The organism is Micromonospora sp. MH99 (assembly GCF_021442385.1).
Classification (GTDB): Bacteria; Actinomycetota; Actinomycetes; order Mycobacteriales; family Micromonosporaceae; genus Micromonospora.
In genome coordinates this window covers 1-56342 of sequence record NZ_MUZA01000018.1, presented here as the reverse complement: position 1 = coordinate 56342, position 56342 = coordinate 1, and the positions used below count along the sequence as shown (strand labels likewise).

The window sequence follows — 56342 nt, the reverse complement described above, 5'->3', positions numbered from 1 at the left end:
ATACGGGCAAGCGGTGGATCAACCTCGAAGAGGACTCAATGACCACTGAGTTCGAGGTGGAGACTAACGGCAAATGGACGCTGACGGTGGGCAGCGTTGACCAGATCGCGTCAAAGGCCGCCAGCGGAAAGGCGTCAGGGCGCGGCGACGACGTGATCGTACTGGGCGGTAACGCCGACACGGCAAAGGTCACCCATTCGAAGGGAGATGGTAATTTCATCGTTGAGGCCTACAACCTGGAATCCGGAGAGGGCGGCCTCCTCATTAACGAGATCGGCGGTTATTCGGGTAGGCGGCCGCTGGAAGCGCCGGCGTTAGTTCAGGTGACTGCCGACGGAAATTGGACGATAACCCCGGCGTGAAACCGCCTCGGTCGTACCCATGCCGTCGTGGTTGTTTTTACGTGGGCGGTGGCTCGGCGAGCGCGCCGTCGCAGCGGCGTCGTGATACCGCTGTGACGGTACGCTCGCTGCCTTTCTTGGGTCCGAGATCTCTCAGGCCGCCGATCGCCGATTGGCCGTGCCTATGCCAGGTGGTCCGGTACTAACGTCGCCGGCATGGAGATCGCGCAGGCACAGCAGTTGTGGAAGCCGGAGCCCGGCTGGTTGAACACGGCCTCCTACGGGCTGCCGCCCGAGCCGGCCTGGACGGCGTTGCAGGACGCCCTGGCCGCCTGGCGGGTGGGCAGCACGTCGTGGGAGGGCTGGGGCGAGTCGGTGCAGCGCTCCCGTAGCGCGTTCGCCGGCCTGATCGGCGTGCCGGCCACCGACGTGGCGGTCGGCGCGACAGTCTCCCAGATGCTCGCGCCGGTGGCGGCGTCCCTGCCGGCCGGCGCGACAGTTGTCGTTCCGGAGGTCGAGTTCACCTCGAACCTGTTCCCCTGGCTGGTGCAGGAGGAGCGCGGTGTCACGGTCCGCACGGTGCCGGCGGACCGGCTGGTCGACGCGATCGACGCCGACACCTACCTCGTCGCGTTCAGCCTGGTGCAGTCGGCCGACGGCTCCGTCGCCGCGTACGACGAGATCGTGGCCGCTGCCCGCGCGCACGACGCGCTGGTGGTGGTGGACGCGACCCAGGCGTGCGGATGGCTGCCGTTCGACGGCAGCCGGGCCGACGTGGTGTCGGTCGGCGGCTACAAGTGGCTGATGAACCCGCGCGGCACCGCGTACACCTATCTCGCCCCCGCGCTCCGCGAGCGGCTGCGCCCGGACGCGGCCGGTTGGTACGCGGGCCGCGACCCGTACGCCTCCTACTACGGCCCGCCGCTGCGGCTGGCCGATGACGCCCGCCGGTTCGACATCTCGCCGGCCTGGTTCAGCTGGGTCGGCGCCGCGCCGGCGATGGAGCTGATCGCCGAGATCGGCGTGCCGGCGATCCAGGAGCACGACGTGGCGCTGGCCAACCGGTTCCTGACCGGCCTGGGCCGGCCACCGGGGGACAGCGCCATCGTCGCCGTCGACGTGCCCGGCGCGGAGCAGCGTCTCGCGGCGGCCGGCATCCGGGCGGCGGTGCGCGCCGGGCGGGTCCGCGCCTCGTTCCACCTCTACTCCACCGAGGCCGATGTGGACGCCGCCCTGGAGGCGCTGGCGGGGTGACGCGGCTCAGGCCAGGTGGCCGCCGATCTTCGTGTACCCGCGCAGCAGGTCACGGGAGATGATCAGCCGCTGCATCTCGTCGGTGCCCTCGAAGATGCGGTAGAGCCGGACCTGCCGGTACCAGCGTTCGATGGGCAGCTCCCGGGTGTAGCCCATGCCGCCGTGGATCTGCAGCACCCGGTCGACGACCCGGTTGACCATCCCGGCGCCGTAGAGCTTGCCCATCGACGAGGCGTGCCGGGGGTCCAGGCCCTGATCGACGGTCCACGCCGAGCGCAGCACCAGCCAGCGGGCCGCCTCCAGCTCGGTCTCCGAGTCGGCGATCATCCACTGGATGGCCTGGTTGGTGCCGATCTTCGCGCCGAACGTCTCGCGGGTGTTGGCGTGGTCGATCGCCATCTGCAGCACCCGCTCGGCGATGCCGATGGCGTGCGACGGGATGGTGTAGCGGCCCTTGCCGATCCACTCCATGCCGAGCGTGAAGCCCTGCCCGATCTCGCCGAGGATGTTGCGGTGCGGCACGCGTACGCCGTCGAAGATCAGCGACGCGGGCCCGCCCTCGCCCATGGTCTGGATGAACTCCGAGCGCCAGCCCATCGACCGGTCCACCAGGAACGCTGTCGCGCCGCCGTTGCGGGCGCCCTTCTCCCGGTCGGTCACCGCGACGACGATGGCGAAGTCGGCGTCGTGGCCGCCGGTGATGAAGGTCTTCTCGCCGTCGAGGATCCAGTCGTCGCCGTCGCGGCGCGCGGAGAGCCGGATGTTGGCGGCGTCCGAGCCGGCGCCCGGTTCGGTGATCGCGAAGCAGGACCGCCGCTCACCCTCGATCGTCGGGATGAGGAACTCCTGCTTCTGCTCCTCGGTGGCGTGGAACAGGATGTTGTCGGCCTCGCCGCCGAAGCGGAACGGCACGAACGTGTGGCCCAGCTCCGTCCAGATCAACGACTGGAGGACGGCCGGCAGGTTCATCCCGCCGTACGCCTCGGGGGTCGCCAGGCCCCAGAAGCCGAACTTGCGCGCCTTGAGTTGCAGCTCGCGCACCTCGGAGTGGTCCAGGCCCGGCTGGTGCGCCCGCTCGCGGCGCAGCACCTCCGCCTCCAGGGGCATCACCTCGCGGCGGATGAACGACCGGACGGTGTCCCGCACCGCCCGCTCCTCGTCGGTGAGCGAAAAGTCCACGGTGGTCCTCCTGGCGTCGGCGCGGCCGGTCACCCCTAAACTAGCGGTGTAAGTTTTGATGCGTCCAGACCCCTGTGCCGCCGACTCGCGAGGAGCGCAGTGCCCCGACCCCGCCAGCCCCGGCTCACCCGGCAGCTGATCGTCGACACCGCCACGGCGCTCATCGACGCCGAGGGTCTGCCCGCGCTCTCCACCCGTCGACTCGCCGCCGCGCTGGGCGTGCAGGGCCCGTCGCTCTACAACCACTTCGCCACCAAGGACGAGATCCTCGACGCGGTCGCCGACGCGGTCACCGGCACCGTCGACACCAGCGGCTTCGCCGGCCGGGACTGGGCCGGCGCGCTGCGCGACTGGGCCTGGTCGTACCGGCGGGCGCTCACCGCGCACCCGAACATCGTGCCGTACCTCGCGCAGGGTCCGGGCCGTCGGCCGGCCGCCCTCGCCATGGCCGACGCGGTCTACGGCGGCCTCGTCCGCGCCGGGTGGCCACCGGCCCGCGCCACCCACATCGGCGCGGCGCTGCGCTACTTCGTGGCCGGCTCGGCGCTCGGCTCGTTCGCCCGCGGCTTCGTCGAGGACCCCGAGCTGTACGCCGCGCACTACCCGCACCTGCGTCAGGCGCACCGGCTCGCCGAGCACCAGCAGAGCGTGGACGAGGGCGCCTTCGCCCTCGGCCTGGACGCGCTGCTGCACGGGCTGGCCGCCGAGTACGCCCGCACCGTCGGGGCGGTGGAGTCCGGGCGGCCCAGCGGGTAGCGTCCAAACTCCCAGCGCTAGTTTCACCGCCCGCCGCGACCCCTGTCGCCTCCGCCCGTCGCCCACCCCGGAAGGGACGCCATGGACCTCGCCGCCCCGCCGTCGCTGCTGCCCGACGCCCTGCGCCTCCGGCGCCACCTGCACATCGGCGGCGAGTGGACGTCTCCCGCCGGCACCGACGTGATCGACGTGGAGAACCCGAGCACCGGCGAGCTGATCGGTCAGGTGCCCGCCGGCACCGCGGCCGATGTGGACGCCGCCGTCGCCGCCGCCCGCGCCGCCTTCCCCGGTTGGGCGGCCACCGCGCCCGCCGAACGCTCCGCGTACCTCGACCGGCTGCACGCCGCGCTCGCGACGCGCGCCGACGACCTCGCCCGCACCATCGCCGTCGAGCTGGGGGCCCCGCTCAAGCTCGCCACCCGCGTGCAGGTCGCGCTGCCGCTGATCGTGCTGCGCGACCACGTGGCGCTCGCCGCCCGCCCGCCGGTTGAGGAGACCATCGGCAACTCCCTGGTCGTACGCGAGCCGATCGGCGTGGTCGGCGCGATCACCCCGTGGAACTACCCCCTGCACCAGGTGATGGCGAAGGTCGCGCCCGCGCTCGCCGCCGGCTGCACTGTCGTGCTCAAGCCCAGCGAGCTGACCCCGCTGACCGCGTACCTGCTCTTCGACGCGGTCACCGAGGCCGGTCTGCCGCCGGGGGTGCTCAACCTGGTCCCCGGCACCGGCGCGACGGTCGGCGAGGCGCTCGCCGGGCACCCCGACGTCGACCTGGTCTCGTTCACCGGCTCCACCGCCACCGGCACCCGGATCATGCGACTCGCCGCCGACCGCATCGCCCGGGTCGCGCTGGAGCTGGGCGGCAAGTCCGCGAACGTGATCCTCGACGACGCCGACCTGGCCACCGCGGTCAAGGTCGGCGTCGGCAACGCCCTGATGAACTCCGGCCAGACCTGCACGGCGTGGACCCGGATGCTGGTGCACCGCGACCGGTACGCCGAGGCGCTCGACCTGGTCGCGACGACGGTGGCCGGCTACCGCGTCGGCGACCCGTTCGACCCGGCCACCCGCCTCGGCCCCCTGGTCTCCGCCGCCCAGGCGACGCGGGTGCGCGGCCACGTCGAGCGGGCCCTCACCGACGGCGCCCGCCTGGTCGCCGGTGGCCCGGACGCCCCGGTGCCGGCGCGGGGGCACTTCGTCGCCCCGACCGTCTTCGCCGACGTGCACCCGGACAGCGCGCTCGCCCAGGAGGAGGTCTTCGGCCCGGTGCTCGCCGTTCTCCCGTTCGACGACACCGACGAGGCCGTCGCCATCGCCAACAACTCGCGCTACGGGCTGGCCGGCGCGGTGTGGTCCGCCGACCCGGAGGCGGCGCTCGCGGTGGCGCGGCGGCTGCGCACCGGGGCGGTCGACATCAACGGCGCGGCGTTCAACCCACTCGCGCCCTTCGGCGGCTACAAGCAGTCCGGCCTGGGCCGGGAGCTGGGCGTGCACGGGCTCGCCGAGTTCTGCGAGCTGAAGGCGATCCAGCGATGAGCGCCACCGAGCCGGCGGGCGAGCCGGGAGTGGTCGCCGAGCCGGCGAGCGGGTCGGCGGTGGTCGCCGAGCAGGCCGGCGGGTCGGTCACCGTCCGCGCGCTTGTCGCGCGCGGGCGCGGGGCCGAACTGCGGGTCGAGCGGGTACGCCTGCCCGCGCCCGGCCCCGGCGAGGTGCGGGTGACGATCCGCGCGGCCGGCGTCTGCCACTCCGATCTGTCCATGGTCAACGGCACCCTGGCCGCGACGTTCCCGCTGGTGCTCGGGCACGAGGCGACCGGCGTGGTGGCCGAGGCAGGGCCGGGCACCCGGCTGCCGGTCGGCACGCCTGTGGTGCTCAACTGGGCGCCCGCCTGCCGGGCCTGCTGGTGGTGCCGGCACGACGAACCCTGGCTCTGCGCCGCCAACACCGCCCCGACCGTGGCGCGCGGCGAGACCGAGGACGGTGTCCCGCTGCACCTCACGCTGGGTCTCGGCGCGCTTGCCGAGGCGGTGGTGGTGCCGGAGAGCGCCGTCGTGCCGATCCCGGCCGGGCTGCCCGCCGAGCAGGCAGCGCTGCTCGGCTGCGCGGTGCTCACGGGCGTCGGCGCGGTCGGCAACACCGCCCGGGTCGCGCCCGGCGAGTCGGTCGCCGTCATCGGGCTCGGTGGGGTCGGGCTCGCCGTTCTCGCCGCCGCCCGCAGGGCCGGCGCGACGACGATCCTCGCCGTCGACGTGGCCGAGGCGAAGCGGGACCTGGCCCTCGCCGCCGGAGCCACCGACTTCCTGCTCTCCGACGACCGGCTCTCCAAGGAGGTGCGGGCGCGCACCGAGGGCCGCGGCGTCGACCACGCCTTCGAGTGCGTCGGGCGGGCCGCCACGATCCGGGCGGCGTGGCGTCTCACCCGGCGCGGGGGAGCGGTCACCGTCGTCGGCATGGGCGCCAAGGACGACATGGTCAGCCTCGGCGCGCTCGACATCTTCCACTCCGCCCGGACGCTGCGCTCCTCGGTGTACGGCTCGTCCGACCCGGACCGTGAGGTGCCGGTGCTGGCCACCGAGCTGGCCGAGGGCACACTGGATCTGCGCGTGCTGGTCAGTGGCACGGTCGGGCTGGACGAGGCGCCCGCCGCGTTCGACCGGTTGGCGCGGGGCGAGGGCGCCCGCTGGGTGGTAACACTCGACTGAGCCGAGCACGCTCACCCGGCGGCGATCTCCGACCGGCGGCGCCGGCCGGAGATCAGTTTCGCTCAGAAGGGTGGTGTGTCCTCGCCCATCAGCGCCAGTACGACGCCACCCCTTCCGCTCTTGAGGCTCTGGACCACGACCTTGCCGGTGCTGCCGTCGGGCAGCTCCAACGTGAAGGTCTTGCCGACCGCGTTCTTGGGGCCATTGCCGGCGCTGTTGGCGGGCCGGAAGTCGCCTGCCCACGGCCGGGTCCCACCTTTGCGGGCGGGCTCGGCGAAGAGGGCGGCGGTGCCAGGGGTCCTGGTGCCGTCCGAGGAGAGAAGCACTGAGGCGCTGCGATAGGTAGCCATATGCGCCAAGGCTATCCCGGAGTGCCGTTCGCGGCAGATGACGGCGCGTGCCCATGTCGATCGCCACCGGCCCGGACGCCTTTGTCGCTGGCCTGCGCGACAGGGGTCACGCGGCGGCGCCGAGCACCCACTGTCTGGTCTCGGCGATGAAGTCGGCCGGGAAGCCGAGACTGAACCCGGTCGCCGTCTCCAGCCGCAGGACCAGTTCCGGTGGCAGCGTGACCGCGGTGCAGCCCAGGTTGTCCCGGAGTTGTTCCACGGTCCGCGCACCGATGATCGGCAGCACGCCGCTGCGTTGGCGGGTCCAGGCGAGGGCCACCTGCGCCGGGGTGACGCCCAGCTCGCCGGCGACCTCCTGCACGACCCGTGCCACAGTGAGGTCGCGGTCGCCGATCGTGTCCCGGCTCAGCCGCGTCCTCTCCTGCGGTGCGCCGGCGTTGTACTTGCCAGAGAGCACGCCGCCGCCGAGCGGGCTCCAGGCCGTCACTGTCATGCCGTACGCCTCGGCCATCGGCAACAGTTCCCGCTCGGCGTCGCGGTTGATGAGGCTGTACGGCACCTGTAGGCCGGCGAACGGGGTCCAGCCGCGCCACTCGGCCAACATGTTCGCGCGGGAGACCACCCAGGCAGGGGTGTCCGACACCCCGACATGAAGAACCTTGCCGGCGGTGACCGCGTCGTCGAGCGCCCGGACGGTCTCGTCGATGGGTGTGCGCTGGTCCCAGATGTGCACCCAGTAGACGTCGATGTGGTCGGTGCGCAGCCGGCGCAGGCTGGTCTCCAGTGACAGCCTGAGGTTCTTGCGGTGGCTGCCGCCGCCGTTGGGGTCGGCCGGATCACGGGTCACCGTGTACTTCGTGGCCACGACGAACCTGTCGCGTCGCCCGGCGAGCAGCTCGCCCAGCATCTCCTCGCTGGCGCCACCGCGGTAGTTGATGGCGGTGTCCACGATGTTGCCGCCGGCCTCGGCGTAGATGTCGAGGATGCGTCGGCACTCCTCGATCGGCGCACCGACGCCACCCTGTTCACCGAACGTCATCGCGCCGAGCACCAACTCGGACACTCGCAGCCCGGTCCGCCCGAACGTCGTGTACTTCACGCGAGCACCTCCGGCGGCTGCCCGGCCAGCTCGTCGCCGGTGACGTCGTGCAGGTGTCGGTGGGGTGCCCAGCGGTGCCCGGGCGGGTCAAGGAACTGCGCGGTGCGGTCCGCAACCTCGGTCATCGCCCGACCATACGCCGTGTCTGGTCAGCGTGTCCAGACGTCCCACACGGTACGCTGCGACACGTGATGGCCCGACGTGACGAACCTCAGCAGAGCCGCGCCGAGCTGCGGGAACGTGTCTTGACCGCCCTTCGCGAACTGCTCCGCGAGCGCACCTTCGACACGCTGAGCGTGGCCGACATCATCACTGCCGCAGGCGTCTCGCGGGCCAGCTTCTACTTCTACTTCGCCGGCAAGCAGGCGGTGCTGGCCGAGCTCGTACGTCGGGCGGTCGGCGCCGGCCACGAGGCCGCCCAACCGTGGGTGCAGGCGGCGGCCGACCCGCGCGAGACGCTGCGAGCGGGTATCGACGCCGGTGCCGAACTCTGGCTCGCCAATGCCGCCGTGCTGCGCGCGATCGTGGAGACCTGGGCGTCCGACCCGCAGCTGCGCGAGCTGTGGCTGGCCCAGATGGAGACGTTCACCGACGCCACGATCACGCGGATCGAGGCCGATCGGCGGGCAAACCCCGCTGTCGCGGCCCGGCTCGACGGTGTCGACGTGCAGGCGCTCGCCGCATCGCTGACCTGGACCGGCGAGCGGCTCTACTACCTGGCCGCGTGCGGGGTGCCGCCGTTCGACGACCGGGCGGTGCTGGTCGACACGCTCACCCACCTGTGGGTGTCGGCGCTGTACGACTGACGCGTACCGACGACCGGGAACCCCTCTCGTGCATCTGCCGGTCGCGTGGTTTGATCACGACGTCGATGCGGAAGGGGCACGATGGGGCGCAGCGCGATCATCTTCCACGGGACCGGCGGCAACCCGGACGTGGTCTGGTACCGCTGGTTGGCGCAGCGGCTGGAGGCTCGCGGCTACTCGGTCGAGATCCCGCACCTTCCGGGCATCAACGTCGAGCCGATCGCGACGTTCCTGCCGACGGTGCTCGACGGGCACCGCTTCGACGAGGACACCGTCCTGGTGGGCCACTCCGGCGGCGCGGCCCTGCTGCTGGCGCTCCTGGAGCAAGTCGAGGTGACCGTCGCCCAGGCGATCCTGGTCGCCGGCTACTGCACCCGGCCCAACACCAGCGAGGAACCGGTGCTCCAGGAGAGCTACGACTGGGCCGCGATCCGGTCGCACGTGCGGGACATCTCCTTCATCAACTCCCGCGAGGATCCGTACGGCTGCGACGACCGCCAGGGACGCGCCATGTTCGAACGGCTCGGCGGCACCCAGATCGTGCGCGACGACGGGCACTTCGGGGACTACAACCAGCCGTACGAGCGGTTCGAGCTGCTGGACCGACTCATCCCCTGACGCTCGTCACATCCGCGCCCGCAGCATGTCGACCTCGCAGCCGGGCGCCGACGGGTCGAAGCCGTGCTCGGCCAGCCAGCGGATCACCACCAGGCTGCGCCACGACCACCACGCCCGGACCACGTCGAGGTCGACGTCGGTGCCGTAGCCGGCCACGACGTCGACCAGGTGCTCCTCGTGGCCGAGAGTCAACGTGGCGAGGTCGAACAGGGCGTCGCCCCGGCCCGCCTCGGACCAGTCGAGCACGCCGGTGACCTCGTCACCGTCGACGAACACGTGGGCGACCTGCAGGTCGCCGTGCGTGAACACGGGTGTCCACTGCCGCAGCGCCGCCTCGGCAACGTGGCGGTTGCGGGTGACCAGGTCGGCGGGGAGAACCCCGTTCGTCACGAGCCACCCGCACTCGTCGTCGAGTTGCGTGGCCACCTCGTCAAGGCTCCGACCGGGCCAGGGCGGCAGCGGCGCGTCGTGCAGTGTCCGTACGGCGGCGCCCGCCGCGGCCCACGCCGTCGACGGCGCGGTCGACGGCTCGCCGAGGCGGCCGAGCGCCCTGCCGCGCAGCGCGGCGAGCGCGAGCACGGGCGGGTTGTGCCACAGGACCTCCGGGGTCGGCACGGGCGCCATCGCCATCGCCGCGACCTCGACGTCCGCGTGATCCGGATCGGTGTCGATCTTGAGGAAGACGTCGCCGACGCGCACGGTCGCCCGCTCCTGGTGGGCGACGACGACCTCGATCTCCTGCACGCCGGCAATTGTCGCGGGTTCGACCACCGACGCCCCAGCGGTTTTCCGCCTGGCCCGGCGGGGCCGTGGAGTCGTTGCGTTCGCGAAATACCCAGCAGTACTATGCATCGTACTTCTAGGGTTGGGTGGGAGGTCTCGTGAAGGTCGCTAAGGATCTGGTGGCCGCTTCGGCGACACCGATGGTGCTCGGCATCCTGGCCGAGGGGGAGAGCTACGGCTACGCCATCCTCCGGCGGATCAACGAGCTGTCCGGCGGTGAGCTGGACTGGACCGAGGGGCTGTTGTACCCGCTGCTGCACCGGCTCGAGCGTCTGGCCTATGTGGAGGCGAGCTGGCAGTCGGTCGCCGGTGAGCGCAAACGTAAGTACTACCGGATCACCGACCGGGGCCTGGCCGAGCTGGCCGAGCAGCGCCGACAGTGGGACACCGTCGTGGGCGCGCTCAAGGAGATCTGGCACGACCGTACGCCGCTGACCGTGCGTCCGCTGGAGGGCCTGGCATGACGGCGCACGACGAGCCCGAGGAGCTGGAAGCGCAGTTCGCGCAGTGGCGTCGCTACGTGCTCCGGCGTCGGGAGCTGCAGTCGGTGGACGCCGACGAGTTGGAAGACCACCTCCGTGGCTCGGTCGACGAACTCGTCGCGGCGGGTCTGAGCCCGGACGAGGCGTTCCTGGTCGCGGTCAAGCGCATGGGCAGTCTCGACGAGCTGTCCCGCGAGTTCGCCCGCGAGCATTCGGAACGGCTCTGGAAGCAGCTCGTGCTGACCGGCGACTCCGGTGCTCCGGCCGCCGGGGCGCGTTCCCGGCGGGACCTGTGGGTGATGCTCGGCGCGGCGGCCGGCGCGGTGGCGTCGGTCAAGGTGCCGGCGCTGTTCGGGCTGACCTTCGACGATGACGGCTCGTTCTACACGCGCAACTTCACCCTGTTCGTGCTGCCCTGGCTGGCGGCGTTCCTCGCCTGGCGCCGCAGAGCCCGGCCGGCGGTGATCGTGGCGCTGGTGGCGCTGTTCGTGCTCGGCGCGGTGGCCGCCAACGTCTACCCGCTGGCGGGCGACTCGCAGTCCTTTGTCGTCACCAGCGTCCACCTGCCGATCGCGCTGTGGCTCGTGGTCGGTCTTGCCTACGTCGCCGACGACTGGCGCTCATCGCGTCGACGGATGGACTTCATCCGCTTCACCGGCGAGTGGTTCATCTACTTCGTGCTGATGGCCCTCGGCGGCGGCGTGCTCGCCGCGTTCCTGTTCAACACCTTCGCGGCCATCGGGATCGTCCCGGAGGCTTTCGTCTCGCAGTGGCTCCTGCCCTGCGGCGCCGCGGCCGCGGTCGTGGTGGCCGGGTGGCTCGTCGAGGCCAAGCAGAGCGTCGTCGAGAACATCGCGCCGGTCCTCACGCGACTGTTCACCCCGCTCTTCACCGCCGCCCTGCTCGCCTTCCTCGTCGCCGTCGTCTGGACCAGCCACGGCATCGACGTCGAGCGCGAGGCGCTGATCCTGTTCGACCTCCTGCTCGTCGTGGTGCTGGGGCTGCTGCTCTACTCGCTCTCGGCCCGCGATCCGCTGGCCCCGCCCGGCGCGTTCGACAAGCTCCAGCTCGCGCTCGTGGTCAGCGCGCTCGCCATCGACGTGCTGGTGCTGGTGGAGATCACCGGGCGCATCACCGACAACTACGGCGGCACCCCCAACCGGGCGGCGGCTCTCGGCGAGAACGTGATCCTGCTGGTCAACCTCGCCTGGTCGGCGTGGCTCCTGCTGAGCTTCCTCCGTCGGCGTACGCCCTTCGCTGCCCTGGAGCGGTGGCAGACCGGCTACCTGCCGGTGTACGCCGCGTGGGCCTGGATCGTGGTCCTCGTCTTCCCGCCGCTGTTCAGCTACGCCTAGGGAATTCATCCGGCGTCGATGAGGGACCAGTCTTGAGGAAATACGGCGTGCAGCAGGTCGGTGATGCTGGCCGGTGGGAAGTCCGGCCAGGAGCGCTGCGGGTCGTGCCGTCGGTTGAGACGTCGATCAAGGAAACGCTGCGTACGGACGAGTCCCTCGGTCGCCTCAGTGACGCTGAGCGCGCCGTCCTGCACGGCCATGGCGTACTCGTCGAGATCCAGGACCCGGTAGGGGTGGTCGCCAGGTCCGACGATCACGTCGATCCACAGGTCGTCGACAGTGACCACGTTCTCATGATCGATGACTCGGACCAGGTCGCAGTACCACCAGCCCTGCTGCTCGGGTGGGAACAGAACCGGCTGATTGATCTGGAACCCATCATCGAGCAGGACGAAGCTGCGCTGCTCGTACGGTCGATTGTCGAGGTGAAATCCCCAGTCGTAGACGATGGCGTCGCCAAGACGCAGCCCCGCCGCGCGCAGCTTTCCGTCGCGCACCACGGTCACCGGCGTCGCTGCACGCTCGGAAGCATCAGTCACACGCAGCAGCTTCGCTGGTCGACGACCCGACGCTCAACCGTTTTCGGGACCGACCGGCCCTGATCGCTGCGCCGGGCGATGTACGGCTCGTCCGACCCGGACGGGAAGGGTCTCCATCAACCACGTGGTTGACAGGGTGACACACAGATGCTGGACTATCAACCAACCGCTTGGTTGGGGGATGGTGGAGGATGACCGAACAGCTCGATCGCCGGCAGGCGCTCATTCACGCGGCCTTCTCGGCGATCGCCGAGGAGGGCTTCGAGGGGTTCCGGTTGCGGCCGATCGCCGCCGCGGCCGGCATCGACCACTCCACCCTGCACCACTACTTCCGGACCAAGGCCGACCTGATCGCCGCAGTGCTCGAGCACGTGACCAGCCAATTCGAGGCGACGATGCACAACGACCTGGAACCCGCAGCCCGCTTACGGCAACACCTCAGCGAGATCGCCACCGCTGTCGCGCAACGGCCCGAGTTGTTCATCGTGCTGGACGAGCTCGATCTTCGGGCTCGACGTGACGAGTCCACCGGGGCCGACATCGAACGCGACGAACAGGGTTGGCGGGACGCGCTCGCGGCGATCTTCACCGAGGGCGTCGCGCGACACGTCTGGTCGGTGAACCTCGACGTCGCCGCCAGCGTCGAGCTGGTGATCGCCACCGTCAAAGGCATTCGTCTGCGGCCCGACAAGGCCGAGTCGGTAGTCAACCAACTCTGCGACCTCTTCGCACCAGAGAGCCGCACCCATGACTGACGTGCTGATCGTCGGCGGAGGCATCGGCGGCCTCGCTCTCGCCCAGGGTCTGCGTAGACACGGCATCACCGTCGCCGTGTACGAGCGGGACCGACGCCGCGACGACCGGGTGGACCGCTACCGGCTCGCGATCAACCCGGCGGGCAGCCGGTCGCTGCGTGCCTGCCTGCCCGACCCGCACTGGCAGGCGTTCACCGACACCGCGGGCCGGCCCGGCGGCGGTTTCGGCTTCCTGGGCACGGACCTGCGCACGCTGGTGCTCGTGGAGGACTCGGTCATGTATCCCGACGATCCCGACCCCGCCGAACGGGCCTATCCGGTCGACCGTTCCACGCTGCGTGGGGTTCTCCTCGACGGACTCGACGACGTCGTCCACTACGACAAGGCATTCGAGCGCTACGACCTCGCCGCTGACGGTCGCCCCACCGCGCGCTTCGCCGACGGGACGGCCGCCACCTGCGACGTCCTGGTCGGCGCCGACGGGATCAACTCCCGGGTGCGGGCGCAGTACCTGCCGACCGCCACTGCGCGAGACGCCGGCGCGGTCGGCGTCGGGCTCAAGCTGCCGCTGAACGACGACACCCGGGCCTGGTTGCCCGCCCGGCTGGCCGAGGGCATGAACCTCATCGTGACCGGTGCGCCGTACTTCTTGTTCACGTCGGTGTTCGAACGCCAAAAGCCGGTGGGGGACGACTACCTGCTGTGCGCGTTCGTCGCCCGCAACGACCTGTTCCCGTCGCGTCCGGAGCGCCTCGACGGCCCCCAGTTGAAGGCGTACGTCGCTGGGCTCATCACCCACTGGCATCCGGCGCTCCGCCACCTGATCGACAGGTGCCCACCGGGCGATGTGAGCGCGTTCCCCTTCCAGGCGTCCGACCGTCCGGCGCCCTGGGCGCCCTCGCGGGTCACCGTGCTCGGCGACGCCGTGCACGGGATGCCGCCGGCCGGCGGAAACGGCGCCAACACCGCGCTGCGCGACGCCGCCCTGCTCACCCGCCAGTTGTCGCTGGCCGACGGCGGCCACCTGCCGCTGCTGGACGCGATCGGCGGATACGAGGCCGAGATGCGCGAGTACGGATTCCACAGCGTCGACCTGGCCATGAGGACCCTGCGCCAGGGCATGATGAGCAACCCGGTCACCGTGGGTCTGACCCGTGGCTGGTTCAGCCTCTGCGGCGTCGCGTCACCGCTGCGCCGGATGACGTTCGGCGCGAGCTGGGCCACGATCAGCGCTCCCCGCCAGTGGGAGCGCGCCGGCGCCAGCCGGCTGGGCTGACCCGCTCGACCGGCCCAGGGCGAGGGCGGCCGTCCGACGGTCACCCCGCACCGGCGATCCTGTCGGTGCGGGTCGGCAGGATGGCGTCATGGGTTCACGTCTGGGCACTGTCGTCGTCACGGGTGCCGCCGGTCGCATTGGTTCGGCGGTCTGCCGTCACCTGCGCGACGAGGTGCGCCGCCTCGTCCTGGTCGATCGGGTGCCCACGCAGCCGCAGTCCTCGACAGACCTGACGATCCAACTGGATCTGGCGGACGCCGAGGCCGTGACCGCCGCGCTCGAGGGCGCGGACGCGGTGGTGCACCTGGCCGGGCTGCCGGACGAGGCGCCCCTGGCCGACCTGCTGGAGAGCAACGTGCTGGGCACGTACCACGTGTTGGAGGCGGCCCGTCGGCAGCGGGTCGGGCGGGTCGTCCTCGCCAGCAGCAACCGTGTCACCGGCTTCTACCCGGTCGGCCAGGTGGTCGGGCCGGACGAGCCGGTCCGGCCGGACGGTTTCTACGGGGTGAGCAAGGTCGCCGTCGAAGCGCTCGGTCGCCTGTACGCCGACAAGTTCGGCCTGTCGGTGGTGTGCCTGCGCATCGGCAGTTGGGAGGACGAGCCGGACCAGGTCCGCTACCTGGCGACCTGGTTGAGCCCGCGCGACGGCATCGGTTTCGTTCGCGCGGCTCTGACCGCCCCCGACGTGCACTTCGCGACCGCCTACGCCGTGTCCGCCAACACCCGGGCGTTCTGGGACACCACGGCCGGGGCGCAACTCGGCTATCTGCCGGTGGACGACGCGGAGGTTTTCGCCGACGGGGTGCCCGGTTCGCGCGACCCGGTCGACCCCGCCGCCCGGCAGGGCGGCGCCTTCACCGACGCCGCGTACTCGCTGCGGCACGTCCGGGCGGACGAGCCGTCCTGGTGAGCCGAGCATCCACCAGCGTGCCGCCGGCCCACCCGCCACGGGTGGGCCGGCTTCTTCTCACTTGCCGGTGACGATGCCCGGGTTGATGCACAGGCCCGGGTTGGCGCCGTTCTTCTCGGCGATCTCCAGGCAGCGGGTGACCTTGTCGACCTTCGCGTTGGTCTCGGTGATCTGCTTGGAGATCTCGGCGTTCTTGCGGTCCTGCTCCAGGTTGCGGGTCTGGGCGAGCTTGTCCTGGAACGCCTTGATGTTGCCCTCGGTCTTGTCGTCGTGGTTCACCCGGGTGATGGTCACCGAGAGGATGTCCACGTCGCTGGCGAGGCGGGTGTCCGCGCTGGTCTTGATGTTCGCCGCGAACGGCTTCAGGTCGACGTTGAGGTCACCGGTCCGCGCGTCGATCTTCTCCAGCGGGTTGTACGCGGCGAAGGCGTCGTTGACCGCGCTGTCGAGCTGCACACCCACCCGCTGGCCCCGGAAGCTGTCGAAGTCTCCCTTGTAGTCCATGAACTGCTTCGGCGCGTTCTCCGGCCTGACCTGCCACTCGATGAGCACCTCGACGCAGGCGTCGGCGAGCGTGCCGGTGCGGACGCGCACGCAGTTGTTGCCGCCGATGTGGTCGTACTTCTGCCGGCCGGCGTCCCACTCGCCGACCTTCTGCCAGGGGGCGACCCACTTCAGGCCGGAGCCGGTCACCTTGCCGGTGGGCTTGCCGAAGCTGGTGACGATGCCGACCGAGCGGATGGGCACCGAGTGGGCGCTGGAGGTGACACCGACCAGCAGGGTGAGGGCGAGAAAGACGAGCGTCGCGAGGGCGGCCATCCGCTTCAGGGGCCGCGCGGGGGCGACGAGTGCCAGGACGGCGCTGACCGCCAGGGCGACGGCGAAGACGATCGCCATGGTGAAGCCGACGGGCATGGGGTGGGGACCTTCCGCTGGGCTGTGTGGATCATCAACCTAGGAGGTTGGGTCAAGTCGGCCGGACAGGGGAGTGGGGTTCGCGTACGTCCCCTGCTCGCCGAATGTGGAGTCCATCGACATGGTTCGACTCGCGGGGCCAGCCGTAGGTTTCCTCCACGCGACGGCCCTGTGACCACGGTCACCGAATCGACCGTCGCCGCGACCGTGCGGAGGATGAGGCGATGGCCGGGCAAGCGCTCCTGTCGGCCCGCGGGCTGACCCGGGACTTCCGGGGCTTCCGGGCGGTCGACGAGGTCGACCTGGACGTCGCCCCGGAGAGCGTGCACGCGCTCGTCGGCCCCAACGGCGCCGGCAAGACCACTCTGTTCAACCTGCTCACCGGGTTCCTCACGCCCAGCGGCGGGCGGATCGAGTTGGCTGGGCGGGACATCACGGGGCTGCCGCCGGAGCGGGTCGCCCGGCTCGGCATGGCCCGTTCGTTCCAGATCACCAGCCTCTTTCCGCAGCTGTCCGCCCGCGAGCACGTCGCGCTGGCGTTGCAGTCCTCCAGCGGGCTGGGTTGGCGGTTCTGGCGTTCGGCGAAGCTGCTGGACCGCTACACCGAACGGGCCGACGAGCTGCTGGCCGAGGTGAGGTTGGCCGAGCTGGCGCAGGCGCCGTCGGCGGCGCTGGCGTACGGCCGCAAGCGGGCCCTGGAGCTGGCCATCGCTCTCGCGCTGGACCCGAAGGTGCTGCTGCTCGACGAGCCGACCGCGGGGATGGGCCTGGAGGACGTCGACCGTACCGTCGAGCTGATCAGCCGGATCCGCGCGGGCCGGACCGTGGTGCTGGTCGAGCACAACATGAGCGTGGTCGGCCGGCTCGCCGACACCGTCACCGTCCTACAGGCCGGCACGGTCCTCGTCGAGGGCCCGTACGAGCAGGTCCGCGCCGACGAGCGCGTGATCACCGCCTATCTGGGAGCCGCCGATGCTGCGCATTGACAACCTCTCCGCGTTCTACGGCGAGGCGCGGGTGCTGCGGGAGGTCGGCCTGGAGGTCGCCGCCGGCGAGGTGGTCACCCTGGTGGGCCGCAACGGCGCCGGCAAGTCCACCCTGCTGCGCTGTGTGATGGGGCTGCACGCCGGCCAGCGCGGCACGGTGGAGCTGGACGGGCGGGACATCACCAGGCTGCCCGCGCACCGGCGGGCCCGCCTCGGGCTGGGCTGGGTGCCCGACGACCGGGGCAGCTACGCCACCCTGACCGTCACCGAGAACCTCACCCTGCCCCCGACCGTCGGCCCCGACCCGTGGCCGCTGGAACGGGTGTACGAGGCGTTCCCCGCCCTGTACACCCGGCGCGACTCGGCGGCCACCATGCTCTCCGGCGGCGAGCAGCAGATGCTCGCGCTGGCCCGGGTGCTGCGCATGGGCGCCCGGCTGCTGCTCTGCGACGAGCCCACCGAGGGGTTGTCACCGCTGCTGGTGCGGCAGGTCGGCGACCTGCTGCGCGAGGCCAAGCGGCACGGGGTGACCGTGCTGCTTGTCGAGCAGAACCTGCACTTCGCCACCGGCGTCGCCGACCGGCACTACCTGCTGGCCGAGGGACGTGTCGCCGAGGCGATGGACAACTCCGAGGTGCGCTCGCGCGAACGCGAGCTGCTCGCGTACCTCGGGATCTGATTCTTTCCAACGACGAGCCGCGCGACGGTGCGCGGCATGGATGGAGTGGGCATGCGCAGGACGGTGGGTGTGGCCGCGGCGTCGGCCGCGGTGCTGCTGGTCGCCGGTTGCGGCGGCGGTGGACCCCAGGCGGGCGGCGAGGAGAAGCTGACCGGCGACAAGATCGTGCTGGGCGTGCTCAACGACCAGTCCGGGGCGTACTCGGAGTTGTCCGGCAAGAACTCGGTGACGGCTGTGGAGATGGCCATCGCCGACTTCACCGCGAAGTATGGCGACAAGGCGGTGACCAGGAACATCACCGTGGAGACCGCCGACCACCAGAACAAGCCGGACGTGGCCAACTCCAAGGCCCAGGAGATGTACGACCGCAAGGGCGTCGACCTCATCCTGGACGTGCCCACCTCGTCGGCCGCGCTGAAGGTCGCCGACGTGGCGAAGGAGAAGAAGAAGCTCTACTTCAACATCGGCGCGGCGACGACCGACCTGACCGGTAAGAGCTGCAACAAATACACGTTCCACTACGCCTACGACACGTACATGCTGGCCAACGGCACCGGGAAGACCACCACCGAGCAGATCGGCAAGAACTGGTACATCCTCTACCCGAACTACGCGTTCGGGCAGGACATGGAGAAGAGCTTCTCCACCGCCATCACGGCGGCCGGCGGGACTGTCGTCGGGAAGGACGGGGCGCCGTTCCCGAACACCAGCGGTGACTTCTCCACTTTCCTGCTCAAGGCGCCGACGCTGAACCCGAAGCCGGACGTGCTCGGCACCATGCAGGCCGGCGCGGAGCTGGTCAACGTGGTGAAGCAGTACAACGAGTTCAAGCTGCGCGACAAGGGCGTCGGCCTCGCGGTGGGGCTGATGTTCCTCACCGACATCCACTCGCTCACCCCGGCCGCGCTGGCCGGCACCACGTACACCGACGCCTGGTACTGGAACTTCGACGCGAAGAACCGGGAGTTCGCCGACCGGTTCCAGCGAAAGGCCGGCACGCGGCCCACCTTCGCGCACGCCGCCAACTACTCGGCGGCGTTGCAGTACCTGGAGGCGGTGCAGGCCGCCGGCACCGACGACGCGGACGCCGTGGTCAAGGGGCTGGAGGGTAAGACCATCGAGGACGTCTTCCTGCGCAACGGCAAGATCCGCGCCGAGGACCACCGGGTGGTGCACGACGCGTACCTGGCCCAGGTCAAGCCGCAGGCCGAGGTCACCGAGCCGTGGGACTACGTCAAGGTGCTCAAGACGATCCCCGCCGCGGAGGCGTTCCGCGCGCCCTCGGCGGACTGCAAGCTGTGAGCGGCTGGCTGTGAGCGGCTTCGCGCAGAACACGTTCAACGGGCTGGTGAGCGGGGCGTTCTACGCCCTGCTCGCCCTCGGGCTCGCCGTCATCTTCGGCATGCTGCGGGTGGTCAACTTCGCGCACGGCGCTTTCTACATGCTCGGCGCGTTCGGCGCGTACGTGCTGCTCACCGAGGTGGGAGTGCCGTTCTGGGCGGCCCTGGTGATCATGCCGGTGGGGCTGGGTCTGCTCGGCATGGCGTTGGAGCGCGCCGTTATCCACCGGCTGACGAAGCTCGACCCGCTCTACAACTTCCTGCTCACCTTCGGCCTGACGCTGATCCTGCAGGACCTGGTGAAGTTGCGCTACGGCGTGCAGTCCAGCCCGTACGAGACCCCGTCGCTGTTGAGCGGGTCGGTCAACTTCGGGCTCTTCGACTTCCCGACCTACCGGGTGTTCATCCTCGGCTTCGCGGTGCTGCTCTGCGTCGCGGTGTGGTGGGTGCTCACCCGCACCCGGATCGGGATGGTGGTCCGGGCGTCCACCGAGCGGCCCGACCTGACCCGCGCCTTCGGCATCGACGTCGGGCGGTGGGTGACACCGGTCTTCGGCTTCGGGATCGGGCTGGCCAGTCTCGCCGGCGTGCTGGCCGCTCCGATGCGCGCGGTCAACCCGCTGATGGGGGCCGACCTGATCATCGTGGTGTTCGCGGTGGTCGTGATCGGCGGGCTGGGCTCGATCTTCGGTTCGGTCGCCGCCGGCTTCGGTATCGGCCTCGTGCAGGCGTGGGGTGAGGCGTACCTGTCCGCCTTCCCGATCGTCTCGCAGACCATCGTCTTCGTCGTGATGGCCGGCGTGTTGCTCTGGCGCCCGGCCGGCCTGTTCGGTCGTGAGGAGGCTCCCGCATGACCAGCACCGTGGACACTGCCGCCGACGCGTCCCGCTCGACGCCGCCGTCCGGGTTGATCGCCGTGGCCCGGGCTCCCGGCTGGGTGCGGTACGCGCTGCTCGCCGTCGGACTGGCCGTCGCGGCGTGGCTGCCCAACGGCCTCTACCCCGCGGTCGCGGTGGACATCCTCTGCTGGGCGCTGTTCGCCGTCGCGGTGGACCTGCTGCTGGGCTTCACCGGGCTGATGTCCTTCGGGCACGCCGCGTTCTGGGGCACCTCGGCGTACGTCACGGGGTTGGTGGCCATCCACGCCGGCCTGCCGTTCCCCCTCGCCGTGCTGGCCGGTGCGCTCGCCGCGGCCCTGCTGGCCGTGCCGATCGGCTACCTGGCGGTCAAGCGCACCGGCATCTACTTCGCGATGGTGACCTTGGCCTTCGCGCAGATGGTCTACTACGTGGCCAACGAGTGGCGCTCGGTGACCCAGGGGGAGAACGGCCTGCAGGGCGTGCCCCGTTCGTTCTTCGGCCTGGACCTGACCGACGACTACTACTTCTACTACGCGATCCTGCCGATCGTGCTGCTCGGCCTGGCCGCCGCCTGGCGGATCGTGCACTCGCCGTTCGGCCGGGTGCTCGTCGGCATCCGGGACAACCCGGCCCGCGCCCGTGCGCTGGGCTACCCCGTGCACCGCTACAAGCTCACCGCGTTCGTGCTCTCCGGGTTCATCGCCGGGCTGGGCGGCGGGCTGTTCGCGGTCGGCCACCGGTTCGTCTCGCTGGACGTGCTGCACTGGACCACCTCCGGCAAGGCGGTCATCGTGGTGGTGCTCGGCGGGATCGGCACGCTCTGGGGCGGGGTGCTCGGCGCCGGCATTGTGGTCCGGCTGGAGGACTGGTTGTCGTTCTCCGGGTTCGAGGCGATCGGCCTGGTGACCGGCGGGATCTTCGTCCTTGTCGTGGTGCTGTTCCGGCGCGGCATCTGGGGGACCGTGGCCGACCTGGCCCGGCGCCTGGCCGTCACCCGCCGCGGATAGCTCTGGCGTGCGTCGGTGGCCTGGGCGACGAGCCCGGGTCGCCGGCTCGGCCTCTTCGCCGCCAGGCCGGTCACGCGCTCCTGCCAGGGAGTTTGCAGCCCTCTCGGCCAGCGGTGCAACCGATCGTAACTTTTTGGACACGGTGGTCGTCGAAGGCGCGAGGGGTCGTTACCCACGGGGGCGGCAACCCGACTACCATCCAGCCCACTATGACCATAGAGCGCATCCGTCGGCTCGCCACCGACGTACCGGCCGATCACGTCGCGCCCCCGCGGACCCCCCTGCCGAACTGGCTCCTCTTCCCGGGCCTGGCCCTGCTGGCCGTCTCGCTCGCGGCGTACGGCGCTTTCGTGCGCGACCGCCCGTTCCGGGGGACGGACTTCAACATGTACCTCGGGGCCGCCCACGCGTTCCTCGATGGGCAGCCCGTCTACCAGCTCGGGTACACCACGCTCGCCCTTCCGTACACCTATCCGCCGATCACCCTGCCGTTCCTGACGCCGCTGACGCTGCTCGATCCGCGGACCGCGCTCACCGTCATGAACATCGTGGGTATCGCAGCGATCTTCCTCGCCCTGTGGTTCACCACCACGATGCTCGGCTACGAGGGCACCCGGGGCCGGCTCGGTCTCGTCGCCGCCGTCGGCGCGGTGCTGCTCTGGACCGAGCCGCTGCAGCGCAACCTCGACCTCGGCCAGATCAACATCTTCGTGCTGCTGCTGGTCGTGGCGGACCTCGCCCTGCCCGGCCGGAGCCGGTTCAAGGGCGTCGGCATCGGCGTCGCAACCGCGACCAAGCTGCTGCCCGGACTCTTCGTGGTCTACCTGCTGCTCACCCGGCGAATCCGGGCCGCCATCGTCGCGACCGGCACCTTCGCCGGGCTCACGCTGCTGGGCGCGATCATCCAGCCGGGCGGCTCGTACGACTACTGGCTGACCGGGCGGGCGTTCGACTCGCACCGAGTGCTGATGTCCTCCGGCCCGCGGTACGGCGGCAACCAGTCCCTGCAGGGGTTCACCGCCCGACTGCTCGAAACCGACCAGCAGAACACCATCTGGTGGATGCTCTCCGTCGCGGTCGTGCTGGTCGGTGGCCTCGCCCTTGCCACCGCGCTTGCGCGGCACGGCGAGGAAGCGATGGCCATGGTCGTCGTCGGCTTCACCATGCTGCTCATCTCGCCCATCAGCTGGTCGCACTACTGGCTCTGGATCGGCCCGATGGCGGTGGTGTTGATCGACGTAGCGCGTCGCTCACACGGCGCGGCACGTCTGGTCGCCGGCATCGTCGCGATAGCCGCGATCGCGCCGTTTCTCATGTGGCCGGGCCCCTATTACGGCGGACTCTCCCCGCGCGGCCTGATCTGGCAGGCTAACCGGTTTGACGGGCTGGCCCAGCGGTTCGCGGTTGATCCCTACGTGTCGACGACGCTGGTGCTCTTCACGCTCGCCGCGTTCTGGCTGTACTGGCGGTCGCGTGCGGAACGGACGGTCCTGCCGCCCGTCGGCACCGCAAACCCATGATCAATTCCCTACGGCGACAGCGGCACGGAACCGCCGCGAACACCAGGAGACGTCGATGACGCAGGCGATGGACGAGCACGCGGTCGCAGCGCAGACCACCGAGCCGATGCGGGCTGGCCAACGAGCGGACCTGCCCCAGCAGGCCGGCGTGGTGGCGCCGGCCGTCGAGCGGGCGGCGGGCGGGCGGCGGCCGCGCCTGCTGGTCCTCGACGGACTGCGCCTCGGCGCTGCGCTCATGGTCGTCGCGTACCACCTCATCGGAGACAAGGTCGGTGCGTGGCAGCCCTCCGCCGCGTCCCACTTCGGGCTGCTGCACTCCGTCTCCAAGTACGGCTTCCTCGGCGTGCAGCTCTTCTTCATCATCAGCGGCTTCGTCATCTGCATGAGCGCCTGGGGACGCTCCGTCGGTGACTTCTTCGTCTCCCGCGTCGTCCGGCTCTACCCCGCTTACTGGTTCGCTGTCCTGGTGGCCGCCGCCGTGCTCGTGGCCGTGCCGAGGGGTGTCGACCTCAAGCTCCGCGACGTGGTGGGCAACCTGACGATGATGCAGGAGTTCCTCGGCATCCGGCACCTCGACCTGTCGTACTGGACGCTCACCGTCGAGATGATCTTCTACCTCCTTTTCGCCATCCTCGTGGCGCGCGGCCTGACCTACCGCGGTGTGGTCGCCTTCTGCGCCATCTGGACCGTCGCCTCGCTGGTCGTGCCCAAGTTCGGCAGCGCGTGGTTCAGCGCCGTCGTGGCGGCTGGCTACTCCAGCTACTTCATCGCGGGCATCGCCCTCTACCTCATCTACCGGTTCGGCCCGAACCTGCTGCTGTGGTCGATCGTCGGCCTCTCCTTGCTGATCGCGCTGACCCGGCTGCCCAGCCTGGCCCAGGCCCGCGACGTCGCCTTCGCGCCGACGGCCGTCATCGTGACAGCCTTCGTCGTGGTGATGGCAGCGGTCGCTCTCAACTTCTTCTCCTGGGTGAAATGGGGCTGGGTCGCGACGGCCGGTGCCATGACCTACCCGCTGTACCTCATTCACCAGACGGTCGGGCTCGCCGTCATCGACCGGCTCCAGGACCACCTGTCGCCGTGGTTGCTGATCACCACGCTGATCGCCGCTCTGCTGATCGCCGCCTGGCTGATCCACCGGTTCATCGAACGGCCCGCCGCTCGCTGGATGAAGCGGCAGCTCAACGACTCGATGCGCCAATTGCGGACCACTCGCTGACATCGGGGCCCACGCGCTGACTGTGCCGGCGGCGCTGAAGGACGCACGAACGCTCGGCCGGCGCCTCGATGGGGGCGCCGGCCGGCGTCGTCGGTGGGCTGCGGGTGCGTCACGCAGTTGCCGGCAAATCCCGCGACGGCGCATCCACCGTGCGTCGTTTCAACGAACCCCCGGGTAGAGAACGCCTACCCGGGGGTACGTCTGGTGCTGACCCATCCGATTCCGGCCGACGCCGTGCAGACCGCGCACAAGGGTGTCTTCTTGGCGGCCGAGGACCTGGACGGTAACCGTGTCGCCACGTTGACGCTGGAGTTGGCCGACGAGTGGGGCGTGCCGGCGCTGTGGGAGCAGGTGTGCCGGCCGCTGCTGGCGAGGCTCTCGGGGCGTACTGCCGCCGAGATCGCCGTCGAGCATGCCCTCTCCGAGGGCGTCCGGGTGGGGCTGGACGTGCACCGGCGCGAGCCGGGCCGCTCACTGCCCGCCGGCGGTGTGCTGCTGGCCGGCGCCGAGCAGGAGGCGCACAGCCTCGGCCTGCACGCGCTCGCCGCCGCCCTGCGGGAACAGGGGCGCGGCTGCCTTCACCTCGGCCCCGCGCTGCCCTGGACCGCGTTGACAAACGCGGTTTACCAGGCCCGCCCGCACACCGTCGTGCTCTGGTCGCAGACGCCGGTCACCGGCCGCGCGTACCGCCTGGTGCGCTTCGCCCGGGACTTCCCGCGCCTGCGGGTGTACGGCGCGGGGCCGGGTTGGATCGAGCCGCTCGCCGCGCCGGCGGTCCACCTGGACGCGCTGCCGGACGCCGTCGCCGCCTGCCTGGACAACCCGCGACCTCGCTGAGCTTCGGCGGGTGCGTCCCGGGCCGACCCGTCGTGTCCCCGATCGGGGTGCCGGACCAGACGTGATGCGCACCACATACGATACGGATCGGTTCCGTATCGTTAATGCCCGCCCGTAGGCTGTTCGCGTTACGAGTCTGGCCCGTATCGTATTGCGTGACGGGTGCAACCGGGGGGAGAACCGGGCATGGAACTGCACGAGAACACGGGACACCCGAGGAGGTGGGCGATCCTGGGGGTGCTGGTGATCAGCCTCCTCGTCGTCGTCCTCGACAACACGATCCTCAACGTCGCACTGCGCACCCTGGCCGACCCGATCCACGGCCTCGGGGCCAGCCAGGGCGAGCTGGAGTGGTCCATCAACTCCTACACGCTTGTCTTCGCCGGGCTGCTGTTCACCTTCGGGGTGCTCGGCGACCGCGCCGGCCGCAAGCGCTTCCTGATGATCGGGCTGGCGCTGTTCGGCCTGGCGTCGCTGCTCTCCGCGTACGCTGACAGCCCCGCGCAGCTCATCGCGGCCCGCGCCCTGATGGGGGTCGGCGGCGCGGCCATCATGCCGGTGACGCTCTCGATCATCTCCAACGTGTTCGACCCGCGTGAGCGCGGCCGGGCCATCGGCGTCTGGGCCGGCGCGGTCGGCCTCGCCGTGGCGATCGGCCCGATCCTCGGCGGCACGCTGCTGGAGCACTTCTGGTGGGGCTCGGTCTTCCTGATCAACGTCCCGGTGGTCGTCGCCGGCGTGATCCTGGTGGCGCTGCTCGTCCCCGAGTCGCGTGACCCGCGCCCCGGCCGCGTCGACCTGCTCGGCGTCCTGCTCTCCGTGGTCGGCCTGGTCGCCCTCTCCTACGGCATCATCGACGGTGGCGAGCACGGCTTCGACCGTCCGGTGGCCTGGGGCTCGATCCTGGTGGGCCTCGCCGTGCTGGCCTGGTTCGTGCGGCACGAGCTCCGTTCCGACCACCCGTCGCTGGACGTCCGGCTGTTCAAGGTGCCGCGCTTCGCCGCGCCGGTCGCGATCGTCGGCCTGGTGTTCTTCGCCGCGATGGGCGTGATGTTCTTCAGCTCGTTCTACCTGCAGTTGGTCCGCGACTACAGCCCGCTGCAGACCGGCCTGCTCTTCCTGCCCTTCGCCGGCGCCCAGCTGATCTTCGCGCCGCGCAGCGCCGCGATGGTCCGCCGCTACGGCGGCCGGGCGGTCGCCGCAGTGGGGCTGGGGCTGACCGTGGTGGCGCTTGCCGCGTTCGCCTTCATCGGCGCGTCCACCCCGATCTGGATCGTGCTTGTCGTCTTCTTCATCCAGGGCGTCGGGATGGCCAACATCATGCCGCCGGCAACCGAGTCCATCATGTCGGCGCTGCCCCGCGAGAAGGCCGGCGTGGGCTCCGCGGTGAGCAACACCGTCCGCCAGGTGGCCGGCGCGCTCGGCGTGGCGGTCCTCGGGTCGGTGCTCTCCGCGGTCTACCGCAGTGACGTGGGCGACGCGCTGACCGGCCTGCCCGCGCAGGCACAGGACGCGGCCAACGAGTCGATCTCCGGGGCGTACGCGGCTGCCGGCCAGCTCGGTCCGGCGGCGCCGACGCTGATCTCGGCGGCCAACGACGCCTTCGTCACCGCCATGCACTGGGCGGCGGCGCTGTCCGCGATCGTCGCGGCCCTGGGCATGCTCGTGGTGCTGCGGTGGATGCCGGGTCGCGAGGCCCTGGCTCCGGCGTCGGCGGCCCCCGCCGCCGAGCCCGAGTTGGCCGGCACGGCCTAGGTTCGGCGACAATGTCGGACATGACGTCCACCGCCGATGCTCCGCGGTCGCCCGGGCGACCGCGGAGCATCCGCGCCGACGAGGCGATCATCGAGGCGACCCTCGACCTGCTCGCCGAGGGCAGCACCATCGAGGCGCTCTCGATCGAGGCGATCGCCACCCGCGCCGGCGTCGGCAAGGCCACCATTTACCGCCGCTGGGCCGGCAAGGACGCGTTGCTGCTGGACGCGCTGCGCCGGCTCAAGGGCGTCATGCCGCAGCCGGCCGGCGACTCCGTCCGCGACGACCTGCTCCTGCTGGTCGGCGCGATCGGGCAGAACGCCGACCCCCGCGCGTCGAAGATCATGCCGTGTCTGGTGCCGGCGGTGAACCGCAGCCCGGACCAGTTCCAGCTCTACCAGAACATCATCGCGCCCCGGCGGCAGCTCATGCGCGAGGTGCTGCGGCGCGGCATCGAGGAAGGGCTGCTACGGGCCGACATCGACGTCGAGGTGACCATGGCGCTGCTCACCGGGCCGATGCTGATCCAACGCGTCCTTCAGTGGAACCCGGACCTGGACGGCCGGAAACTTCCGGCGCAGGTCGTCGACACCGTCCTCGACGGCATCCGCGCCCGCTGACCCGACCGCGCGCCCCCGGCGGGTTCAGCCCGCCGGGGCGCGCAGCCGGTGCAGGCGCAACGCCAACTGCACCTCCAACGCCCGCTCGGGGCGCTGCCAGTCCGCGCCGAGCAGCTGCCCCACCCGCTCCAGGCGCTGGGTCACCGTGTTGACGTGCACGTGCAACTGCTCGGCTGCCCGGGCCAGGCTGCCGCCCACCCCGAAATACGCCTCCAGCGTCTTCACCAGCGCCGTCCCGCGCCGGGCGTCGTAGTCGACCACCGGCCCGACCGTGGCGGTGAGGAACTGGGCCACGTCCCGCTCACCCCGGTCACCGACAGTGCCCAGCAGCAGACCGACGAAGCCCAGCTCCGCAGTGCTGGCGCCCTGACCGGCGCGGCCCAGCGCGCCCAGCGCCGTGAGGCAGCGGTCCGCCTCGTGGAACGTCCCGGCCAGCGTCCCCGGCCCGGTCGACGGGCCGCTCGCCCCGGCCGTCACCGGCCGGCCCGTCACCCGCGACAGGTCCCGGGCCACCGCGCGGGCGCTGCCACCGGCATCCTGGCCCGGCAGCATCAGGACCACCCGACCGTCGCGCGCCGCGGCCAGGCCACCGCGCGCCGAGGCGTACGTGGTGGCCCAGGAGAGCACCCGCTGCCGCGCCGAGCCGGTCGCCGCGATCGCGTCGTCGCCCACCGCCACCAGCACGTGCGGCGCGTCCAGGTCCACACCGAGCCGGCGGGCGCGGCTGCGCAGCGCGTCGGTGTCGCGCAGCGGCCGGGCGATCAGATCGTCCAGCAACTCGCCACGGACGCGCCCCTCCGCCTCGGCCACCGTCCGGCGGAACAGCAGCAGCAGCGCGGTCACCAGCGCGGCCCGCTCCAGGATCCGCTGGTCGGCGTCGACCAACTCGTCGTCGGGCCGCAGCACCAGCGCGCCCAGGTTCTCCGCACCGGCCACCACCGCCGCGTACCAGAGCGGGCCGCGGCGCACGCTGCGTCCCTCCGTACGCGAGGCGGCCACCGCCTCGACGATGTTCGCCCGGTCCGGCTCGTCGATTTCGCCCACCCGGGCCAGCAACCGGCCCTCGGCGTCCAACGCCAGCAGCGCCCCGCCCAGCACCTCGGTCACCGCCGCGGCCACGTCCTCCACCCCGCCACCGCGCAGCACCAGCGCCGTCATCCGGTCGTGCGCCGCCGCGGCCCGCTCCACCGAGCTGCTGTGCGCCCGGATGGTGGTGTTCGCCGCCGACAACTCGGCCAACGCCGAGCGGGTCTCGGCCAGCAGCCGGGCCGTGTCGATCGCCACCGCCGCGTGCGCGGCCAGGGAGACCAGCAGCGCCACCTCCTCGCGGGCGAACGGCCGGGCCGAGCGGTTGGCCGAGTAGAGCACCCCGATCGAGGTGGAGCCGAGCCGCAGCGGCACCCCGAGGATCGCCACCAGGCCCTCCTCGCCCACGCCCGCGTCGATCTCCCCGGTGTGGTGAAAGCGCGCGTCCTCGCCGTAGTTGGCGGTCACGTACGGGGCTCCGGACTGGGCGACCAGGCCACCGAGGCCGGCACCCATCGGCAGCCGCAGCCGCTGGAAGCGGGCCGAGACCGACCCGTCGGTCACCCGCATGTACGTGTCGCCGCGCTCGTCGTCGTTGAGCGTCATGTACGCCACGTCGGCGCCGAGCAGGTTACGGGCCCGGTGCACGATCGCCCGCAGCACGTCGTCCAGGTCGCGTAGCCCCGCCAGGTCGCTGACCGTGTCGTACAGGCCGGACAGCTCGGTCTCCCGACGGCGGCGGCGCTCCAGCAGCGCGCGGACCCGCAGCGCCACCGTCTTGGCCTGCTCCAGCTCGGCCAGCCGGTCGGCGGGCATCCCGCCGGCGCGCGCGGCCACCAACGGGCCCTCGAACTCCACCGCGGCGGCCTCGCGAGCGAGCAGTTCGAGGAACTCCACCGGCGACGACATGGTCGACATTGTGCTCAGGCCCACTAGTTGGCCGTCCAGCCCCCGTCGAGCGCGATCGACGCGCCCGTGATGAAGGCCGCCGGTGGCGAACAGAGGTACGCCAACAGTTCGGCGACCTCCTCCGGCTCGATCAGCCGCTTGATCGCGGCCCGCGCCAGCATGACCTTCTCGATCACCTCGGCCTCGCCGATGCCGTGGCTGGCCGCCTGATCGGCGATCTGGCTCTCCACCAGGGCCGTTCGTACGTACGCCGGGTTGATGCAGTTGGCGGTCACCCCGTGCGCGGCACCCTCCAGCGCCACCACCTTCGACAGCCCTTCAAGGGCGTGCTTCGCCGAGACGTAGGCCGCCTTGTACGGCGAGGCGCGCAGGCCGTGCACCGACGAGATGTTGACGATCCGGCCCCAGCCGCGGGCGTACATGTGCGGCAACGCGCGACGGATCAGCAGGAACGGCGCCTCCACCATCACCCGCTGGATGTACTCGAAACGTTCGACGGGAAAGTCCTGCAGCGGCGCCACGTGCTGGAGGCCGGCGTTGTTCACCACGATGTCCACGTCCACGTCGAGCGCGTCCACCGCTGCCGCGTCGGCCAGGTCCACTCCCTCGGCGCGTCCGCCGGCCTCGGCGGCCACCGCCTTGGCCGCCTCCAGATTGCGGTCCACCACGAGCACCGTGGCGCCGGCCGCGCCCAACCGCAGGGCACAGGCCCGCCCGATGCCGCTGCCGCCCCCGGTGACCAGGGCGGTCCGACCGGAGAGGTCGAGCTGTACGACGTGGGGGACCGCCACGGGTTCTGCCGTCATGGCGCAAGAAGTTACGAGCTGTGTGCCCTGCGGCACATGGGGCAGCGACACATACTCGGTGCCAATGCTGTGTGGCCATGTCCCGCCGCGGCGCCTCGCCCCGGCTGCCGCGCCGCGCCGGAAGATCGCGCAACAACCAGGATGTAGTGGTCTCCCGGCGTCTCGTGACCACTACATCCTGGTTCGAGCACGACCTTGACGGCTGCGGTGCCGCGCCCCCCTCCCGGCCGGTCGGGTGGGTGATCGTCGTCAAGATCCGCGCAGTATCAGGGATGTTGCTGTCTCCCGAGCGTCGGAGGCAGCAACTTCCGGGAAGTTGCGCAGGGCGCGGGGCGCGGTGCGCGGGGCGCGGGGCGCGGTGCGCGGGGCGCGGGGCGCGGGTCGTCAGGGGGCGTGGGGTGGGGGAGGGCGTGTCCCGTGGGGCTGCTGGGAAGGAGGCCGGTTAGGGTGTCGAACACACGTACTGCTGACGGCTGGGGGAGGGGGCGGCGTGCGGGTGCTGGGGGTCGACCCGGGGTTGACGCGGTGCGGGGTGGGCGTCGTCGAGGGCGTGCCCGGCCGGCCGTGCACGCTCATCGCGTACTACGTGGTCTACACCGACCCGGCCGACGACCTGCCGCTGCGCCTGCTGCACCTGGACCGGTCGCTGACCAAACTGGTCGCCGAGCACCAGCCGGAGAGCGTCGCCGTCGAGCGGGTGTTCAGCCAGCACAACGTCCGGACGGTGATGGGCACCGCCCAGGCCAGCGGCATCGCCGTGCTGGCCGGGGCGCGGGCGGGGCTGCCGGTGCAGACGTACACGCCCAGCGAGGTGAAGGCGGCGGTGACCGGTTCCGGTCAGGCCGACAAGGCGCAGGTGACCGCCATGGTGACCCGGCTGCTGCGGCTGGACGAGCCACCGAAGCCGGCCGACGCCGCCGACGCTCTCGCCCTGGCCATCTGCCACGTGTGGCGCGGCGGCACCCGTTCCAAGCTGGCCGCCGCGGCCGATCGGGCACGACGAGGAGGAGCACGATGATCGCCAGCGTGCGCGGCACGGTGACCGCGACAGGCCCGGATCTGGCCGTGATCGAGGTCGGCGGTGTCGGCCTGGCCGTGCACTGCGCCCCGGGGACCCTCGCCGACCTGCGGGTGGGGCAGCCGGCGCGGCTGGCCACCAGCCTGGTGGTCCGGGAGGATTCGCTGACCCTCTACGGTTTCGCCGACGACGACGCGAAGGCGTTGTTCGAGCTGCTGCAGACCGCCAGCGGGGTCGGCCCACGGCTGGCCCAGGCGGTGCTGGCCGTGCACACGCCGGACGCGGTGCGAAAGGCCATCGCCAACGCCGACACCGCCGCGCTGACCCGGGTGCCCGGGATCGGCAAGAAGGGCGCCGAACGCCTGGTGCTGGAGTTGCGGGACCGGATCGGCCCGGTGTCGATCGGCGCCGACGGGGTGGGCGGCGTGACCGCTGGCGCCTGGCCCGATCAGGTGCGGCAGGCGCTGATCGGTCTGGGTTGGACGGCCGGGCAGGCCGACCAGGCGGTGGCCGCCGTGGCGGAGACCATCGACGGTGCCACCCCGCCCGTGCCGGTCCTGCTCAAGCAGGCCATCCGCCTGCTGGGTCGTACCCGATGACCGCCCAGGGGCGACGGGGGGCGGCGCGGTGAGCGACACCGACGGGCTCGTCTCGGCGTACGTCAGTGATGCCGACCGGGACGTGGAGGCCACCGTGCGGCCCCGGCGGCTGGCCGAGTTCATCGCCCAGGACCGGGTGCGCGATCAGCTCGACCTGTTGTTGCAGGGCGCCATGCGGCGGGGGTCGCCCCCGGATCACATCCTGCTGTCCGGGCCTCCCGGGCTGGGCAAAACGAGCCTGGCCAACATCGTCGCCGCGGAGCTGGGCGCCGGCATCCGCGTGACCAGCGGTCCGGCGATCGAGCGTTCCGGCGACCTGGCGGCGATCCTGACCAGCCTCGCCGAGGGCGACGTGCTCTTCATCGACGAGATCCACCGGATCGCGCGGCCGGCGGAGGAACTGCTCTACAGCGCGATGGAGGACTTCCGGGTCGACGTGGTGGTCGGCAAGGGGCCGGGCGCCACCGCGATCCCGCTCGACGTCGAGCCGTTCACCCTGGTCGGCGCGACCACCCGCTCGGGTCTGTTGACCGGGCCCATGCGGGACCGGTTCGGCTTCGTCGCGCACCTCGACTTCTACGCCCCGGCGGACCTGGAGACGCTGCTGCACCGTTCGGCGCGCATCCTCGGGGTGCCGATCACCGCCGACGGCGCGGCGGAGATCGCCGGCCGGTCCCGGGGCACGCCGCGGATCGCCAACCGGCTGCTGCGCCGGGTCCGCGACTACGCGGAGGTCCGGGCCGACGGTGTGGTCACCCTGGGCACCGCCCGCAAGGCCCTGACGGTGTACGACGTCGACGCGCTGGGCCTGGACCGGCTGGACCGGGCGGTGCTGACCGCGCTGGTGGACTCGTTCCGGGGCGGCCCGGTCGGGTTGTCCACGCTCGCCGTGGCGGTGGGGGAGCAGCCGGACACGGTCGAGGAGGTCTGTGAGCCGTTCCTGGTGCGCGCCGGCCTGCTGGCTCGTACCCCGCGGGGCCGGGTGGCCACGGAGGCTGCCTGGCGGCACCTGGGGCGTACTCCGCCGAATGGTACATTTGGGATGGATGTCCCGTCTGCGCCCGATCTGTTCTCCCTGGACACCGATCAGCCGTGATGTGAACGTGATCTGTGCCGCATTCGGTGTTCTCAGGTGCAGGGATTAGACTTCGCCGCGGTCTGTACAGGATGTGAGAATCCGCCTCCGCTCCGGCACTCCCGTGCCGTGGCTGGTGGCCAATGGGAAGGCAGTAACCGTGCAATACCTTGCAGCGGGTGGTGGGGCCGGCGGCTTCACGCCGATCCTGATGATCGTCCTGCTCTTCGGCGTCATGTACTTCATGATGATCCGTCCGCAGCAGAAGCGTCGCCGCGATGCGGAGGCCATGCAGTCCGCGCTGGGCCCGGGCGACGAGGTTGTCACCATCGGCGGGCTCTACGGCACGGTCACCGGCGTCGAGGACGACGCCGTGCTGCTCGAGATCGCTCCGGGCGTCCAGACCCGCTACGCCCGGCCGGCCATCGCCCGGGTGGTCACCCGCGCGGAGCTGCCGAGCGAGCCGGTCACCGAGGACGCGGACACCGTCAAGGACTGACTCCGCCCGCCGGGCGACGGTTCTGGCGTACGGCCAGGCGACCGGAGTTCGGGGCCGCCCCGTCACGGACGGGGCAGCGGACGCGACGTGAAAACTGGATAGTTGGGTCGACGCCGGGCGTCGGCACGTTCCCGTGACCGTCGGCGTCCCACGCCGGCGTGTCCGGCCAGCGCGCCGGCACCCCCGTCGGCCAGGTCAGACCCGTTGGCCGGGACCCCCGGCCCGACACTCGCCGCCGCCGCGCGCAGCGGCGCGACCGTACAGGGAGACAGGACAACCGTGGCACCACCTCAGGGACAGATGCGACCCGGCCGGCAGCTCGCCGTGCTCGGGTTCATCTTCGTCGTCCTCTATCTTTTGGTGTTCTTCTCGGGCGGCGCCAGCGGCAGCTTCAAGGACCGGCTCGAGCCCAAGCTCGGCTTGGACCTGATCGGCGGCACCCGGATGACGCTGGAGGCGACAAACAACGTCGACGGCAAGCCCCCGACTGCCGAGAACCTTGAGGAGGCCCGGCAGATCATCGAGAACCGGGTCAACGGCCTCGGCGTGGCCGAGGCCGAGGTGGTCACCGAGGGCAACCGGAACATCGTCATCTCCCTGCCCGGTGAGAACCGGAACCTCGACGAGGTGGGCAGCGCGGCCGAGCTGCGCTTCCGCAAGGTGCTCAAGGCCGCCGACGGCAGCGGGACGGCCGCCGCGCCGCCGGCCGCCACGGCGGCTCCGCCGGGCAGCGTCACCCCGTCCGGCGCCCCGTCGGCGACCCCGTCCGGCAGCGCCGCGCCGAAGGTGAGCCCGTCGGCCAGTGGTGGACAGGGCGGGATGGCGCCCGCGCCGTCCGCCAGTGCCACGCCTGCCACGCCGACCCCCTCGGCCTCGGCGAGCGCCCCCGCGCCGTCGGCGAGCGCCAGCGCCGAGCCGGTGCCGGCGAGCGTCGAGGAGCAGCGCAAGGCCGTCGAGCAGAAGGTCGGCGCCGCCGCCTGGCAGGCCGCCAGCGGTCTGCAGGCCCCCGCCGACCTGAGCGCCGACCCGTCGCTGGGCGACAAGCTCAAGCCGTTCAGCGCGCTGTCGCCGCAAGAGGTCGCCGTGCTGCCGGCGCAGATGCAGTTCAACGTGCCGACGATCGGGTGCGCCCAGCTCGACAAGCGTCCCCCGGCGTCGATCTCCGACCCGAAGCAGCAGGTCGTGTCCTGCGAGGGCGGCGCCTCGAAGTACCTGCTCGACCAGGCCAAGGTCCTCGGCACCGACGTGGACGACGCCGACGCGGTGCTCGACCAGACCAACGCCTGGGTGGTCAGCCTCGACTTCACCGGTGACGGCCAGAGCAAGTGGACCGCGTTGACCCGTGAGGCGTTCAACAACGAGGGCCAGGCCTGCGACGCCAGCGCGCTCGGTCAGGACGGCAAGTGCCGGGTGGCTGTCGTCCTGGACAACGAGATCGTCTCCTCCCCGGAGATCCAGGGCGTGCTGACCGGCAACTCCCAGATCACCGGCAACTTCAACCAGAAGGACGCCAGCGCGCTCGCCGGCCAGCTCCGCTACGGCGCGCTGCCGGTGACCTTCAAGGCGCAGGAGTCGCAGAACGTCACCGCGACCCTGGGGGCCAGCCACCTGCGCGCCGGTCTGCTCGCGGCCGGCATCGGCATGCTGCTGGTCATCATCTACGCGTTCTTCTACTACCGGCTGCTCGGCTCGGTGATCTTCCTGAGCCTGATCCTCTCCGCGCTGCTCGTCTTTGGCGCGCTGGTGGTGCTCGGCCGGCAGATCGGCTTCACGCTCACCCTCGCCGGCATCGCCGGCATGATCGTCTCGCTCGGTGTGGCGGCGGACTCGTTCGTCATCTACTTCGAACGACTCAAGGACGAGATCCGGGAGGGGCGCAGCCCGCGCAGCGCGGTGCCCCGCGCCTGGGTCCGCGCCCGCCGGACGATCATCTCCGCCAACGCGATCACCCTGCTCTCCGCAGTGGTGCTCTACGTGGTCTCGGTCGGCACGGTCAAGGGCTTCGCGTTCGCCCTCGGCCTGGCCACGGTGCTGGACCTGGTCGTGGTCTTCCTCTTCCGGCACCCGATCATGACGATGTTCGCCCGGACCCGGGCGTTCCTGTCCCCGCGGGTCAGCGGCCTGGGCCGGGCGCTTCCGGCCCGCAACCAGCAGACTCAGCCCCGCAACCCGCGCGCCAAGGAGGCCTGAGATGGCTCAGAACGGTTTGGCGAGCCGCCTCTACAACGGCGAGGCCGGTCTCAACGTCGTCGGCCGGCGCAAGCTCTGGTTCGGCGTCGCCGGGATCCTGATCCTGATCGCGATCCTGAGCGTGTCGATCCGCGGGTTCAGCCTCGGCATCGAGTTCGCCGGCGGCAACTCGTTCCAGGTGCCGGCCAGCGTCGGCACCCTGAACCAGGCCGAGGAGCAGGTCGACGCCGCGCTCGCGGCCGAGGGCGGCGGCGCCGAGGTGGTGACCGCGCAGAAGGTCGGTGGCACGGGCGGCGACACCTACGAGCTGCGTACCGGTCAGCTCAGCGCGGAGCAGGCCACCGCCGTCAAGGCCGACATCGCCAAGCGGTTCGGCATCAGCGCCGACCAGATCAGCGGCAACCAGGTCAGCGAGGCGTGGGGCAGCCAGGTCACCTCGCGGGCCGTGCTCGGTCTGGTCATCTTCATCGCGCTGGTGATGGTCTACCTGATCCTGCGCTTCGAGTGGCGAATGGCGGTCGCCGCGGTGGCGTCGCTGTTCACGAACCTGATCCTCACCGCCGGCATCTACTCGCTTGTCGGCTTCGAGGTCACCCCGTCGACGATCATCGGTTTCCTCACGATCCTGGGCTTCGCGCTCTACGACGTGGTGGTGGTCTTCGACAAGGTCCAGGAGAACACCCGCGGCATCACCGCCAACAACAACATGACGTACGGCGAGGCGGCCAACCTGGCCGTCAACCAGAGCCTCATGCGGTCGCTGAACACCTCGGTGGTGGCCCTGCTGCCCGTCGGTGGTCTGCTCTTCATCGGTGCCGGCCTGCTCGGCGCCGGCACGCTGAAGGACCTCGGCCTGGTGCTGTTCGTGGGTATGGCGGTGGCGTTCCTGACCTCCATCCTGGTGGCGACGCCGCTGCTGGCGCTGCTGAAGAACTACGACCCCCGCATCCAGGCGCACAACAAGCGGGTGCAGGCCCGTCGGGGCACGCCGGGCCGTGGCGAGGTCACCGGCAAGGGCGCTGCGGCCCCGGTCGAGGGCGAGGTGGCCGACGCGCCGCTCGACCCCGACTCCGCCGCGCTGGCCGGCGCCGCCCCGAAGGTGGGCGCGCGGCCGGTGGGCAAGCGGCCGACCGGCGCCCGGGGCGGTCGCCCCGGCGGCGGCGGTAACCGGCCCGGCGGCGCCAAGCGGCGCTGACCGGCCCCGGGGTCGACCCGGGAGGAAACGCCCGAACGGCGTCCGGCATGCTGTGCGAGCAGCATGCCGGACGCCGTCGTCGTGGGAAGGGAAACGAACAACCGTGACGGAGACCCACAGCACCGCGGCGCGCGGGGACAGCGGCCCGGAGGCCGCCCGGTTGGTGGCCAGCCGGGTGCTGGACGTGCCGGACTTCCCCAAGCCCGGTGTCCTGTTCAAGGACCTGATGCCGCTGTTCGCCGACGGCAAGGCGTTCCGCGAGGTCGTCGACGGGATCGTCGCGTACCACGGGCGGGACGGCTTCGACGTGGTGGTGGGCATCGAGGCGCGCGGCTTCGTCGTCGCGGCGGCTGTCGCGTACGCGGCCGGGGTGGGCGTGGTGCCGGTGCGCAAGGCCGGCAAGCTGCCCCGTCCGGCGCACTCGGTGTCGTACGCGCTCGAATACGGCGAGGCCACCCTGGAGGTGCACGAGGACGCCTTCACCGCCGGCCACCGGGTGCTGGTCGTCGACGACGTGCTGGCCACCGGCGGCACCGCCGAGGCGACGCTGGACCTCGTCGAGCGGGCCGGCGGGACGGTCACGGGCTTCACCGTTCTGCTGGAGATCGGCTTCCTGGGCGCGCGGGAGCGGCTGGCGCCGCGCCCGGTCCATGCCCTGCTGACCGTTTGAGCCCGGCCCGTCGGGCGGAGCTCGCGCCGACCGTCCGGCGGAGCGGCAGGGGACCGTCCGTGCGGGTAGCATTGCCCTTTGCTGACGCCGGCGGTACACCGTCCGGCGACGCGAGACCAGGCCGGCCGACGTTCGGCCGGTGTGTTTCCGGCGAGCGGTGAGGAGGCCGGTGTCCCACGATGTCGTCCCTCCGGCGGAGGGCACGGTGCACCCGACAGGCGACGCTGACGGCTCGGTGACCGACCGGAACGGCGACGCGCCGGCCCGGGTGACGGGCACCGACAACGGCTCCGGCAGGGCTCCTGCCGACGGCGCGACGGCTCCGACCGGGGTCCCGGTGAGCGCCACCACCGAGGCGTCCGCGGGCGCCGACGGGGTCGTGGTCCCGTTCCCGACCGACGCCGGCGTCGACCCGTCGCCGAGCGGTGGCTTCGGGCTGTCCAACGCGCCCACCGGTCGGCGGGTGCGCGCCCGGCTGGCCCGGTTCAACGCGCCCTGGCAGACCTCGCAGGTCAGCGAGGTGCTGGAGCCGCTCATCGCGAGTCACCGGGAGAACCACCCGAAGGCCGACGCGCGGCTGCTCCAGCGCGCCTTCGACACGGCCGCGCGGTGGCACTCCGGGCAGTACCGCAAGTCCGGCGACCCGTACATCACCCACCCGCTCGCCGTCGCCACCATCCTCGGCAACCTGGGCATGGACACCACCACGCTCGTCGCCGCGCTGCTGCACGACACCATCGAGGACACCGAGTACACGCTCGACGCGATGCGCGCCGACTTCGGCGGCGAGGTCGCCCTGCTGGTCGACGGCGTCACCAAGCTGGACAAGGTCAAGCTGGGCGACGCCGCCAAGGCCGAGACGATCCGCAAGATGGTCGTGGCGATGGCCAAGGACCCGCGGGTGCTGGTGATCAAGCTGGCCGACCGGCTGCACAACATGCGCACCCTGACCTTCCTGCCCCGCCCCAAGCAGGAGCAGAAGGCCAAGGAGACGCTGGAGATCCTGGCGCCGCTCGCCCACCGGCTCGGTATGAACACGATCAAGTGGGAGCTGGAGGACCTGGCCTTCGGCACCCTGTTCCCCAAGCGCTACGAGGAGATCAACCGGCTGATCGGGGAGCACCAGCCGCAGCGGGAGTCGCTGCTGCGGCAGGTCACCCAGAAGGTCGGCACCGACCTGAAGGCCGCCAAGATCAAGGCGGAGACGACCGGGCGGCCGAAGCACCTCTACTCGATCTACCAGAAGATGATCGTGCGGGGTCGCGACTTCAACGACATCTACGACCTGGTCGGCGTCCGGATCCTGGTCGACACCGTGCGGGACTGCTACGCGGCGCTCGGCGTGATCCACGCCAACTGGCAGCCGGTGCCGGGGCGGTTCAAGGACTACATCGCCATGCCCAAGTTCAACATGTACCAGTCGTTGCACACGACTGTCATCGGGCCCACCGGCAAGCCGGTGGAGATGCAGATCCGCACGTACGCGATGCACCGCACCGCGGAGTTCGGCATCGCCGCGCACTGGAAGTACAAGGAGCACAAGGGCACCCAGATCGTCGGCCCGCCGGCGCACATCGACGAGATGACCTGGCTGCGGCAGCTGCTGGACTGGCAGCGGGAGGCGGCCGACCCGAGCGAGTTCCTGGACGCGCTGCGCTTCGACCTGTCCAGCCAGGAGGTGTACGTCTTCACCCCCAAGGGTGACGTCATCCCGCTGCCGACCGGGTCGACGCCTGTGGACTTCGCGTACGCGGTGCACACCGAGGTGGGGCACAAGTGCATCGGCGCGCGGGTCAACGGCAAGCTGGTGCCTCTGGAGTCGACGCTGTCCAACGGCGACGTGATCGAGATCTTCACGTCGAAGTCCGAGACGGCCGGCCCCACGCAGGACTGGCTGGGCTTCGTCAAGAGCCCGCGCGCCCGCACGAAGATCCGCCAGTACTTCAACAAGGAGCGGCGCGAGGAGGCGATCGAGGCCGGCAAGGACGCGATCGTCAAGGCGATGCGCAAGCAGGGCATGCCGTTGCAGCGGATGCTCACCTCCGACGCGCTGATGTCGATCGCCCGGGACCTGCACCTCGCCGACGTGGCGTCGCTGTACGCGGCGGTCGGCGACAGTCAGGTCTCCGCGCAGTCGGTGGTGCAGAAGCTGATGGCCGCGTACGGCGGCGAGGAGGGCGCGGCGGAGGACATCGCCGAGACCGCCGTCGCCACCCGGCCGCCGCGCAGCCGCCAGAGCAGCAGCGATCCCGGTGTGGTGGTCCGTGGCGTCAGCGACGTCTGGATCAAACTGGCCCGCTGCTGCACGCCGGTCCCACCGGACTCGGTGTTCGGCTTCGTCACCCGCTCCGGCGGGGTGAGCGTGCACCGCGACGACTGCGCCAACGCCGAGGACCTGCGGGCCCAGGCCGAGCGGGTGGTCGAGGTGAGCTGGAAGCTCACGTCCGCCTCCACGTTCCTGGTGGCGATACAGGTCGAGGCACTGGACCGGCACAAGCTGCTCGCCGACGTCACCCGGGTGCTCTCCGACGAGCGGGTCAACATCCTGTCCGCGACGGTCACCACCACCCGCGACCGGGTGGCGGTGAGCCGGTTCAGCTTCGAGATGGCCGACCCGAAGCACCTGGGCCACCTGCTGGCCACCGTTCGCAAGGTCGACGGGGTCTTCGACGCGTACCGGGTCACCTCGGGCGCCTGAACCCCGTACCCCGCACACGAAAGCGCCCGCCGGCTCAGCCGGCGGGCGCTTCGTCGTCTCGTGCGGGTGTCAGCCCTGCGGCGGGCTCATCGTGAGGTCGGTGATCACGACCTCCTTCTTCGGGTGGCCGCCACCGGCCTGCTGGGCGAACGCCCCGTCGTCGCCGGCCTTGGCCACGTCCTTGACGATGTCCATGCCGCCGGTGACCGTGCCCAGCACCGTGTACGCCGGGTCCAGCGGCGAGTCGCCGTACACGATGAAGAACTGGCTGCCGGTGCTGCCCGGCTGACCGGAGTTGGCCATCGCGATGACGCCCTCCGGGTACGGCGGGCGCTTGTCGGTGGGCAGGTTCTCCTCCGGCAGTCGGAAGCTCGGGCCACCCGTGCCGTCGGTGTCCCGCCAGCCCTTGCCGGTGGCGCTCGGGTCACCGCACTGCAGCACCTTGATGCCCTCGGTCACCAGGCGGTGGCACTTGCTGTTGTCGAAGAAGTTCTTGTCCGCCAGGTAGGTGAACGCCCCGGCCGTGCACGGCACCTGCGACCTGTCGACCTTGGCCGTGATCGGGCCCAGGTTGGTGGTGATCGTCATGGTCTGCACGCCCTTGGCGGACTGCTGGTTGCTGGGCACCCCGACGTCCTTGATCTGCGGGGGCCGCTGGTCCGTCGGCATCGCGTTGTAGACGCACTCGCTGGCACCGGGCGCCGAGGCGGCGGTGTCGGTCTTGTCGTCGTCGCCGCCGAGGGTCGTGGCCAGCCACACGGTGCCGGCGACCACGAGCACCAGCACGGCGGCCGCGCCGACGATCGCCTGCGTCTGGCGGCGCTTGCGGGCCTTGGCCGAGCGCTCGGCCATCTCCTTCTCGAGTCGGGCGCGTGCCGCCGCGCGCTGCCGCTCTCTGGTGGACGTCACGCCTGGATCCTCCTGGCTGTTTGCTGCGGGGTGCCGCTCGGGTGGGGTGGGGCGACCGGTCAGCCGGCGCTCGGGCTGCTGGCCGGAGCACCGGACGGCGCCGGTGCCGCGCCGGTGACCGGCTCGCCGACCGTGAGGCTCTGGATCACCACGTCGGTCTTGGGCTTGACCTTTGCCCCGGTCCCATTGTCCACGGTCGGCAGGGCACCGATCTTCTCGACCACGTCGAGCCCACCGGTCACCTTGCCGATCACCGGGTACTTCGGGTCAGTGGTCGTGAAGTCCTTGAAGAAGATCAGGAACTGGCTGCCGTTGGCACCGGGCGGGTTGGAGATCATCGCCACGGTCCCCTTGGGGTACGTCGGCGGCTGACCGGGCGCCGGGCTGGCCGACGGCGACGCCGACGGCACGGTCGGCACGTCCTCGTCGTAGAACGAGTAGGTGGGCCCGCCGAGGCCGGTGCCGCTGGGGTCACCGCAGCGCAGCGCGCCGTCGGCGGTGATCTCGTGGCACTTGGTGTTGTCGTAGAACGACCGGCTCGCCAGGTGGGCGATGCTCGCCGCCGCGCAGGGGGAGTTGGCCAGGTTCAGCTCGGCGGTGATCGGCGCACCCTGGTTGGTGGTGACCGTCATCGCCCGGGTGCCGTCGGTCGGCAGGTCCTTGGTCGCCGGCGTGCCGACGTCCTTGAGGTTGGTGTTGGCGCTCGCGTCCTGCGGCGTCCAGAGGCAGGTGTCCTCCGCGGCGGTGTTCTTCTTCGGATCGGAGTCGAACGCACCGAGCGCCCAGGCCGAGCCGGCCACGATCACCGCGAGGACCAGGAAGGCGCCGACGCCGGCCTGGATCTGCCGGCGACGCCGCGTGGCGGCGGCCCGGCGAGCCAACTGCCGGTCGAGCTTGGCCCGCGCCAGTTTGCGCTGCCGGTCCCTGCTGGAAGCCACAGGTGCTCCCCTTTCCTCTGCCTGGTCGTCACCGGCGGCCGGGTACCCCGGCCCGTCCGGGCGTCGCGTGTGCCACGCCACACGCCCGCCAGAGTGTACGGCTAGTGACTGGGAATGTGGTGTACGAGGTCCACCCCGCCGCCAGCAGCCCATATCGTGCGATGTCACTGTGTCGGATGGGGCCTCGGGGGCGGACGCGGCAAACGCGCTCGCCGCGCCGGTTAGGCTGCTGGGCAGGACGACAGCTCGACGGAGAGGACAGCGCCCGTGCTCGTGGCCGGCTTTCCCGCGGACGCCTTCGGCACCAACTGCTATGTGGTGGCCACCGCGCCGGGGGAGCAGTGCGTGGTGGTCGATCCCGGCATCGGGGTGCTCGACCAGCTCGACGCGCTGCTCGCCGAGCACCGCCTGCATCCGGCCGCCGTGCTGCTCACCCACGGCCACCTCGACCACACGTTCTCGGTGGCGCCGGTCTGCGGCGCGCGCGGGATCACCGCGTACGTGCACCCCGGCGACCGGGAGATGCTCGCCGACCCGGCCAAGGGTCTGTCGGCCGACCTGACCTCGCTCTTCGGCGGCAAGCTGAGCTACACCGAGCCGGAGGACGTGGCCGAGCTGACCGACGGCGCGACCCTCACGCTCGCCGGCCTGGAGATCGCCGTCGACCACGCCCCGGGACATACCGGCGGGTCGGTGCTGTTCCGGCTGCCCGGCGCGGGGTCGGGCTGGGAGGCCGACGAGATCTGCCTCTCCGGCGACGTCCTCTTCGCCGGCTCGATCGGCCGCACCGACCTGCCCGGCGGCAGCATGCCGGCGATGCTCACCAGCCTGCGCGACAAGATCCTCCCGCTGGCCGACGACACCGTCGTGCTGCCCGGCCACGGCCCCAGCACCACCATCGGCCGCGAGCGCGCCAGCAACCCGTACCTCATCGAGGTGGCCGGCACGACGCCGGCCGCTCCCACCCGGGGCCTCTAGTTCTTCGTCCGCGCCGCGCGCGGACCCACGACACCACCGCGCCGCGGGCGCGGCACCGCAAGGAGTACGCCGATGAGCAAGCCCACGCCCATCTCCGGTTTCCCGGAGTGGACCCCCGGCCAGCGGATGATCGAGCAGTTCGTGCTCGGCAAGATCCGGGACACCTTCGAGCTGTACGGGTTCGCGCCGTTGGAGACCCGCGCCGTGGAGCCGCTGGACCAGCTGCTGCGCAAGGGCGAGACCTCCAAGGAGGTCTACGTGATTCGGCGGCTGCACGCCGACGCCGAGGGATCCGGTGGTGACGACCAGCTCGGCCTGCACTTCGACCTGACCGTGCCGTTCGCCAGGTACGTGTTGGAGAACGCCGGCAAGCTGAGCTTCCCGTTCCGCCGCTACCAGATCCAGAAGGTGTGGCGGGGTGAGCGGCCGCAGGAGGGGCGCTACCGGGAGTTCGTCCAGGCCGACATCGACATCGTCGACCGGGACACCCTGGCCGCGCACCACGAGGCGGAGATGCCGCTGGTCATCGGCGACGCGCTGGGCGCCCTGCCCATCCCACCGGTGACCATCCAGGTCAACAACCGCAAGATCTGGGAGGGCTTCTTCCGGGGCATCGGGGTGACCGACCCGGAGGCGGCGCTGCGTACCGTCGACAAGCTCGACAAGATCGGCCCGGCGAAGGTGACCGAGCTGCTGGCCGAGACCGCCGGGGCGAGCGAGGCGCAGGCCAAGGCGTGCCTGGCGCTGGCCGAGATCTCCGCCCCGGACGCCTCCTTCGCCGACGCCGTGCGGGCGCTCGGGGTGAGCGACCCGCTGCTCGACGAGGGCATCGAGGAGCTGGTCCGGGTGGTGGACACCGCCGCCGAGCACTCGCCCGGCCTCTGCGTGGCGGACCTGCGCATTGCCCGTGGGCTGGACTACTACACGGGCACCGTCTACGAGACCCAACTGCGTGGCTACGAGCGCTTCGGCTCGATCTGCTCCGGCGGCCGGTACGACAACCTGGCCAGCGCCGGCGCTGTCTCGTACCCCGGGGTGGGCATCTCGATCGGCGTGACCCGGCTGCTCGGGCTGCTCTTCGGCGCGGGGGAGCTGTCGGTCTCCCGTTCGGTGCCCACCTGTGTCCTGGTGGCCCTGGCCGACGAGGAGCACCGCTCGGCCAGCGGCCGGATCGCGTCGGCGCTGCGCGGGCGGGGCATCGCCACCGAGGTGTCGCCGAGCGCGGCGAAGTTCGGCAAGCAGATCCGCTACGCCGAGCGGCGTGGCATCCCGTACGTCTGGTTCCCGGGGGCCGACGGCGCTCCGGACGAGGTGAAGGACATCCGCTCGGGTGAGCAGGTCACTGCCGACGCCGGGGAGTGGGCGCCGCCCCGGGAGGACCTGAAGCCGAAGGTCGGTTGAGTGTCACGACTGGCGCGCACGGCCGCGGGGACCTACGGTAGCGTAAGTTACGCCACCGTAGGGAGTTACTCGTGACCGTGAGCACCACACTGAGCCAGACCGCCCTGCTCGTCGAGCTGGAGCCGGTCGTCGCGCGCAACCTGGACCGCCACCTCTCGCTGGCGAAGGAGTGGTTCCCGCACGAGTACGTGCCGTGGAGCGAGGGGCGCACGTTCGACGGGCCGCTCAATGGTGAGGCGTGGTCGCCGACCGACTCGACGATCCCGGACGTCGCCCGGACCGCGCTGATCGTCAACCTGCTGACCGAGGACAACCTGCCCTCGTACCACCACGAGATCGCCACCCTGTTCGGCCGCGACGGCGCGTGGGGCACGTGGGTGCACAGGTGGACCGCCGAGGAGGGCCGGCACGGCACGGCCATCCGGGACTACCTGACCGTCACCCGGGCGGTCGACCCGGTGGCGCTGGAGCGCGCCCGGATGACCCACATGTCCGCGGGCTACGTCAACGTGCACGACGACGAGGTGCTGCACTCGCTGGCGTACGTCTCGTTCCAGGAGCTGGCCACCCGGATCTCGCACCGCAACACCGGCAAGGCCACCGGCGACCCCGCCTGCGAGGCGCTGCTGGCCCGGGTCGCCGCCGACGAGAATCTGCACATGGTCTTCTACCGCAACCTGCTCGCCGCCGCGTTCGAGCTGGCCCCGAGCCAGGCCATGCGGGCGGTCGCCGACGTGGTGGCCAACTTCCAGATGCCCGGCAATGGCATCGACGGTTTCGCTCGCAAGTCGGTGGCGATCGCCCTCGCCGGCATCTACGACCTGCGCCAGCACCGCGACGAGGTGTTGCAGCCGGTGCTGCGCCAGTGGGACGTCTTCAACGTGACAGGCCTCGACGCCGACGGTGAGGTCGCCCGCGAGCAGCTCGCGGCCCAGCTGGAGGCCCTGGAGAACGCGGCGGCCCGCTTCGAGGAGAAGCGCGACGCCCGAGCAGCCCGCCTGGCCCTCCGCTAACCCCGTAACCCCACCCCCGCCACACCCCGTTGTTCATGAAGTTATTGCCGCGACACGCCGGCGAGGCGGGCAATAACTTCATGATCAACCGCCGAGAGGCCGCCGGAGATGGAGGCGGGGCGAGGGGGGTCTTCAGGGGGTTGGGGGGAGGGGGAAGAGGAGGCAGGTGCTTGTCGCGTGGGCTATCAGGCGGGCGTTCGCGTCGGTGAGGCGGGCTTCGGCCAGGGCCGTGCGGCGGCCGCGTTGCAGCACCGTGCCCTCGCAGCGCAGCGTGCCGCTGTCGACGGTGACCGGGCGCAGGAACTTCACGTTCAGGTCCAGCGAGGTGTAGCCGATCCCGGCGGGCAGCGTGGTGTGCACGGCGCAGGCGGCGGCGGTGTCCAGCAGGGTCGAGATGACGCCACCGTGGACGGTGCCGAGCGGGTTGTAGTGGAACTCCTGCGGGACCAGCTCGACGGCGACCCGACCCTCGTCGGCCTCCATCCGCGCCATGTCGATCAGGTGCATCACCGGGGGCGCGGCCAGCTCTCCGGCGATCATCGCGCGGAGCAGGTCGAGGCCGCTGCGCCGACCGACCTGCGCGGCGTTGGCCGCCGGGTCGGACCAGGTGAAGGTACGGCTGCGCGCCGGCTCCTGGGTCTGAGTCATGGACGCAGCCTGGCAGGACGTTGCTGAGTCTGTCAATGAGACCTAGCCTGGTCGGATGAGACCCGCGGCACTGGACTGGTCGGTGGAGAACTGCACCATCGCCCGCGCGATGGAGATCCTCGGCGAGCGGTGGACCATGGTGGTGCTGCGCGAGGTGTTCAGCGGCGTGCGGCGCTTCGACGACATGCGGGTCCGCACCGGTGTTCCGCGCCAGGTTCTCACCAACCGGCTGGCCGTGCTCGTCGAGCGGGGCGTGCTGCGCCGTGAGCCGTACCGGGAGCCCGGCAGTCGGCTGCGCCACGAGTACCGGCTGACGGAGAAGGGTCTGGCCCTCTGGCCGGTGCTGGTCGCCGTGCTCGGGTGGGGTGACCGGTACCTGGCCGACGCCGAGGGCCCGCCGTTGAGCGTGGAGCACCGCGACTGCGGCGCCCCGGTACGCGTCGAGCTGCGCTGCGCCGAGGGGCACTCGCTGGATGATCCCCGCGACGTCCTGCCCCGCCCGGGTCCGGGCGCGCGCCGCCGTACCCCCTGACGCCGTCCGCTCGTCCGCGTCGCCGTCCGCTCGTCTGCCGTCCGCGTCGCCGCCGTACGACGGCCCCCGCCGTGCTGCCCGATCCCGTGGTGATGCCGGCGTCGGGGCGCGGCGGGGGTTGTGGCGGCAACGGCGTCGGTCGGCAAGTGGTGTCCGAAACGGATCCGGCGGTCCTCAGGGGTGTGACGGCAGGTGCCCGCGAGCGTGTCCACGGTGTTGCGAAGGTGTGACCGGAGCGGGTCGACGAATTCGGGCGAAACCAGGTCTTGTCAATGATCTTAAGTATGTGAATACTTCAGTTCACTCGGCCGGTTTTCGCAGATCGGCCGGGTCGCCCTCGGGTCAGCCACCCCCGGCCGGACCCGTCTCCCCCGCCCAGGAGGTTTGTTACATGCGACCCACGAGGTCCTCATTCCGCGTTGCGGCGACTGTTGCCGTGAGCGGAACCCTGGTCGTCGGCTCGCTCATCGGCGCACCCGCCCAGGCCGCCCCCGCCGCCTCGCCCGACGCCGCCGCAGCCCTCTCCGCTCAGCTCGGCGACCGCTCCGCCGGCTCGTACATCGACGCCAGCGGCAAGACCGTCGTCACGGTGACCGACGCTGCCGCCGCCCGCACGGTCAGCAAGGCCGGAGCGAGCGTCCGGTACGTCACCCGCGGCGCCGCGGAGCTCAACCGGGCCACCGCCGAGCTGGAGCGCTCGGCGAAGATCCCGGGCACCGCCTGGTGGAGCGACCCGATCACCAACCAGGTGGTCGTCTCCGTCGACAGCACCGTCACCGGCGCCAAGCTGGAGCGGGTCAAGGCCGCTGCCGCGAAGGCCAACGGCGCGGTCCGCGTCGAGGCCGAGGCCGGCGTGCTCAGCACCCGGATCTCGGGTGGCCAGGCCATCTACACCGGCGGCTACCGCTGTTCGCTCGGCTTCAACGTGCGCAGCGGCAGCACCTACTACTTCCTGACCGCCGGGCACTGCACCAACCTCGGCACCAACTGGTACTCGAACTCCAGCCAGACCAGCCTGCTGGGCACCCGTACCGGCACCAGCTTCCCGGGCAACGACTACGGCATCGTGCGGCACAGCAACTCCGCGAACGCCGCCGGCAACGTCTACCTCTACAACGGCAGCTACCGGGACATCACCGGGTCCGGCAACGCGTCGGTCGGCCAGTCGGTGCAGCGCTCGGGCAGCACCACCGGCCTGCGCAGCGGCTCGGTGTCCGCGACCAACGCCACGGTGAACTACGCCGAGGGTTCGGTCTCCGGCCTGATCCGCACCAACGTCTGCGCCGAGGGTGGCGACAGCGGCGGCTCGCTCTTCTCCGGCAGCACCGCGCTCGGCCTCACCTCCGGCGGCAGCGGTAACTGCAGCAGCGGCGGGACGACCTACTTCCAGCCCGTCACCGAGGCCCTGAGCCGCTACGGCGTCAGCGTCTTCTGATCGATTCACCGCCCGCGGGTCGCCGGAACCCTCCGGCGGCCCGCGCCGCGCGTCCGGGGCCTGCCGTCCGCCCCGCCGAGCGCCCCGCCTCAGGCGAGGCGGTCCGGTCCGTCCGTGGGGAACAGGGGATCCGGCGGTACGACACCTGTCGTCGCCACGGCCGGCCCGAGCGGCGTGGCGCCGTCGCCGGCCCAGGCGAGGTGGGCCCGTCGGGCGGAGAGGACCGCCAACAGCGGCCAGAGCGACACGCCCACGGCTGTCACCCGTTCGGCCAGGCCGGTCCGGGATCCGCTGGTCACCTCGAACGCGAACCAGCCGAAGAGGGCGAGCAGCACGATCGTGGCGCTCAGCGCCACGCCCCGCCGAAACGCCCAGGGCGGCTGCGGGGCGCGCGGATGTGCCGCGTCCGGGCCACGCGGCAACCGCAGCGCCGACCCGGCCGGCCAGAGCGCCAACGCCAGGACGGCGATGGTGGCCGCGATGCCGTGGCTGAGCGAGCCGCCGACCGCCGGCCGGGGAAAGGCGACAAGCGCGATGGTGGCCACGCCGCCGACGGCGAGCAGGAAGCGGCTGGGCAGCCCGGCCGCGTGCAGCACGACGGCGATCGCCAGGTAGCAGCAGCCCAGCAGCAGCAGCGCAGTGATCATGATCCAGGAGTCGGTGGCGTCGTGCCCCGCCAGTTCGCTGATGGTGTCGCGAACCGGGTCGTACCCGGCCGGCTGCCGGGCGCCCGCGACCGTCCAACCGCCCACCAGCAGCACCGGCGCGGCCACCGCCGTGGCGACGCCCCAGTTCGGTACGGCGCGCATTCGGCCACGTTAACCGGCGCGACGGCCCGGCGAGCCGGGTTCGCCAGGCTGCCCACCGGGCGAAGCGCGCGGCCCGCCGCCTGCTCACCTGCGAATCGTGCCGGCCTGCCGGGTGCCCCCGAGCGGGGCCGGCCACCCCTGACAGAATGCGGGTGAGGACTGTTCCACGATGAGGAGTTGCCAGCCGTGATCCGTACCCACAATGCCGGAAGCCTGCGCGCCGCGGACGCCGGCTCGACGGTGACGCTCGCCGGGTGGGTCGCCCGCCGGCGTGACCACGGCGGCGTCATCTTCGTCGACCTGCGCGACGGCTCCGGCGTGGTCCAGGTGGTGTTCCGCGAGGAGGACGCGCACGCGCTGCGCAACGAGTTCTGCGTGAAGGTCGTCGGCGAGGTGACCCGTCGGCCGGCCGGCAACGAGAACCCGGAGCTGCCCACCGGCGAGGTCGAGGTGACAGCCGTCGAGCTGGAGGTGCTCTCCGAGGCCGCGCCGCTGCCGCTCCCGGTGGACGACCAGGTCGAGGCCGGTGACGACCTCCGCCTGCGGTACCGCTACCTGGACCTGCGCCGCAGCGGCCCGGCGAACGCGCTGCGCCTGCGCTCGCGCGCGAGCCACCTCGCCCGGGGGGTGCTGCACGAGCGGGACTTCCTGGAGATCGAGACGCCGACGCTGACCCGCTCGACGCCCGAGGGCGCCCGCGACTTCCTGGTGCCGGTCCGACTCCAGCCCGGCAGCTGGTACGCGTTGCCGCAGTCGCCGCAGCTGTTCAAGCAGCTGTTGATGGTCGGCGGCATGGAGCGGTATTACCAGATCGCCCGCTGCTACCGCGACGAGGACTTCCGCGCCGACCGGCAGCCCGAGTTCACCCAGCTCGACATCGAGATGTCGTTCGTCACCGAGGACGACGTGATCGACCTCGGCGAGGCGATCGTCTCGGCGCTGTGGAAGGACCTCGCGGGGCACGAGATCAACCGGCCGATCCCGCGGATCACGTGGCACGACGCGATGGCCCGGTACGGCTCGGACAAGCCGGACCTGCGTTACGGCGTGGAGCTGACCGAGCTGACCGACTACCTGCGCGGCACCGAGTTCCGGGTGTTCGCCGGCGCGATCGACGCGGGCGGCTACGTGGGCGCGGTCGTGATGCCCGGTGGCGCGGCGCAGAGCCGCAAGGAGCTGGACGGCTGGCAGGACTGGGCCAAGGCGCGCGGCGCGCGGGGTCTGGCGTACGTGGTGCTGGACGCCGAGACCGGCGAGGCGCGCGGCCCGGTGGCCAAGAACCTGTCCGCCGAGCACCTGGGCGGGCTCGCCGACGCGGTCGGCGCCAAGCCGGGCGACGCGGTCTTCTTCGCGGCCGGCGCGAACGCCCGCGAGGCGCAGGAGCTGCTGGGCGCTGCCCGGGTCGAGATCGCCAAGCGGGCCGGTCTGATCGACGAGAGCGCCTGGGCGTTCTGCTGGGTGGTCGACGCGCCGATGTTCGAGAAGACCGACGAGGGTGGCTGGACGGCCGTGCACCACCCGTTCACCTCGCCGAACGCGGAGTGGGTGGACCGGTTCGAGGAGGCGCCGGACCGCGCCCTGGCGTACGCGTACGACATCGTCTGCAACGGCAACGAGATCGGCGGCGGCTCGATCCGTATCCACCGGGGCGACGTGCAGAAGCGGGTCTTCGACCTGCTCGGCATCACGCCGGAGGAGGCGCAGGACAAGTTCGGCTTCCTGCTGGAGGCGTTCAAGTACGGCGCACCGCCGCACGGCGGCATCGCGTTCGGCTGGGACCGGGTCTGCATGCTGCTGGCCGGCGCGGACTCGATCCGCGAGGTCATCGCGTTCCCGAAGACCCGGGGCGGTTTCGACCCGCTGACCGGCGCCCCGACGCCGATCACCGCCCAGCAGCGCACCGAGGCCGGCATCGACGCCAAGCCCAAGCCGCAGCCGGCGGCCCACGCCGGCACGGCCGGCCCGGCAGCCCCGGTGGCCGACCCGGTCTGACCGCACCCCCCACTGCCCTTGCTTGGTTGATCAAGAGGTTTGCGTCATCATCGCCCCGCGAGATGACGCAAACCTCTTGATCATCGGTGGGGGAGTGGGCTGGGATGCGGGTGCTTGTTGTCGGGGGTAGCGGGTTTCTGGGCCGGGAGGTCTGTCGGCGGGCCGCCGGCGCCGGGTTCTCGGTCGTGGGGACGTACCACTGCGGGTCCGTCGGGGTGTCCGGCGTTGTCGGGCGGCGGCTGGACGTGACCGACCGCGCCGCCGTGCGCGCGCTGGTCGCCGAGGTGCGGCCGGACACCGTGGTCGCGACCCCCTATCGGTACGACGACTGGGCGGTCACCGCCGACGGGGCCGCTAACGTGGCCCTCGCCGCCGCCGAGGTGGGGGCGCGGCTGGTGCACCTGTCCAGCGACGCGCTGCACGGCGGCCGTCCCACGCCGTACGCCGACGACGACCCGCCCAGCCCGGTCAACGCGTACGGGGCCGCGAAGGCGGCGGCGGAGACCGCCGTGCGGGCGATCGACCCCGGTGCGGCGCTGGTGCGTACCTCGCTGATCCTCGGTGAGGGCAGCAAGCAGATCGAGCTCTGCCGCGAGGCGCTGGCCGGTCGGGCCGTCCTGTTCACCGATGAGTTCCGCTGCCCGATCGACGTCGGCGACCTGGCCGACGCCGTGCTGGAGTTGGCCTCTTCGTCGTACGCCGGGCTGCTCAATGTGGCCGGCCCGGACGCGGTCAGCCGGGCTGAGCTGGGTCTGCTGGTCGCCGAGCGGTTCGGTCTGGACGCGACGGGTCTGAAGACCACCACGGCCACCGCCGCCGGCGTGGTCCGCCCCAGCGACGTACGCCTCGACTCCTCCCGCGCCGCAGGTCTGCTCCGGACGCGGCTGCGCGGGGTGCGGGAACTCCTGGCCTGACCTCCTGCACACTTTCTATGCACAACTCTTGTGCATACGAAGTGTGCAGAGATAGTGTGCAGTCATGGCGAATGACGAAGCGACCCCGCGGCCCGCCCCGCGCGAGGTGCGGATCGACAAGCGGCAGGTCCGGGTGCTCGCGCACCCGCTGCGGATGCGGCTGGTCGGCGCCCTGCGGGTGAACGGGCCCGCCACCGCCACCACCCTCGCCGAGCTGCTCGGCACCAACACCGGCGCGACCAGCTACCACCTGCGCCAACTCGCCGAGGTCGGGCTGGTCACCGAGGATCCCGACCGGGGCAGCGGACGCCAGCGCTGGTGGCAGGCCGCGCACGACGTCACGAGCTGGGAGCCGAGCGACTTCGACGACGACCCCGACGCCCGTGCCGCGATCGAGTGGATCCAGGGCGACCAGGTGCGCCTCCTCGTCGAGCACGCCGAGCGCTGGTTCGCCACCCAGCACGAGTGGTCCCCCGCCTGGCGGGACGCCTTCGGCATGGGCGACGTGTTCATGACCATCCCGCCGGACCGGCTGGAGGCCCTCAAGACGGAGGTGTGGGAGGTGCTGGAGCGGTACCACCGGGAGGCCGAGCCGGTCGACGTGGCCGAGCCCACCGACCCGCAGGCCCGCCCGGTGCAGGTCTTCCTGGCCGCCTACCCGCTGCTGGACGGCCCCCGATGAGCGCGAGGAGTGAGCCGGGCTTGCGAGCCCCGCAGTCGCGAGTGGAGGTGGCGTCGTGAGCGCGAGGAGTGAGCCGGGGTTGCGAGCCCCGCAGTCGCGAACGGAGGTGGCGTCGTGAGCGCGCTGACCGTACGCCAGGTCCGGCGTCGTTACCTCACCCTCTACGGCCTGCGCTGGCTGCCCACGGGGTTGATGATCCCGGTGATGATCCTGCTGATGCAGGAGCGCGGCCTGTCGCTGCCGCAGATCGGCCTGGTCGGCACCGCGCAGGGGCTGCTGGTGCTCGCGCTGGAGCTGCCCACCGGTGGGTTCGCCGACGCCCTCGGCCGCCGACCCGTCCTGCTCGCCGCCGGAGCGCTCAACCTCGCCTCGCTGGCGCTCTTCGCGGTGGCCGACTCGTTCGCGCTGTTCTTCCTGGTCTGGGCATTGCAGGGCGTCTACCGGGCACTGGACAGCGGCCCGCTGGAATCCTGGTACGTCGACGCCACCCTGGCCGCCGACCCGCAGGCCGAGTACGAGAAGGGCCTCGGGTACGCCGGCACCGTCATCGGCGGGGCCATCGCGGGCGGCGCGCTGCTCAGCGGCGGCCTGGTCGCGCTCGGGCCGATCGGGCCGGTCAGCGCGCTCACTGTGCCGGTGCTGGTCGCGATCGTCGCCCAGGTGGTCGCGCTGGTCGCGCTGCTGGTCCTGCTGGTCGAGGAGCGGCCGGCCACCGGGTTCGCGGCGGTGCGGGCGTCGGTGGTGCAGGCGCCCCGGATGGTCGGTCAGGCCATCGGTCTGCTGCGCCGGTCCCGGGTGCTGCTCGCCCTGGTGGCGGTGGAGCTGTTCTGGGGCTTCGGCATGGTCACCTTCGAGTCGCTGCTGCCGGTCCGCCTCGCCGAGGTGGTCGGCGACCCGGAACGCGCCGCCGCGCTGCTCGGGCCGGCCAGCTCGGCCGCCTGGCTCGCCAGCGCGGCCGGCGCGGCACTGACCCCGCTGCTGCTGCGCTGGTTCGGGGCGGCTCCGGGCGCGGCCCTGCTGCGCATCCTGCAGGGCGTCACTGTGGTCGGGATGGGGCTGTTCGCGGGGCCGGTCGGAGTGCTGGTGGCCTACCTGGCCTGCTACGCCGTGCACGGCGCGTCGAACCCGCTGCACAGTGGTCTGTTGCACCGCCAGGTCGACGGCCCGTACCGGACCAGCGTGCTCTCGCTGAACTCGATGATGGGGCAGCCGTCCGCCGCCCTCGGCGGGGTGGTCCTGACCGCGATTGCCGCCAGCGTCAGCGTCAGCGCCGCGATGGTGGTCGGCGCGGTGGTGCTGGCCGTCGCCGCGCCGCTCTACCTGCCCGCCTGGCTGGCCGGCCGTCGACCCGCTCCCTCCAGCGAGCCGACAGTGGCCCCGGTCCCCGCCGATCGGTAGCGAAGGGCGCTCACCGGCGCCGGGCGCCGAGGCCGCTCACCGACGCCCCGGTGTCGATGAGCGGCCTCAGCCGAGGCGGATCGCGGTGAGGGACAGGGTGTCGGTGAAGCCGAGCCGGCGGTACAGCCGTACCGCCTGGACGTTGTGCGGGTAGACGCCGAGCCCGACCGTGTCGTGCCGGGCCAGCAACGCCCGGGTCATGCCGGCCGTCAGCGCCGCGCCCAGCCCCCGGCCCCGCTGGTCGGGGGCGACGGTCAGGCCGGCCAGGAACCCGACGTCGCCCCGGCTGCGGTCCGCGCCGCACGCCACCAGGCGGCCGCCGTCCCGGATGCCGTACCAGTCGAGCACCCGGGGGTCGTCCGGGCGCGTGGTGGTGGTCGGGAACGCCTCGTCGACCAGCGCCGCGAGCGCCGGGCGGTCGGCGTCGGTGAGTCGTACGACCCGCTGCTCGTCCGGCTGCGCCGGCGGCGTCACGGTGGTCCAGTGGAACTCCCAGTCGACGAACTCGTCCACCCCCAGCCGGCCCGCCGCCAGGGCGGGGTCGAGCCGGGGCAGGTGCATCCGGTGCTCCGGCCGCAGCACCCCGTCGGCGACCAGCGCGGCGCAGATCTCCAGCACCGGTTCGACGGGGCCGATGGCGTCGGCGCCCAGCCCGCGTTCGGGCGGCAGCAACCACAGCACGGCGCCGTCGCGCCGGTAGCCGTGCGCTGGCACACCCGGCGAGAGCGAGTGCCGGACGAACGGGTGGTCACCGGCGGCGGCCAGGATGGCGGCCCGGTCGTGGATCGCCTGGTCGTCGATGATCATGACGTCAGCCTAGGAGCCGCCGTACCGGCGGCCGCGCCGGGTCCGCCAGCCCGCGTGCTGATCCACGGTGGAGATTGACGAGTCGACCGATTGGGTACATCACGCGCCGACCTACTGGGAACCCCCACCGGAGGACCGACATGCTCGCCATTCTCGCGGCCATCGTCTTTGGCTTCGCTCTGCTTCTCGACCTGCTCAACACCGACTTCGGCGCCCCCGACCTGTTCAACTGGAACACCCTGGTGCTCATCGGCCTGCTCCTGCTCTCGCTCTACCTGGCCGGCGTCGGCAGCGGCCCGCGCGGCGGTGGCGGCGGTCGCTGGTACCGGGGCCGTCGCCCCGGCCGTGGCTGACCGAGACCGATCAGCGGTGACCCGGCCCGCAGCGCGATTCCGGCGTCGCGGGTCGGGCCCGGTACTGTCTTCGTGATGGAGTCCGACGCTCTCTTCTCCCTCGGTGCGCCCACCGGGCCGCGCAGCGCGCCCGAGGGCCCCGCCGGTGTCGACGGCTTCACTCCGGTAGCGGACGATTCGCCCCTGCCCGTCCGCATGCGGCCCGCGAGCCTGGACGAGCTGATCGGGCAGGACCACCTGCTCGCCCCCGGCGCACCGCTGCGGCAACTGGTCTCCGGCGGCGCCGCGATGTCGGTCATCCTCTGGGGACCGCCCGGCAGCGGCAAGACCACCATCGCGCACCTGGTGGCCGCCGCCACCGACCGCCGCTTCGTCGCCATGTCGGCCCTCTCGGCCGGTGTCAAGGACGTCCGGGCGGTGATCGAGATGGCCCGTCGCCAGCGCCGTTCGGGCGGCCCGCAGACGGTGCTGTTCATCGACGAGGTGCACCGGTTCAGCAAGACCCAGCAGGATTCGCTGCTCGCCGCCGTCGAGGACCGTACTGTCACGTTGCTCGCGGCGACCACCGAGAACCCGTACTTCTCGGTCATCTCACCCCTGCTGTCGCGGTGCGTGCTGCTCACCCTGCAACCGCTCGACGACGACGCCGTACGCGGCCTGCTGCGCCGCGCGGTCACCGACGAGCGCGGCCTGGGCGGCGCCCTCACCCTGACCACCGACGCCGAGGACCACCTGGTCCGGCTCGCCGCCGGTGATGTCCGCAAGGCGCTTACCGCGCTGGAGGCCGCGGCGGCCTCGGCCACGGCGCTCGGCGCCGGGCGCATCGACCTCGCCACCGCCGAGCAGGCGGTCGACGTGGCGGCGGTGCGCTACGACCGCGACGGCGACGCCCACTATGACGTGGTCAGCGCGTTCATCAAGAGCATGCGCGGCTCGGACGTGGACGCCGCAGTGCACTGGCTGGCCCGGATGCTGGTGGCGGGGGAGGACGCCCGGTTCATCGCCCGGCGGCTGGTCATCTTCGCCAGCGAGGACGTGGGCATGGCCGACCCCACCGCGCTGAGCGTGGCCACCGCCGCCGCGCACGCCGTGGAGTACGTCGGCCTGCCCGAGGCGCAGCTCAACCTGGCGCAGGCGGTGATCCACCTGGCCACCGCACCGAAGTCGAACTCGGCCACCACAGCGATCGGCGCGGCCATCGCCGACGTACGGGCCGGCCGGGGCGGTTCGGTGCCCCGAGGGCTGCGGGACGCGCACTACGCCGGCGCCCGAGGGCTGGGCCACGGCACCGGTTACCGCTACCCGCACGACGACCAGCGCGGCGTGGTCACCCAGCAGTACGTCCCGGACGACCTGGTGGGCGTCGACTACTACCAGCCCAGCCCGCACGGGGCGGAACGGTCGGTGTCGACACGGCTGCCGGTGCTGCGCCGGATCGTCCGCGGGCTGCCGCCGCCGCCCGCCCGCCCCGAAACCCCGACCGCCTCCTCGCCCGCGACAGCGGGCCCGTCGGTTGCGGCCCCGAGCGCGGGGTCGGCGGTAACACCGCAGCCCGCCCCGGCGCTTGTCGGTCGGAACGGCCAACCGGCCGCGGAAGCGGGCGGTCCCCGCACGAAGCAGGACAGCGGCACGGACGCCGCAGGAGAGGGTCAACAGTGAGATCGCGTGGTGCGGACCGCCCCGACGAGGGCCCGGACGAGCGGCGTGATCCCCGCGCGAAGGGCCGCCGCTGGGGTCGAGGCCGAGCCGAGGCCGAGCCGGAGGAGCCGGTGGCCGGCGAGGAGTTCGGCTGGATCGACGACCTGCGCTCGGCCAAGCAGCAACGCGGCGAGCTGGGCCCGGACGGGGCACCGGCCGAGCCCGGGCCGCCGCGCACGGGCGCGTCGCCGCCGCCGGACGCGCCGC

General features: G+C 71.7%; 55 protein-coding genes and 1 pseudogene (1 of these 56 running past the window's edge). 42 read left to right on the top strand and 14 right to left on the bottom strand.

Features of this window, described 5'->3' with window-relative positions:
• Together B0E54_RS12625 and B0E54_RS12620 are read left to right on the top strand one after the other, a co-directional pair.
• On the top strand, positions 1-362 hold the 3' portion of the coding sequence (locus tag B0E54_RS12625) for a hypothetical protein (protein WP_234583541.1). 529 nt of this gene lie to the left of the window's left edge; only the last 362 of its 891 coding nucleotides appear in the window; its start codon lies off the left edge, out of view; its stop codon occupies positions 360-362.
• A 195-nt stretch (positions 363-557) separates the two neighbouring features.
• The gene (locus tag B0E54_RS12620; RefSeq protein ID WP_234583540.1) at positions 558-1595 is read left to right on the top strand and encodes an aminotransferase class V-fold PLP-dependent enzyme; all 1038 of its coding nucleotides are present in this window, start codon (positions 558-560) and stop codon (positions 1593-1595) included.
• Between the two features lie 6 nt (positions 1596-1601).
• On the opposite strand, the gene B0E54_RS12615 is transcribed toward B0E54_RS12620, so the two are convergent.
• A complete protein-coding gene (locus tag B0E54_RS12615; protein ID WP_234583539.1) occupies positions 1602-2774 on the bottom strand; it encodes an acyl-CoA dehydrogenase family protein in 1173 nt (390 codons plus the stop codon).
• Positions 2775-2873: 99 nt separating this feature from the next.
• Here B0E54_RS12615 and B0E54_RS12610 point away from each other — a divergent pair, with 99 nt between their 5' ends.
• The 3 genes from B0E54_RS12610 to B0E54_RS12600 all read left to right on the top strand — a co-directional run bounded on the left by B0E54_RS12610 (position 2874) and on the right by B0E54_RS12600 (position 6232).
• Complete coding sequence (locus B0E54_RS12610) at positions 2874-3530, top strand: TetR/AcrR family transcriptional regulator C-terminal domain-containing protein (protein ID WP_234583538.1); 657 nt, start codon at positions 2874-2876, stop codon at positions 3528-3530.
• Positions 3531-3611: 81 nt separating this feature from the next.
• Positions 3612-5066, top strand: coding sequence for an aldehyde dehydrogenase family protein (locus B0E54_RS12605; RefSeq protein WP_234583536.1), 1455 nt, complete (start codon positions 3612-3614; stop codon positions 5064-5066).
• Complete coding sequence (locus tag B0E54_RS12600; RefSeq protein WP_234583535.1) at positions 5063-6232, top strand: alcohol dehydrogenase catalytic domain-containing protein; 1170 nt, start codon at positions 5063-5065, stop codon at positions 6230-6232. The genes B0E54_RS12605 and B0E54_RS12600 overlap by 4 nt, the downstream gene beginning before the upstream one ends.
• Positions 6233-6294: 62 nt before the next feature.
• Here the strand turns inward: B0E54_RS12600 and B0E54_RS12595 are convergent, their stop codons facing one another.
• The 3 genes from B0E54_RS12595 to B0E54_RS32440 form a co-directional block, all read right to left on the bottom strand.
• A complete protein-coding gene (locus B0E54_RS12595) occupies positions 6295-6582 on the bottom strand; it encodes a hypothetical protein (protein WP_234583533.1) in 288 nt (95 codons plus the stop codon).
• A gap of 106 nt (positions 6583-6688) precedes the next feature.
• On the bottom strand, positions 6689-7681 hold the full coding sequence (locus tag B0E54_RS12590) for an aldo/keto reductase (protein ID WP_234583532.1): 993 nt from the start codon (positions 7679-7681) through the stop codon (positions 6689-6691).
• On the bottom strand, positions 7678-7806 hold the full coding sequence (locus B0E54_RS32440) for a hypothetical protein (RefSeq protein ID WP_255786903.1): 129 nt from the start codon (positions 7804-7806) through the stop codon (positions 7678-7680). Before B0E54_RS32440 ends, B0E54_RS12590 begins: the two co-directional genes overlap by 4 nt.
• 66 nt (positions 7807-7872) lie before the next feature.
• Here B0E54_RS32440 and B0E54_RS12585 point away from each other — a divergent pair, with 66 nt between their 5' ends.
• Both B0E54_RS12585 and B0E54_RS12580 read left to right on the top strand, forming a co-directional pair.
• A complete protein-coding gene (locus tag B0E54_RS12585) occupies positions 7873-8487 on the top strand; it encodes a TetR/AcrR family transcriptional regulator (protein WP_234583530.1) in 615 nt (204 codons plus the stop codon).
• An 81-nt stretch (positions 8488-8568) separates the two neighbouring features.
• Positions 8569-9105 carry an alpha/beta hydrolase gene (locus B0E54_RS12580; protein WP_234583529.1) on the top strand — a complete coding sequence of 179 codons (537 nt, stop codon included), beginning with the start codon at positions 8569-8571 and terminating at the stop codon, positions 9103-9105.
• A gap of 6 nt (positions 9106-9111) precedes the next feature.
• On the opposite strand, the gene B0E54_RS12575 is transcribed toward B0E54_RS12580, so the two are convergent.
• The gene (locus B0E54_RS12575) at positions 9112-9849 is read right to left on the bottom strand and encodes a phosphotransferase (RefSeq protein ID WP_234583527.1); all 738 of its coding nucleotides are present in this window, start codon (positions 9847-9849) and stop codon (positions 9112-9114) included.
• A gap of 137 nt (positions 9850-9986) precedes the next feature.
• Between B0E54_RS12575 and B0E54_RS12570 the strand changes: the two genes are divergently transcribed.
• Both B0E54_RS12570 and B0E54_RS12565 read left to right on the top strand, forming a co-directional pair.
• Positions 9987-10352, top strand: a complete 366-nt coding sequence (locus tag B0E54_RS12570; RefSeq protein WP_234583526.1) for a PadR family transcriptional regulator — start codon at positions 9987-9989, stop codon at positions 10350-10352.
• A complete protein-coding gene (locus B0E54_RS12565) occupies positions 10349-11725 on the top strand; it encodes a permease prefix domain 1-containing protein (protein ID WP_234583525.1) in 1377 nt (458 codons plus the stop codon). Before B0E54_RS12570 ends, B0E54_RS12565 begins: the two co-directional genes overlap by 4 nt.
• A gap of 5 nt (positions 11726-11730) precedes the next feature.
• On the opposite strand, the gene B0E54_RS12560 is transcribed toward B0E54_RS12565, so the two are convergent.
• A complete protein-coding gene (locus B0E54_RS12560) occupies positions 11731-12264 on the bottom strand; it encodes a DUF402 domain-containing protein (RefSeq protein WP_234583524.1) in 534 nt (177 codons plus the stop codon).
• Between the two features lie 191 nt (positions 12265-12455).
• Between B0E54_RS12560 and B0E54_RS12555 the strand changes: the two genes are divergently transcribed.
• The 3 genes from B0E54_RS12555 to B0E54_RS12545 all read left to right on the top strand — a co-directional run bounded on the left by B0E54_RS12555 (position 12456) and on the right by B0E54_RS12545 (position 15205).
• Positions 12456-13019: a TetR/AcrR family transcriptional regulator gene (locus tag B0E54_RS12555; protein ID WP_234583523.1), complete on the top strand. Its 564-nt coding sequence runs from the start codon at positions 12456-12458 to the stop codon at positions 13017-13019.
• Positions 13012-14295: an NAD(P)/FAD-dependent oxidoreductase gene (locus B0E54_RS12550; RefSeq protein ID WP_234583521.1), complete on the top strand. Its 1284-nt coding sequence runs from the start codon at positions 13012-13014 to the stop codon at positions 14293-14295. Before B0E54_RS12555 ends, B0E54_RS12550 begins: the two co-directional genes overlap by 8 nt.
• Before the next feature lie 88 nt (positions 14296-14383).
• The gene (locus B0E54_RS12545; RefSeq protein WP_234583519.1) at positions 14384-15205 is read left to right on the top strand and encodes an NAD(P)-dependent oxidoreductase; all 822 of its coding nucleotides are present in this window, start codon (positions 14384-14386) and stop codon (positions 15203-15205) included.
• A 57-nt stretch (positions 15206-15262) separates the two neighbouring features.
• On the opposite strand, the gene B0E54_RS12540 is transcribed toward B0E54_RS12545, so the two are convergent.
• Positions 15263-16120 (bottom strand): SPFH domain-containing protein, encoded by an 858-nt coding sequence (locus B0E54_RS12540; RefSeq protein WP_234583518.1) that lies wholly within the window; start codon positions 16118-16120, stop codon positions 15263-15265.
• Positions 16121-16344: 224 nt separating this feature from the next.
• Between B0E54_RS12540 and B0E54_RS12535 the strand changes: the two genes are divergently transcribed.
• From B0E54_RS12535 to B0E54_RS12490, 10 genes are all read left to right on the top strand, one after another.
• Positions 16345-17106 (top strand): ABC transporter ATP-binding protein, encoded by a 762-nt coding sequence (locus B0E54_RS12535; protein ID WP_234583517.1) that lies wholly within the window; start codon positions 16345-16347, stop codon positions 17104-17106.
• Positions 17093-17785 carry an ABC transporter ATP-binding protein gene (locus B0E54_RS12530; RefSeq protein ID WP_234583516.1) on the top strand — a complete coding sequence of 231 codons (693 nt, stop codon included), beginning with the start codon at positions 17093-17095 and terminating at the stop codon, positions 17783-17785. The genes B0E54_RS12535 and B0E54_RS12530 overlap by 14 nt, the downstream gene beginning before the upstream one ends.
• Before the next feature lie 51 nt (positions 17786-17836).
• Complete coding sequence (locus B0E54_RS12525; protein ID WP_234583515.1) at positions 17837-19087, top strand: ABC transporter substrate-binding protein; 1251 nt, start codon at positions 17837-17839, stop codon at positions 19085-19087.
• A gap of 10 nt (positions 19088-19097) precedes the next feature.
• Complete coding sequence (locus B0E54_RS12520) at positions 19098-19979, top strand: branched-chain amino acid ABC transporter permease (protein ID WP_234583514.1); 882 nt, start codon at positions 19098-19100, stop codon at positions 19977-19979.
• Positions 19976-20992 carry a branched-chain amino acid ABC transporter permease gene (locus B0E54_RS12515; protein WP_234583513.1) on the top strand — a complete coding sequence of 339 codons (1017 nt, stop codon included), beginning with the start codon at positions 19976-19978 and terminating at the stop codon, positions 20990-20992. Before B0E54_RS12520 ends, B0E54_RS12515 begins: the two co-directional genes overlap by 4 nt.
• 209 nt (positions 20993-21201) lie before the next feature.
• Positions 21202-22512, top strand: a complete 1311-nt coding sequence (locus tag B0E54_RS12510; protein WP_234583512.1) for a glycosyltransferase 87 family protein — start codon at positions 21202-21204, stop codon at positions 22510-22512.
• A 55-nt stretch (positions 22513-22567) separates the two neighbouring features.
• On the top strand, positions 22568-23731 hold the full coding sequence (locus B0E54_RS12505) for an acyltransferase (RefSeq protein WP_234583511.1): 1164 nt from the start codon (positions 22568-22570) through the stop codon (positions 23729-23731).
• Positions 23732-23935: 204 nt separating this feature from the next.
• Positions 23936-24568 (top strand): transcriptional regulator, encoded by a 633-nt coding sequence (locus B0E54_RS12500; RefSeq protein WP_234583510.1) that lies wholly within the window; start codon positions 23936-23938, stop codon positions 24566-24568.
• A gap of 186 nt (positions 24569-24754) precedes the next feature.
• The gene (locus tag B0E54_RS12495) at positions 24755-26323 is read left to right on the top strand and encodes an MFS transporter (RefSeq protein WP_234583509.1); all 1569 of its coding nucleotides are present in this window, start codon (positions 24755-24757) and stop codon (positions 26321-26323) included.
• A gap of 11 nt (positions 26324-26334) precedes the next feature.
• Positions 26335-26943 (top strand): TetR/AcrR family transcriptional regulator, encoded by a 609-nt coding sequence (locus B0E54_RS12490; protein WP_234583508.1) that lies wholly within the window; start codon positions 26335-26337, stop codon positions 26941-26943.
• A 24-nt stretch (positions 26944-26967) separates the two neighbouring features.
• On the opposite strand, the gene B0E54_RS12485 is transcribed toward B0E54_RS12490, so the two are convergent.
• Both B0E54_RS12485 and B0E54_RS12480 read right to left on the bottom strand, forming a co-directional pair.
• Positions 26968-28887, bottom strand: coding sequence for a helix-turn-helix domain-containing protein (locus B0E54_RS12485; protein ID WP_234583507.1), 1920 nt, complete (start codon positions 28885-28887; stop codon positions 26968-26970).
• A 14-nt stretch (positions 28888-28901) separates the two neighbouring features.
• Positions 28902-29684 (bottom strand): 3-hydroxybutyrate dehydrogenase, encoded by a 783-nt coding sequence (locus B0E54_RS12480; protein ID WP_234583506.1) that lies wholly within the window; start codon positions 29682-29684, stop codon positions 28902-28904.
• Positions 29685-30174: 490 nt separating this feature from the next.
• On the opposite strand from B0E54_RS12480, the gene ruvC reads away from it, so the two are divergent.
• The 8 genes from ruvC (at position 30175) to B0E54_RS12440 (ending at position 39628) form a co-directional block, all read left to right on the top strand.
• Positions 30175-30702: a crossover junction endodeoxyribonuclease RuvC gene (gene ruvC / locus B0E54_RS12475; RefSeq protein ID WP_234583505.1), complete on the top strand. Its 528-nt coding sequence runs from the start codon at positions 30175-30177 to the stop codon at positions 30700-30702.
• Positions 30699-31301, top strand: a complete 603-nt coding sequence (ruvA, locus tag B0E54_RS12470; protein WP_234583504.1) for a Holliday junction branch migration protein RuvA — start codon at positions 30699-30701, stop codon at positions 31299-31301. The genes ruvC and ruvA overlap by 4 nt, the downstream gene beginning before the upstream one ends.
• A gap of 28 nt (positions 31302-31329) precedes the next feature.
• Positions 31330-32397 (top strand): Holliday junction branch migration DNA helicase RuvB, encoded by a 1068-nt coding sequence (ruvB, locus tag B0E54_RS12465; protein WP_234583503.1) that lies wholly within the window; start codon positions 31330-31332, stop codon positions 32395-32397.
• A 139-nt stretch (positions 32398-32536) separates the two neighbouring features.
• On the top strand, positions 32537-32875 hold the full coding sequence (gene yajC, locus B0E54_RS12460) for a preprotein translocase subunit YajC (RefSeq protein ID WP_308195356.1): 339 nt from the start codon (positions 32537-32539) through the stop codon (positions 32873-32875).
• Between the two features lie 279 nt (positions 32876-33154).
• Complete coding sequence (gene secD, locus B0E54_RS12455; RefSeq protein WP_234583502.1) at positions 33155-35065, top strand: protein translocase subunit SecD; 1911 nt, start codon at positions 33155-33157, stop codon at positions 35063-35065.
• A gap of 1 nt (position 35066) precedes the next feature.
• Complete coding sequence (gene secF / locus B0E54_RS12450; protein WP_234583501.1) at positions 35067-36260, top strand: protein translocase subunit SecF; 1194 nt, start codon at positions 35067-35069, stop codon at positions 36258-36260.
• 103 nt (positions 36261-36363) lie between these two features.
• Positions 36364-36930 carry an adenine phosphoribosyltransferase gene (locus B0E54_RS12445; protein WP_234583500.1) on the top strand — a complete coding sequence of 189 codons (567 nt, stop codon included), beginning with the start codon at positions 36364-36366 and terminating at the stop codon, positions 36928-36930.
• A gap of 169 nt (positions 36931-37099) precedes the next feature.
• Positions 37100-39628: a RelA/SpoT family protein gene (locus B0E54_RS12440; protein WP_234583499.1), complete on the top strand. Its 2529-nt coding sequence runs from the start codon at positions 37100-37102 to the stop codon at positions 39626-39628.
• Positions 39629-39697: 69 nt separating this feature from the next.
• Here B0E54_RS12440 and B0E54_RS12435 read toward each other — a convergent pair whose 3' ends face one another.
• Positions 39698-40537, bottom strand: coding sequence for a peptidylprolyl isomerase (locus B0E54_RS12435; RefSeq protein ID WP_234583498.1), 840 nt, complete (start codon positions 40535-40537; stop codon positions 39698-39700).
• Between the two features lie 59 nt (positions 40538-40596).
• A complete protein-coding gene (locus B0E54_RS12430; protein WP_234583497.1) occupies positions 40597-41475 on the bottom strand; it encodes a peptidylprolyl isomerase in 879 nt (292 codons plus the stop codon).
• A gap of 267 nt (positions 41476-41742) precedes the next feature.
• Between B0E54_RS12430 and B0E54_RS12425 the strand changes: the two genes are divergently transcribed.
• The 3 genes from B0E54_RS12425 to B0E54_RS12415 all read left to right on the top strand — a co-directional run bounded on the left by B0E54_RS12425 (position 41743) and on the right by B0E54_RS12415 (position 44867).
• The gene (locus B0E54_RS12425; RefSeq protein ID WP_234583496.1) at positions 41743-42453 is read left to right on the top strand and encodes an MBL fold metallo-hydrolase; all 711 of its coding nucleotides are present in this window, start codon (positions 41743-41745) and stop codon (positions 42451-42453) included.
• 72 nt (positions 42454-42525) lie between these two features.
• A complete protein-coding gene (hisS, locus tag B0E54_RS12420) occupies positions 42526-43854 on the top strand; it encodes a histidine--tRNA ligase (protein WP_234583495.1) in 1329 nt (442 codons plus the stop codon).
• Between the two features lie 71 nt (positions 43855-43925).
• Entirely contained in the window at positions 43926-44867 is a 942-nt protein-coding gene (locus B0E54_RS12415) for an acyl-ACP desaturase (protein WP_234583494.1), read from the top strand.
• A 132-nt stretch (positions 44868-44999) separates the two neighbouring features.
• On the opposite strand, the gene B0E54_RS12410 is transcribed toward B0E54_RS12415, so the two are convergent.
• Positions 45000-45515, bottom strand: coding sequence for a PaaI family thioesterase (locus B0E54_RS12410; RefSeq protein WP_234583493.1), 516 nt, complete (start codon positions 45513-45515; stop codon positions 45000-45002).
• A 55-nt stretch (positions 45516-45570) separates the two neighbouring features.
• On the opposite strand from B0E54_RS12410, the gene B0E54_RS12405 reads away from it, so the two are divergent.
• Both B0E54_RS12405 and B0E54_RS12400 read left to right on the top strand, forming a co-directional pair.
• Complete coding sequence (locus tag B0E54_RS12405) at positions 45571-46047, top strand: helix-turn-helix domain-containing protein (protein ID WP_234583492.1); 477 nt, start codon at positions 45571-45573, stop codon at positions 46045-46047.
• 391 nt (positions 46048-46438) lie between these two features.
• Positions 46439-47482 carry a S1 family peptidase gene (locus B0E54_RS12400; protein WP_234583491.1) on the top strand — a complete coding sequence of 348 codons (1044 nt, stop codon included), beginning with the start codon at positions 46439-46441 and terminating at the stop codon, positions 47480-47482.
• 89 nt (positions 47483-47571) lie between these two features.
• Here the strand turns inward: B0E54_RS12400 and B0E54_RS12395 are convergent, their stop codons facing one another.
• Positions 47572-48291: a DUF998 domain-containing protein gene (locus B0E54_RS12395; protein WP_234583490.1), complete on the bottom strand. Its 720-nt coding sequence runs from the start codon at positions 48289-48291 to the stop codon at positions 47572-47574.
• Between the two features lie 186 nt (positions 48292-48477).
• On the opposite strand from B0E54_RS12395, the gene aspS reads away from it, so the two are divergent.
• From aspS to B0E54_RS12375, 4 genes and pseudogenes are all read left to right on the top strand, one after another.
• Positions 48478-50283, top strand: a complete 1806-nt coding sequence (gene aspS, locus B0E54_RS12390; protein WP_234583489.1) for an aspartate--tRNA ligase — start codon at positions 48478-48480, stop codon at positions 50281-50283.
• A 104-nt stretch (positions 50284-50387) separates the two neighbouring features.
• The gene (locus B0E54_RS12385; RefSeq protein ID WP_234583488.1) at positions 50388-51197 is read left to right on the top strand and encodes a sugar nucleotide-binding protein; all 810 of its coding nucleotides are present in this window, start codon (positions 50388-50390) and stop codon (positions 51195-51197) included.
• Positions 51198-51261: 64 nt separating this feature from the next.
• Positions 51262-51879 carry a transcriptional regulator gene (locus B0E54_RS12380; RefSeq protein ID WP_234583487.1) on the top strand — a complete coding sequence of 206 codons (618 nt, stop codon included), beginning with the start codon at positions 51262-51264 and terminating at the stop codon, positions 51877-51879.
• A gap of 114 nt (positions 51880-51993) precedes the next feature.
• Positions 51994-53265: pseudogene (locus tag B0E54_RS12375) on the top strand (MFS transporter); the annotation flags it as partial.
• A gap of 78 nt (positions 53266-53343) precedes the next feature.
• Here B0E54_RS12375 and B0E54_RS12370 read toward each other — a convergent pair.
• Positions 53344-54084 (bottom strand): GNAT family N-acetyltransferase, encoded by a 741-nt coding sequence (locus B0E54_RS12370; RefSeq protein WP_234583485.1) that lies wholly within the window; start codon positions 54082-54084, stop codon positions 53344-53346.
• 140 nt (positions 54085-54224) lie between these two features.
• On the opposite strand from B0E54_RS12370, the gene B0E54_RS12365 reads away from it, so the two are divergent.
• The 3 genes from B0E54_RS12365 to B0E54_RS12355 all read left to right on the top strand — a co-directional run.
• Positions 54225-54437, top strand: coding sequence for a hypothetical protein (locus tag B0E54_RS12365; protein ID WP_007458297.1), 213 nt, complete (start codon positions 54225-54227; stop codon positions 54435-54437).
• 75 nt (positions 54438-54512) lie between these two features.
• Entirely contained in the window at positions 54513-56096 is a 1584-nt protein-coding gene (locus tag B0E54_RS12360; RefSeq protein ID WP_234583484.1) for a replication-associated recombination protein A, read from the top strand.
• The coding region (locus tag B0E54_RS12355) for a hypothetical protein (RefSeq protein ID WP_234583483.1) at positions 56093-56342 on the top strand (250 nt) is incomplete at its 3' end. The genes B0E54_RS12360 and B0E54_RS12355, both read left to right, overlap by 4 nt.

Excerpts from the sequence above, each read along its gene's own strand:
- B0E54_RS12620 (WP_234583540.1), top strand. The coding sequence starts at position 558 with ATGGAGATCGCGCAGGCACAGCAGTTGTGGAAGCCGGAGCCCGGCTGG.
- B0E54_RS12605 (WP_234583536.1), top strand. The coding sequence starts at position 3,612 with ATGGACCTCGCCGCCCCGCCGTCGCTGCTGCCCGACGCCCTGCGCCTC.
- B0E54_RS12600 (WP_234583535.1), top strand. The coding sequence starts at position 5,063 with ATGAGCGCCACCGAGCCGGCGGGCGAGCCGGGAGTGGTCGCCGAGCCG.
- B0E54_RS12595 (WP_234583533.1), bottom strand. The coding sequence starts at position 6,582 with ATGGCTACCTATCGCAGCGCCTCAGTGCTTCTCTCCTCGGACGGCACC.
- B0E54_RS32440 (WP_255786903.1), bottom strand. The coding sequence starts at position 7,806 with ATGACCGAGGTTGCGGACCGCACCGCGCAGTTCCTTGACCCGCCCGGG.
- B0E54_RS12585 (WP_234583530.1), top strand. The coding sequence starts at position 7,873 with ATGGCCCGACGTGACGAACCTCAGCAGAGCCGCGCCGAGCTGCGGGAA.
- B0E54_RS12580 (WP_234583529.1), top strand. The coding sequence starts at position 8,569 with ATGGGGCGCAGCGCGATCATCTTCCACGGGACCGGCGGCAACCCGGAC.
- B0E54_RS12565 (WP_234583525.1), top strand. The coding sequence starts at position 10,349 with ATGACGGCGCACGACGAGCCCGAGGAGCTGGAAGCGCAGTTCGCGCAG.
- B0E54_RS12555 (WP_234583523.1), top strand. The coding sequence starts at position 12,456 with ATGACCGAACAGCTCGATCGCCGGCAGGCGCTCATTCACGCGGCCTTC.
- B0E54_RS12550 (WP_234583521.1), top strand. The coding sequence starts at position 13,012 with ATGACTGACGTGCTGATCGTCGGCGGAGGCATCGGCGGCCTCGCTCTC.
- B0E54_RS12545 (WP_234583519.1), top strand. The coding sequence starts at position 14,384 with ATGGGTTCACGTCTGGGCACTGTCGTCGTCACGGGTGCCGCCGGTCGC.
- B0E54_RS12540 (WP_234583518.1), bottom strand. The coding sequence starts at position 16,120 with ATGCCCGTCGGCTTCACCATGGCGATCGTCTTCGCCGTCGCCCTGGCG.
- B0E54_RS12535 (WP_234583517.1), top strand. The coding sequence starts at position 16,345 with ATGGCCGGGCAAGCGCTCCTGTCGGCCCGCGGGCTGACCCGGGACTTC.
- B0E54_RS12530 (WP_234583516.1), top strand. The coding sequence starts at position 17,093 with ATGCTGCGCATTGACAACCTCTCCGCGTTCTACGGCGAGGCGCGGGTG.
- B0E54_RS12525 (WP_234583515.1), top strand. The coding sequence starts at position 17,837 with ATGCGCAGGACGGTGGGTGTGGCCGCGGCGTCGGCCGCGGTGCTGCTG.
- B0E54_RS12515 (WP_234583513.1), top strand. The coding sequence starts at position 19,976 with ATGACCAGCACCGTGGACACTGCCGCCGACGCGTCCCGCTCGACGCCG.
- B0E54_RS12510 (WP_234583512.1), top strand. The coding sequence starts at position 21,202 with ATGACCATAGAGCGCATCCGTCGGCTCGCCACCGACGTACCGGCCGAT.
- B0E54_RS12505 (WP_234583511.1), top strand. The coding sequence starts at position 22,568 with ATGACGCAGGCGATGGACGAGCACGCGGTCGCAGCGCAGACCACCGAG.
- B0E54_RS12495 (WP_234583509.1), top strand. The coding sequence starts at position 24,755 with ATGGAACTGCACGAGAACACGGGACACCCGAGGAGGTGGGCGATCCTG.
- B0E54_RS12490 (WP_234583508.1), top strand. The coding sequence starts at position 26,335 with ATGTCGGACATGACGTCCACCGCCGATGCTCCGCGGTCGCCCGGGCGA.
- B0E54_RS12485 (WP_234583507.1), bottom strand. The coding sequence starts at position 28,887 with ATGTCGACCATGTCGTCGCCGGTGGAGTTCCTCGAACTGCTCGCTCGC.
- B0E54_RS12480 (WP_234583506.1), bottom strand. The coding sequence starts at position 29,684 with ATGACGGCAGAACCCGTGGCGGTCCCCCACGTCGTACAGCTCGACCTC.
- ruvA (WP_234583504.1), top strand. The coding sequence starts at position 30,699 with ATGATCGCCAGCGTGCGCGGCACGGTGACCGCGACAGGCCCGGATCTG.
- secF (WP_234583501.1), top strand. The coding sequence starts at position 35,067 with ATGGCTCAGAACGGTTTGGCGAGCCGCCTCTACAACGGCGAGGCCGGT.
- hisS (WP_234583495.1), top strand. The coding sequence starts at position 42,526 with ATGAGCAAGCCCACGCCCATCTCCGGTTTCCCGGAGTGGACCCCCGGC.
- B0E54_RS12410 (WP_234583493.1), bottom strand. The coding sequence starts at position 45,515 with ATGACTCAGACCCAGGAGCCGGCGCGCAGCCGTACCTTCACCTGGTCC.
- B0E54_RS12405 (WP_234583492.1), top strand. The coding sequence starts at position 45,571 with ATGAGACCCGCGGCACTGGACTGGTCGGTGGAGAACTGCACCATCGCC.
- B0E54_RS12400 (WP_234583491.1), top strand. The coding sequence starts at position 46,439 with ATGCGACCCACGAGGTCCTCATTCCGCGTTGCGGCGACTGTTGCCGTG.
- B0E54_RS12395 (WP_234583490.1), bottom strand. The coding sequence starts at position 48,291 with ATGCGCGCCGTACCGAACTGGGGCGTCGCCACGGCGGTGGCCGCGCCG.
- B0E54_RS12385 (WP_234583488.1), top strand. The coding sequence starts at position 50,388 with ATGCGGGTGCTTGTTGTCGGGGGTAGCGGGTTTCTGGGCCGGGAGGTC.
- B0E54_RS12380 (WP_234583487.1), top strand. The coding sequence starts at position 51,262 with ATGGCGAATGACGAAGCGACCCCGCGGCCCGCCCCGCGCGAGGTGCGG.
- B0E54_RS12370 (WP_234583485.1), bottom strand. The coding sequence starts at position 54,084 with ATGATCATCGACGACCAGGCGATCCACGACCGGGCCGCCATCCTGGCC.
- B0E54_RS12365 (WP_007458297.1), top strand. The coding sequence starts at position 54,225 with ATGCTCGCCATTCTCGCGGCCATCGTCTTTGGCTTCGCTCTGCTTCTC.
- B0E54_RS12360 (WP_234583484.1), top strand. The coding sequence starts at position 54,513 with ATGGAGTCCGACGCTCTCTTCTCCCTCGGTGCGCCCACCGGGCCGCGC.